The sequence below is a fragment of the Actinokineospora guangxiensis genome (assembly GCF_042657845.1).
GTDB classification, from domain to species: domain Bacteria; phylum Actinomycetota; class Actinomycetes; order Mycobacteriales; family Pseudonocardiaceae; genus Actinokineospora; species Actinokineospora guangxiensis.
Genome location: NZ_JBHSKF010000020.1, coordinates 1 through 56,567, shown reverse-complemented (window position 1 = coordinate 56,567; position 56,567 = coordinate 1). Strand labels below are relative to the sequence as shown.

The window sequence follows — 56,567 nt, the reverse complement described above, 5'->3', positions numbered from 1 at the left end:
CCCAACACCACGCCGACGCCCTCCACGACGCCCTGGCCACCCCCCACCCCGGCGACCTCCTGACCCCCCTCGACGAAGCCGCCCCCCACCTCCGCCCCGACCACCCCGCCCTCGCCGCCCGAATCGACGCCGTCTCCGCCCAAACCACCCAAATCCGCCGCGACTCCCACAACCGCCTGGGCTGACCAGCCTGCTGGGACAGAAGGCCGACGGGGACTGCGGGTAGGAGGTGGTGTCCTGGACAAAAGGAGGTGATGCGAGGGAGGGCAAGTCGACGCCCGCCACGCTCGGCGGGCACGCCGCCGGTCGCGTTGGCATTGGATCGTGGGGATGGAGTCAGGGGAGGTGGGCGCGGAGCGGGGCGGGTCAGAGGGTGGCTGTGAGGGCCAGGACCGCTGTGGTGTGTACGCCGGCGTGGTGGAGGGTGGTGGCGCAGGCGGCGGCGGTGGCGCCTGTGGTGATGACGTCGTCCACCAGGAGGGTGGGTTCGCCCTGGGGTGGTGGGGTGCCGCGCAGGTGGACGCGGCCGTGGAGGTTGGCCGCTCGACCCGCGCCCGACAGGCCGACCGAGTCCCGGACGCGTCCGCGCAGGCGCAGCACGGGAGCCACCTCCGCCCGCACGCCACGACGCCGCAGCTCGCCTGCTGCCCGCCGGGCCGCCGCCTCGACGTGGTTGCCCCCGCGAGACCGCACCGCCGTCCACCGCGACGGCGCGGGCACCAGCCAGCACCGGGCCGCCGGCCCCGCCCTGGCCTGGTCGGCCGTCCTGGCCAGGACCTTCGGCACCGCCTCGGCCAAGGCAAGCCCGAACACCGCGGCCAGCTCCCGCCTGCCGCGCTCCTTGTACGCCAGGACCAGCCGCCGCGCGGGCCCCGCGTAGGCCGTCACCGCGAAGGCCCGCACACCTCCACGCAGCGCCGTTCGTCGGACCTCGAACAACCCGTCCGCCGACGACGCGCAGAGCGCGCACCACGCCACCCCGGCCGCCGAGCACCCCGCGCACCGGGCGGGAAACAGCAGGTCAAGAATCATGCGCAGCCATCTCATGACACCAGACTGCCGATTCGCGCCCGCTCGCCGAGAAAGTTGTCCACAGGTACTGCACCCATCCACAGGTCCCGTGGAAAAGTGGCAACCGGACCACGGAACCATGTAAGGCGGCGAACCGTTGCTCCAGACGGAGCGGCCTGCGCGACGAGCAGCGGGTTGCCTACGATGGCCGACAGGAGTGCGCCCGTGCGAGCGGGTGCCCGGACGAGTTATGCGAGGTCGACCTGCGATGGTGCTGTCCCGAATCCTGCGCGCCGGCGAGGGCAAGATGCTCAAGCGGCTGCGCGCCATCGCCGCGCACATCAACTCGATCGAAGAGGACGTCGTCGACCTGACCGACGACGAGCTCGCCGCCAAGACCGTCGAGTTCCGCAAGCGCCACGACGAGGGCGAAGACCTTGACGACCTGCTGCCCGAGGCGTTCGCCGTGGCGCGGGAGGCGGCCAAGCGGGTGCTCAACCAGCGGCCCTTCGACGTGCAGCTGATGGGTGGCGCGGCACTGCACCTCGGGCAGGTCTCGGAGATGAAGACCGGTGAGGGCAAGACCCTGACCTGTGTGCTCCCCGCCTACCTCAACGCCATCTCCGGCAAGGGCGTCCACGTCGTCACCACCAACGACTACCTCGCCAAGCGCGACGCCGAGTGGATGGGCCGGGTGCACCGCTTCCTCGGCCTCGAAGTCGGCGTGATCCTGGCCGAGATGACCCCGGAGCAGCGCCGCGAGGCCTACGCCTGCGACGTCACCTACGGCACGAACAACGAGTTCGGCTTCGACTACCTGCGCGACAACATGGCCTGGAGCCTGGACGACATGGTCCAGCGCAAGCACAACTACGCCATCGTCGACGAGGTCGACTCGATCCTCATCGATGAGGCCCGCACGCCGCTGATCATCTCCGGCCCGGCCGACCAGTCCAGCCGCTGGTACCAGGAGTTCGCCCGGCTGATCCCGCTGATGTCCCGCGACGTGCACTACGAGGTGGACGAGCGCAAGCGCACCGTCGGCGTCAGCGAGAAGGGCGTCGCCTACATCGAGGACCAGCTCGGCATCGACAACCTCTACGACGCCTCCAACACCCCGCTGGTCGGCTACCTGAACAACGCGCTCAAGGCCAAGGAGCTGTACAAGCGCGACAAAGACTACGTCGTCCGCGACGGCGAGGTCCTCATCGTCGACGAGTTCACCGGCCGCATCCTGGCCGGGCGCCGCTACAACGAGGGCATGCACCAGGCCATCGAGGCCAAGGAGAAGGTGGAGATCAAGGCCGAGAACCAGACTCTGGCCACGATCACCCTGCAGAACTACTTCCGCCTCTACACCAAGCTCGCGGGCATGACCGGCACCGCCGAGACCGAGGCCGCGGAGTTCTCCAACACCTACAAGCTCGGCGTCACGCCCATCCCGACGAACCGCCCGATGATCCGCGCCGACCAGGCCGACCTCATCTACAAGACCGAGGAAGCCAAGTTCCGCGCCGTCGCCGACGACATCGCCGAGCGGCACGAGAAGGGCCAGCCCGTCCTGGTCGGCACGACCAGCGTCGAGCGCTCGGAGTACCTGTCGAAGCTGCTGACCAAGATGTCCATCCCGCACAACGTGCTCAACGCCAAGCACCACGCGCGGGAGTCGGAGATCATCGCGATGGCGGGCCACCGCGGCGCGGTCACCGTCGCCACCAACATGGCGGGCCGAGGCACCGACATCAAGCTCGGCGGCAACCCCGAGCACATGGCCGAGGAGGACCTGCGCACCAGCGGCCTGGAGCCGGACTCCGAGGAGTGGCGCGCGGCGCTGCCCGCGGCGCTGGAGAAGGCCGAGAAGGACGTCGAGTCCGAGCGCGAGGACGTCCGCGCGGCGGGCGGGCTCTACGTGCTGGGCACCGAGCGCCACGAGTCCCGCCGCATCGACAACCAGCTGCGCGGCCGCTCCGGCCGACAGGGCGACCCGGGCGAGTCCCGCTTCTACCTGTCGCTGGGCGATGAGCTGATGCGCCGCTTCAACGCCGCCATGGTCGAGCGCGTCATGACCGTGCTCAACGTGCCCGACGACCAGCCCATCGAGGCCAAGATGGTCACCCGCGCGATCAAGAGCGCGCAGACCCAGGTCGAGCAGCAGAACTACGAGATCCGCAAGAACGTCCTCAAGTACGACGAGGTCATGAACCTTCAGCGCACGGTGATCTACGCCGAGCGGTTGCGCATCCTCAAGGGCGAGGACATGCACGACCAGGTCGAGCACATGATCAGCGACGTGGTCGGCGCCTACGTGAGCGGCGCGACGTCGGAGGGCTACGCCGAGGACTGGGACCACGCCAAGCTGTGGTCGGCGCTCAAGGCGCTCTACCCGATCGCCCTGACCTGGGACTCGCTCACCGAGCGCGCCGAGGGAGACGGCCGCGACCTGGACGACGAGTACCTGCGCGAGGTGCTGGTCAGCGACGCCCTCGACGCCTACCGCGCCCGCGAGGCCGACATCGATGACCGCGTCGGCGAGGGCGCGATGCGCGAGCTGGAGCGCCGCGTGATGCTCTCGGTGCTGGACCGCAAGTGGCGCGAGCACCTCTACGAGATGGACTACCTCAAGGAGGGCATCGGCCTGCGCGCGATGGCCCAGCGCGACCCGCTGATCGAGTACAAGCGCGAAGGCTACGAGATGTTCGGCACGATGCTGGAGGCGCTGAAGGAGGAGACGGTCACCTTCCTGTTCAACGTGAAGGTGGAGGCCCAGGAGCCCCAGCAGCAGAACGTGCAGCTGGCCGCCGCCCCGACCGCGCTCCCGCAGGTCCAGCAGGACCCGGCCGCCGCGGCCCGCCAGGCCGAGATGCAGGCCCGCCAAGCCCGCGCCCAGGCCGCCGCCGACGCCGCCGCTGCCGAGCGCGCCGCCGTCACCACGCAGATGGAGAAGGTCCCGGCCGCACTGCGCAACCTGGGCGGCGCGCCCCAGCAGCAGCAGCGGCTGAGCTACTCCGGTCCGGCCGAGGGCGGCGGTGTCGAGAAGTCCGGCGCAGGCGCCGCCCCCGCGGGTTCGGGCCAGGGCACCCGCCGCGAGCGTCGCCAGGCCGCCCGCGACGACGCCAAGAAGGGCGGCAAGAAGCGCCGCTGATCCGCCATCCCGCTGCCGGGGCGCGCTCGCCGCGCCCCGGCAGCGCTGTCTCCACTGGAGAGCGATGTACCAAGCGCTGATTGTCGACTACGCGGGCACCTACACCGATCCTGAGATCGCGGAGGCGGTGGAAGCCGCCCGGGTCAAGGGATTCCGAACCGCGCTGCTGTCCAATGCGGACAGGACGCCCGGCGGGCTGCCCGAGGTGTTCGACGCCGTGGTGGTCTCCGGCGAGGTCGGTTTCGGCAAACCGGACGAGCGCATCTACGAGCTGGCGGCGCGCCGTATCGGGGTCGACGCGGCGGCGTGCGTGTACGTCGACGACATCCGCGCGTTCGTCCTCGGGGCGGTGGCCGTGGGCATGACCGGCGTCCACCACACCTCCCCGGAGGCCACCGCCGAGGAGCTATCGGCGCTGCTGGGCCTCTGAGCGGCGGACCAGCTCGAAGCACAGCACCGCCGCGGCGCTGGCCACGTTCAGCGACTCGACACCGCCGGCCATCGGGATCGACACCCAGTCGCTGACGTGCGCGCGAACCTCCGGCGACACCCCGTTGGTCTCCCCGCCCAGCACGAACGCGCAGCGCTGGGGCAGCTCGGCGGAGAACACCGTGGCGCGCGCGTCGGCGGCCAGGCCGACGAGCGGGTAGCCCGCCGCGCGCAGCGCCTCGGCGGCCTCCACGGCGGTGTAGCAGCGCAGCACGGGGGCGGTGAACGCCACGCCCGCCGACGCCTTGACCACCAGCGGGTCCAGCCCGGCCACCCCGCGCCGGGGCACCACGATCCCGCCGACGCCGGCCGCCGTCGCCGTGCGCAGGATCATCCCCACGTTGGCCGGGGTGGTGATCCCGTCGAGCAGCAGCACCGTGCGCGGGGGCGAGGCCAGCGCGGCGGCCAGCGGGCGCATGCGGGGGGCCACGACGTCGGCCAGCACGCCTTGGTCCTGCTTGCCGTTGCCCGCCAGCACCTTCACCCGCTGCGGGGTCGCCCGCTGCACGGCGACGCCGCGCTCGCGGGCGGCGCGCAGGATCTCCGGGGCGCGGGCGTTGTCGGCCAGCAGCACCTTGTCGATGGTCAGGGTGCGGTCGGCGAGCGCTTCCAGGACCGGCTTGCGGCCGTACACGGTGAGGAAGCGGTCTTTCGGCGATGCGGTGTCGGAGGCCACAGCCGTCAAGGATGGCATGTGCCAGGATCAGCCAATGCCCGACCGCCTCTCCGCGCTCGACGCCGCCCTGCTGGCGTCCGACGACCCGGCCACGCCGCGGCACGTCGGCTCCGTCGCGGTGTTCCGGCGGCCCCGGTCGGGCTTCGACTACGCCCGCCTGGTCGAGCTGGTGCAGCGCCGCCTGCCGCTGGTGCCGCACTACCGGCAGAAGGTCGCCGCCGTGCCCGGCAGACTCGCCCGGCCGGTGTGGGTGGACGACCCGGACTTCGACGTCACCCACCACGTGCGCCGCTCGGCGCTGCCCCGCCCCGGCGGCGACGCGCAGCTGTTCGACCTGGTCGCCCGGCTGATGGCCCGCCCGCTCGACCAGACCAGGCCGCTGTGGGAGGCCTACCTGGTCGAGGGGCTCGCCCACGGGCACGTCGCGCTCATCACCAAGACCCACCAGGCCCTGGTCGACGGCGTGCGCACCGTCGACTTCGCCCAGGTCCTGCTGGACGAGTCGCCCAGGGCCGCCGACGACCCCGAGCCCGCCTGGCGGCCGCGCCGCCAGCCCGGCCCGCTGCGCCTGCTCGCCGACGCCGTCACCGACACCCTGCTGCGCCCGTCGGAGCTGGTCGAGAACGCCCGCGCGGCCGTCTCCGACGTCGTGGCCGCCACCGGCCGCGTCGCCGACGCGGTCACCGACGCGGTCGGCATCACCCAGCGCGGGCCGCTGCGGGTCACCGTCGGCCGGGCGCGGCTGTTCGCGGTGGCGCGGGCCCGGCTGGGCGACTTGCGCGCCGTGCGGGCCGAGCACGGCGGTACCGTCAACGACGTGGTGCTCGCGGTGGTGGCCGGGGCGCTGCGGGCCTGGCTGATGTCCCGCGGCGAGCCCATCGCCCCGGTGCGCGCGCTGGCCCCGGTGGCCGTCAGCGACGCGCCGAGGGTCGAGCCGCACGTCATCGACCTGCCGCTGGCCGAGCCCGACCCGGTGCGCAGGCTGCGCGCGATCAGCGAGGCGATGGGCGAGCACCGGCACTCGGTGCCCGCCGCGGTGCTGCGCCGCATGGGCGGGTTGCAGTCCCTGGGCGCGCGCACGGCCGCGTCGGGGCGCGGGTTCACCCTCGCGGTGACCAACGTGCCCGGCCCGCAGGCGCCGCTGTACGCGGGCGGCGCGCGGATGACCGAGGTGTTCCCGGTCATGCCGCTGGTCCGCGACCAGGCGCTGGCCGTCGGCGTCACCTCCTACGACGGCGGTGTCTACTTCGGCCTCACCGCTGACCGCGCTGCGCTGTCCGATGTGGACGTGCTGGCCGAGCGGCTGGGGGATTCCTTGGCAGAACTAGTGAAAGCGTGATCAGGTGAGGGTGTACATCCCGGCGACGGTGGCCATGCTCAAGGCGCTGAGCACCGATGGTGAGCTGGCCGCGATCGGCGGCACCGCGTTCGCGCTGACCCCGGCGCTGCGCGAGTCCTACGCCACCGGCGGGGACGAGGAGCTGGAGTACGCGGCGATGCTCGACGCCGCGCGCGCCTCGCTGCGCCTGCTCAACGCCGAGCTGGAGAAGGACCCGGACGCGCCGGTGCGCCGCGCGGTGGTCTCCGCCGACGTCGACGGCGCCGAGCTGCGCCCGGACCTGGACTACGCGGTGGTCAAGCTGGCCGGGCCGGTGCCGGTGAAGGTCGTGGCTGCCGTGCACCTGGACACCCCCGAGGCCGAGGACGCCGTGCGCGCCGCCGCCGCCGTGGTCGACGCCGCCGACCTGGGCGACCCCGACGCCGAGTTCACCCTGGGCGACGCCGAGGACCACGAACTGGCCTGGTACGCCCCGCAGGAACTGCCCTTCCTGCTGGAGCTGATGTAGACATCCCATGACAGGATGAAGCCGCACACCCCTGCGACAAGGAGGCGAACCACACGATGGACGCCGTTTCGTCCGTTCCCGCCCCGGCCAACGAGCCGGTCGACACCTACGCCCCCGGCACGCCCCGGCGCGAGTCGCTGGCCCGGCGCATCAGCGAGCTGGCGGGCGAGCAGGTCGAGCTGACCATGACCATTGGCGGCGAGCAGCGGATGGCGGGCGGTGACCGCGTCGACGTCGTGCAGCCGCACAACCACGCCCACGTGCTCGGCGTCACCGCCCAGGCCACCCACGCCGACGTCGCCGACGCCGTCGCCGCCGCCAAGAAGGCCGCCCCCGCCTGGCGCGAGCTGCCCTTCGACGAGCGCGCCGCCGTCCTGCTGCGCGCCGCCGACCTGCTCGCGGGCCCCTGGCGCGACACCATCAACGCCGCGACCGTCCTCGGCCAGTCCAAGTCCGTCCAGCAGGCCGAGATCGACGCCGCCTGCGAGATGATCGACTTCTGGCGCTTCAACGTCGCCTTCGGCAGGCGCATCCTGCAGGAGCAGCCGGAGTCCGCCCCGGGCATCTGGAACCGCTTCGACCACCGCCCGCTCGACGGCTTCGTCACCGCGATCACGCCGTTCAACTTCACCGCCATCGCGGGCAACCTGCCCACCGCGCCCGCGCTGATGGGCAACACCGTCGTCTGGAAGCCCTCCCCGACCCAGGGCCTCGCCGCGCACCTGACCATGCGCCTGCTGGAGGCCGCGGGCCTGCCGCCCGGCGTGATCAACCTGGTCACCGGCGACGGCCACGCCGTCAGCGAGGTCGCCATGACCGACCCGGACTTCGCGGGCCTGCACTTCACCGGCTCCACCGCGACCTTCAAGGCGCTGTGGCGGCTCATCGGCGACAACCTCGACACCTACCGCTCCTACCCGCGCATCGTCGGGGAGACCGGCGGCAAGGACTTCGTCGTCGCCCACCCCTCCGCCGACCCGACCGCTGTCGCCATCGGCCTGGTCCGCGGCGCGTTCGAGTACCAGGGCCAGAAGTGCTCGGCGGCCTCGCGCGCCTACATCGCCCGCTCCCTGTGGGAGGGCGGCCTGCGCGAACAGCTGGTCGACACCGCGAAGTCGCTGTCCTACGGCGACGTCACCGACTTCTCCCACTTCGGCGGCGCGGTCATCGACGCGCGCGCCTTCGCCAAGCACAAGACCGCCCTGGAGGCCGCCGCGGCGAACTCCAGCATCGAGGTCCTGGCGGGCGGCACCGCCGACGACTCGGTCGGCTACTTCGTCCAGCCCACCGTCCTGCTCGGCAGCGACCCCCTGCAGGACCCCTTCACGACCGAGTACTTCGGCCCCATCCTCGCCGTCCACGTCTACGACGACGCCGACTACGCCAAGGTCCTGGAACTGGTCGACACCTCGACCCCGTACGCCCTGACCGGCGCGGTGTTCGCCACCGACCGCGCCGCCGTCGAGCAGGCCCACAAGGCCCTGCGCTTCAGCGCGGGCAACTTCTACATCAACGACAAGCCCACCGGCGCCGTCGTCGGCCAGCAGCCCTTCGGCGGCTCCCGCGCCTCCGGCACCAACGACAAGGCGGGCTCCATCTACAACCTCCAGCGCTGGGTCAGCCCGCGCTCGATCAAGGAGACCTTCGTCCCGCCGACCGCCCACGGCTACCCGCACATGGGCTGACACCCCCCGCCGAACGCCCCCGCACCCACAGTGCGGGGGCGTTCGCGCGTCGGGGCCAGGGACGGGGGAGAACGGACCGAGAGGGGAGAGAGGGGAGGAGGAGCATGAGGGAGAGGCGAGGGTGCGAGGGCAGGAAGCGAGAGGCGAGAGAAGGAGCCACCGCCACCACACTCTCGCAGCGCGCCACCCCATCGGACCCACCACAACGCCACGGAACATCACCGCACGATCGCCAAACACAAACGGCCCAGGCAACCCCTGCCCGGGCCGTTCGCGGATGAAGAAGTCAGTGCAAGCCGGGCTCAGTAGCCGGGCATCTCACCGATCTCGCTGGCCTTCGGAGCCGACACGTCGACCGGCGCACCCCAGTCGGTGTAGTCGGCCTGCACCTTGACGTTCTGCCCCATGACCTTCATCTCGGTCACGAACCGCAGCGGCAGGTCCTCGTTGTTGACCCACACGTCGTAGGTGACGGTCTTGACGCCCGCCTTCTCCAGCTCCTTCACCGCGGTCGGGTCGATGCCGAGGTTGTTGTCCTCGCCCAGCTTCGACAGCTCGACCTCGATGGTGTACTTCTTGGCCTCTTCACCGTCGACCGAGTCGGCCTTGACGTCCTTGATCGTGCCGCTCTGCGCGAGCTGCTCCAGCATCAGCCGGGGGTCCGCCTTCTCGACGGTGTCCATGACGCCGCCCATCTGCGCGGCCATCGGGTTGCTGGTGTCCTCCGGGTCGATCTTGACCCACGGCTTGCTGGAGTCCGGCAGCACGCCCGCGGGCATCTTGATGTAGATGATGCCCTCCAGCAGGCGCATCTCCATCTCGCCGAGGCCCGGCATCGTCATCGTCATCTGCATCGCGGTGTCGGCGCCCGCGAACTTGAAGACGCCGTCGGCGTCGATGTTCTGACCGGCGGCCGAGGTCTTCATCGAGACCTTGGCGCTCTGCGCGCTGGTGCTCTTCGCGCTGACCGCGTCGCTGAGCGCCTTGATGCTGTCGAACGCGCCGGAGCCCGCGTCGCCGCCGCCACCGCCCGCGGTCGTCTGCGGCGCGCCGCCGCCCGGCGTGCCGGGCACGCCCGGCGTCGTCCCCCCGCAGCCCGCGAGCGCCAGACCGGCCACTGCCAGCCCGGCCACCAGCAGTTTTGTCTTGCCCATGAGGTCCCCTTGCTCCATCGGTGTACGAAACCTGGACGTCCTTGACGGCAGGCCGGTTCCGCTCTCAGTGATGCCCGTTCGAATGCCGCGACTCTACGAAACCCCACCGACGCGAATCCCAGGGCCCTCGCCGCTCGTTGATCCGGGCAGTCGTGACAGAGAGGTACTGGCCGATGACACTTTCCCCGTCCCCGCACTGGTCGCCCGCGTTCGCCCCGTGGCCCTCCGCCGCGCCCGCGCGCAGTGACCAGCCCGAGCGGCAGGCCGCGCCCGCCGACGCGCGTGGACTGCCCGCCGAGGTGCTGGGGCATCTGCGCAGGCAGGTCGTGGCCGCGGTGGAGGCGGGGATCGCGCAGGTCGAGGCGGCGCGGCGGTTCGGGGTCTCCCGGCAGACCGTCGGGCTGTGGGTGCGCGACTACCGCAACCGCGGCGAGGGCGCGTTCCGGCCGGGCAGGCGTGGCCGCAAGCCGGGGGAGCAGCTGGCGCTGACCACCGAGCAGCAGCTGGCGATCGCCTCCGCCGTCGCGGCCGGGGCGCCCGAGTCCGCCGGTCTGGACCACCTCCTGTGGAGCAGGCAGGCCGTGGTCGACCTCGTCGCCGCCCGCTTCGGCCTCGGACTCGGGGCGGCCACCGCGGGCAACTACCTCGTCCGCTGGGGCTTCCCGCTGCCCCAGGACCTGCTGAGGTCCCTGCGCCGCACGTCGTCGGAGCCCGACCGGGCGACCTGGCTGGCGGGCGCCGAGGTGGTCTGGATCGGCCACGCCGCGCCCGCCTGGTGCCCCGGCGCGCTGCGGCCGACGCTGGTGCAGGCGGTGTCCAACCGGGGCGCGCTGACCTTCCTCGCCGCCGACCCCGCCGACGCCGACGCGGTGCACGGCTTCGTGGACCGGCTCATCCGCCAGACCGCGCGCCGCTTCAACGTCGTCGTCACCTGGCAGCCCGAGGGCCACGAACAGGTCCCCGACGTCCTCAGCCACGGCGAGGCCACCGCCGCGATCCGCTTCCTGCCCGCTGAGACGGCCTAGGCCTCGCCCGGGTCCTCGGCGCCCGCGCGCGAGGCCAGCAGCCTGCGCAGCGAGGCCAGCCGACCCGGCCGCGCCTCGCCGGAGGCGATGACCGAGTCCAGGTAGCAGTCGGGGTCCTCCGGGGAGCCGCGGTGCCCGCAGCCCGGCGGGCACTCCTCGGCGACCGCGACGAACTCCGGGAACGCCGCGACGATGTCGTCGGGCTCGATGTGGGCCAGGCCGAAGGAGCGGATGCCCGGGGTGTCGACCACCCAGCCGCCGCCCGGCAGCGGCAGCGCCACGGCCGTCACCGAGGTGTGCTTGCCCTTGCCGACCGCGCTGACCTCGCCGGTGCGCCGGGCGGCGTCGGGCACCAGCCGGTTCACCAGGGTCGACTTCCCCACCCCGGAGTGCCCGACCAGGGCGGACACCCCGCCTGCCAGCATGCCGCGCAGCTCGGCGGGCTCGTCGTCGCGGCGGGTCACCACGACCGGGAAGTCCAGGTCGGCGTACGCCGCGAGCAGCGCGTCCGGCTCGGCCAGGTCCGCCTTCGTCAGGCACAGAACCGGCTCCAGCCCGCCCGCGTAGGCCGCGACCAGGCAGCGGTCGATGAACCCCTGCCGCGGCGGCGGATCAGCCAGCGCGCACACGATGAGCAGCCGCTCGGCGTTGGCCACCACGACCCGCTCGAACGGGTCGGTGTCGTCGGCGGTGCGGCGCAGCACGCTGCCGCGCTCGGCGACCCGCACGATCCTGGCCAGCGTGTCCACCGCGCCCGAGGTGTCGCCGACGACGTCCACCGCGTCACCGATCACCACCGAGGTGCGGCCCAGCTCGCGGGCCCGCATCGCCACCACCAGGTGCGCCGGGTCGCCGTCGACCGCGCACGTCCAGCGCCCGCGGTCCTTGCCGACGACCATCGCCGTCACCGCGTCGGCGTGCGCGGGCCTGCGCTTGGACCGGGGCCGGGTGCCCTTGCCCGGGCGGACCCGCACGTCGCTCTCGTCCAGCTTGCTCCAGTCGCGGGCCACGGCTACGCGCCCAGCATCCGCGCCCACATCTCCGGGAAGTCCGGCAGTGTCTTCGCGGTCGTGCCGATGTCGTCGACCGCCACCCCCTCCACCCGCAGGCCGACGATCGCGCCCGCGGTCGCCATCCGGTGGTCGGCGTAGGCCCGCCACGGGCCGCCGCGCAGCTGCCGTGGCCGGATCACCAGGCCGTCGGCGGTCTCCTCGACATCGCCGCCCAGGCCGTTGACCTCGGCGGCGAGCGCGGCGAGGCGGTCGGTCTCGTGCCCGCGCAGGTGCGCGATGCCGCGCAGCACCGACGGGCCGTCGGCCAGCGCGGCGAGCGCGGCGACGGTCGGGGCCAGCTCGCCCTCGGCGCTGAGGTCGACATCGATGCCGGTGAGCCCGGCGCCGCGCACGGTCAGCGCGCCGCCGTCGAGGGTGACCCGCGCACCCATGTCGGACAGGATGCGGCGGATCGCGTCGCCGGGCTGGGTCGTGGTCGACGGCCAGCCGGTGACGGTGACCTCGCCGCCGGTCACCGCGGCCGCGGCCAGGAACGGCGTGGCGTTGGACAGGTCCGGCTCGACCGCCCAGTCGCGCACCGCGACCGGGCCGGGCTCCACGCGCCAGGTGTCGGGCTCGGAGTCGTCCACCGCGACGCCGGCCTCGCGCAGCATCGCCACCGTCATCTCGATGTGCGGCATCGACGGCACGGGCCTGCCCTCGTGGCGCACGGTCAGGCCCTTGTCGTAGCCCGCGCCGGAGAGCAGCAGTCCGCTGACGAACTGCGAGGACGCCGAGGCGTCGATGGTCACCTGGCCGCCGGGCAGCGCGCCCGTCCCGGCCAGGGTGAACGGCAGCGCGTCGCCGTCGACGGCGGCGCCCAGGGCGCGCAGCGCGCCGAGGATCGTGCCCATCGGCCGCTCGCGGGCGCGCGGGTCGCCGTCGAAGCGCACCTCGCCGTCGGCCAGGGCGGCCAGCGGCGGCACGAACCGCATCACGGTGCCCGCCAGGCCGCAGTCGATGACGGCGGGACCGCGCAGACCCGAGTGCGCGCCGAGCACGACGGTGTCCCTGTCGGCCCCGCCGACCCCGCCGACCTCGACTGGCACGCCCAGCGCGCGCAGCGCGCCGGTCATCAGGTCGGCGTCGCGCCCGCGCAGCGCCCCGGTGACCCGGGACGCGCCGCCGCTGAGCGCGGCGAGCACCAGCGCCCGGTTCGTGATCGACTTGGAGCCGGGGACGGTTACCGTGGCGTGCACGGGTGCGGTGGCGACGGGTGCTGACCAGGGCTGCGGCATGGGCCCATCCTCGCTTACCCGCGCGTGGACCAGGTCATCGGCTCGCCCGCGCGGGTGGGCCGTGTCACGATTCGGGTCGGCTCTTTCGGAAGGTGGGCAGCAGAGTGTGCGGGAGGTACGCGGCCACGAAGGACCCGGCCACACTGGCGGCCGAGTTCGACGCCATCGACACCCTCGGCGAGGACGCCCCCGGCGCGGACTACAACGTCGCGCCCACCAAGAACGTCGTGGCCGTGGTGCAGCGCCACCCGCGCGACGCCGACGGCGAGGCCGACGAGTCCACCACCGAGCGCACGCTGCGGCTGATGAAGTGGGGCCTGGTCCCGCACTGGGCCAAGGACGCCTCCGGCGGCGCGAAGATGATGAACGCCCGCTCCGAGAGCGCCGCCGAGAAGCCCTCGTTCAAGCAGTCCCTCGCCCGCCGCCGCTGCATCATGCCCGCCGACGGCTGGTACGAGTGGAAACGCGACGGCAAGGCCAAGTTCCCGTTCTTCACCACGCCCAAGGACGGGTCGAGCCTGGCGATGGCGGGCCTGTGGTCGACCTGGCGCGACAAGTCCGACCCGGACGCGCCGGTCCTGATCACCTGCTCGGTGCTGACCACCGACGCCGTCGGCCCGCTCGCCGAGATCCACCACCGCATGCCGCTGCTGCTCACCCCCGACGACTGGGACTTCTGGCTCGACCCCGACCGCACGGACGTCTCCACGCTGCTGCGCCCGGTGTCCGAGGACGTGGTCGACGGCCTGGAGCTGCGTCCCATCTCCGACGCGGTCAACAGCGTCCGCAACAACAACGCCGACCTGCTCAAGCGCACCGAGCACGAGGCCGCCGACCTCGACCTCTTCTCATGAGCAGCACCACGATCGACACCCCGCACGGCCCGGCCAGGGCCGAACTGCACTGCGCCGCCGAGGGCCGCGCCGCCCTGCTGCTCGGCCACGGCGCGGGCGGCGGCATCGGCGCCCCCGACCTCGTCGCCGCCACCCGCGGCGCCACCGCGGCGGGCGTGCACGTCGCCCTGATCGAACAGCCCTACCGCGTCGCCGGACGCCGCGCCCCGGCGCCGGCCGGGCAGCTGGACACGGCGTGGCTGGCGGTGTCCGGGCACCTGGCCAAGCTGTGGTTCGCCGAGCTGCCGCTGCTCTTCGGCGGCCGCTCCTCCGGCGCCCGCGTCGCCTGCCGCACCGCCGAAGCGGGCGATGCCGTCGGCGTCCTCTGCCTGGCCTTCCCCGTGCACCCCCCGGGCAAGCCGGAGAAGTCCCGCATGCCCGAACTGGACGCCGTCACCGTCCCGGTGCTGATCGTCCAGGGCGAGAACGACCCCTTCGGCCAGCCCACCCCGGCCCACCACCGCGAGATCGTCGCCCTGCCCGGCGACCACTCCCTCAAACGCGAGCCCGCCACCCTGTCCCGCTCGGTCGAGGAGTGGCTGGGCCGCATCCTGCGCCCGCTGGACTAGCCCGTGTTTCCGATGTGGGGTGCGGGCGAACTGATCACGACTCTCCCGCACCCCACATCGGAAACACGGCCTAGCCCGGTCACCGCGCGAGCGCCACCGTCTGGACGTCGCCGTCCGGGGACAGCGAGCCGATCGCCGCGGCCACGTCGGCGACCTGGACGGCGAGGTGGCAGGCGATGCCGTCCAGCACCACCTCCCACCCGTCGACCTGGGCGCTGACCTCGATCGCCGAGCCGTCGACCAGCGCGAAGTCGAGGTGGCGCACGACGTGCACGATGGCGTCGACGGCGTAGGCCGACACCGCCACGACATCGGCCCAGGCCAGCTCGATCGCCCGTCCGTCCGCCCCGACCACCCGGAATCCGTCCGCTGTCGGCTCCACGCGCGTCATCCGGCCACCGCCTGGCGCGCCGCGATGTCGGCGACGGTGGCCGAGAGCAGGGCCACCAGGTCGGTCGCGGCGAGTTCGATCTCCAGGCCGCGCCTGCCGCCCGAGCAGAACATCGTCGGCAGGTCCAGGGCCGAGGAGTCCAAGGCCGTCGGCAGGCGCTTGCGCTGCCCGAGCGGGGAGATGCCGCCCGCCACGTACCCGGTGACCCGCTCGGCCACCGCGACATCGGCCATCTTCGCCTTCTTGCCGCCCAGGGCCGCCGCCAGCGCCTTGAGGTCCAGCTGCGCGTCGACCGGGACGATCCCGACCGACAGCGCGCCGTCGACCTCGGCCAGCAGCGTCTTGAACACCCGGTCGGGTGAGACGCCCATCGCCGCCGCCGCCTCCAGGCCGAACGGCTGGCGCGGATCGTGCTCGTAGGCGTGCACGGAATGCGCGATCTTGTGCTTGACCAGCAGAGCTGTCGCCGGTGTGCCTCGTCCTGCCACGGGGCACCACCCTAGGGAATGCCGGGCGGGGCGACCGCGTTGAGGTTGACGTGTCCACCGAAATGCTCCTTGAGCGCCCAACGTCACGCCGCGCCAGTGGCTCGGCCCACAGCCGGACCGGCCGGGCCCGGGTAACCTCGGTGAAGCCACAAGCGCGCCTGAACACGGGAAGGAACGCGGTGCCCCAGACGGAGGCCAACACCGCCGTTGAGCTGGCCGAACGCTTCGAGCGCGACGCCATGCCGCTGCTGGACCAGCTCTACGCGGCCGCTCTGCGGATGACGCGCAACCCCGCCGACGCCGAGGACCTGGTCCAGGAGACCTTCCTCAAGGCGTACGCGGCGTTCGCCTCGTTCCGCGAGGGAACCAACCTCAAGGCCTGGATGTACCGCATCCTGACCAACACCTACATCAACAGCTACCGCAAGAAGCAGCGCCAGCCGCAGCAGTCGCCCACCGACGAGATCGCCGACTGGCAGCTCGCCCGCGCCGAGCAGCACACCTCGACCGGGTTGCGCAGCGCGGAGATGGACGCACTCGACCAGCTGCCCGACACTGACGTGAAGGCCGCGCTGCAGCAGCTGCCCGAGGAGTTCCGGCTGGCCGTGTACCTGGCCGACGTCGAGGGCTTCGCCTACAAGGAGATCGCCGAGATCATGGGCACGCCCATCGGTACGGTGATGTCCCGACTGCACCGGGGTCGGCGCCAGCTGCGCGAGCAGCTGGCCGACGTGGCCCGCGAGCGCGGGTTCCTGCGGACGGCGAAACAGGAGGTCGGACGGTGAGCTGCGGTAACCACCACAAGACCTCCTGCACGGACGTGCTCAGCGAGGTGTGGGAGTTCCTCGACCAGGAGTGCGACCCGCAGCGCAGGGCGGCCCTGCAGGAGCACTTGGACGAGTGCAGCCCCTGCCTGGAGGAGTACGGGCTGGAGGAGCACCTGAAGCTGCTGCTCGCCCGCAAGTGCGGCGGCGACTCGGCCACCATCGAGTTCAAGGAGCGGCTGCGCGCCTCGATCAGGGCGACGGTCATCGAGTACAAGGGCGCGCCACCCCAGACATGAGAAAGGCCCCGGTCGCCCGGGGCCTTTTTCGCACGTCAGGCGTTGGGACGCTTGCCGTGGTTGGCGCCGCCCTTCTTGCGGTCACGACGCTTGCGAGCGCGCTTCGACATCGGATCTCCTCTGGTGCTTGGGCGCCGTCAGCACAACGGCAACACGTGTTCCACCCGCGATTCTGCCACGTGCCCGCGGCGCGTTCCGCCAGGGCCGACGCCCCCGCCGGATGGTTGGATGGGGCGTGTCCACTCTCTCCGACCTGGTCGCCGAGCACACGAACCTGCCCGGCGCGGCCGTCGACCACCTCCAGCTCGTCGTGGCCGAGTGGCAGCTGCTCTCCGACCTGTCGTTCGCCGACTTCCTGCTCTGGGTGCCCATCGACGTCGAGCGGGCCGACCGCGCCGACCGCTTCGTCTGCGTCGCGCAGGCCCGCCCGACCACCGCGCCCACCGCCCATCCCGACGACGTCGTCTCCTCGTTCATCGACCGCGTCGAACACCCGCAGCTGCGCCGCGCCGCCGCCGAGCGCCGCATCTGCCGCGAGGAGGACCCGCGCTGGTACCTGGGGGTGCCGGTGCGCCGCGAGGCCATCCCGGTGACCTTCCGCGGCACGGTCGTCGCGGTGCTGTCGCGGGAGACGAACCTGGCGGTGCCGCGGGTGCCCAGCGGCCTGGAGATCGCCTACCTCGGCATCGCAGGCGACCTGTGCCAGATGGTCGCCGACGGCGCCTTCCCCACCCCCGAGCCCTCGCCGGACGTGCACACCAGCCCCCGCGTCGGCGACGGCCTGATCCGCCTGGACACCGCGGGCGCGGTCGTCTTCGCCAGCCCGAACGCGCTGAGCGCCTACCACCGCATGGGCCACGCGGCCGACCTCGTCGGCACCCGGCTGGCCCCGCTGACCCGCACGCTCATCGCCGACCCGTTCGACGCCACCGAGATCGCCCAGCGCATCCTGCTGGCCCTCGACGGCAAGCCGAGCATGCGCGCTGAGGCCGAGTCCCGCCGCGGCGCCGCGGTGCTGTTCCGGGCGCTGCCGCTGCGCCCCGGCGGCAAGGCCGCGGGCGCGCTGGTGCTGTGCCGCGACGTCACCGAGGTGCGCCGCCGCGACCGCGCGCTGATGTCCAAGGACGCCACGATCCGCGAGATCCACCACCGGGTGAAGAACAACCTGCAGACCGTGGCCGCCCTGCTGCGGCTGCAGTCGCGGCGCACCAGCAGCCCGGAGGCCAAGGAGGCGCTGGCGGAGTCGGTGCGCCGGGTCGCGGCCATCGCCCTGGTGCACGAGACGCTGTCGACGTCGGTGGACGAGCGGGTGGACCTCGACGCCCTGGTCGACAAGGTCATCCCGATGGTCGGCGACGTGGCGGTGCCGGAGAACCACGTGAAGGTGCGCAAGACCGGCCAGTTCGGGGTCGTGCAGTCGGAGGTGGCGACGCCGCTGGTCATGGTGCTGACCGAGCTGGTGCAGAACGCTGTCGAGCACGCCTACCCGACGGGCCGCTCCGGCGAGGTCATCGTGTCCGCCGACCGCTCGGCGCGGTGGCTGGACGTGGTGGTCTCCGACGACGGCCGCGGGCTGCCCAAGGGGTTCTCGCTGGAGCGCACGAACGGTCTCGGGCTGCAGATCGTGCGCACGCTGGTGGAGTCGGAGCTGCGCGGGTCGCTATCGCTGCGCACACACAAACCCAAGGGGACCGAGGCGGTCCTGCGGGTGCCGTTGTCGCATCGGCGTTAACCGAACGCGCGTCTTGTTCCGCATTCACTAAGGAAAGCCTCAGTGAATGAATGCAGAAGCCCCGGTGTCGTATTCGACACCGGGGCTTCTGCGGTCTATCGACTACATACGGTGAATCGAAGCTCAGGCGTTGCTGCGTGCCCGCGTGCGAGCGTTGCGGCGCTTGAGTGCGCGGCGCTCGTCTTCGCTCATCCCGCCCCAGACGCCCGCGTCCTGTCCGCTATCCAGCGCCCAGGCCAGGCAAGAGGCGGTGACGGGGCAGCGGGTGCAAACGGCCTTCGCCTCAGCGACCTGAGACAGGGCGGGACCGCTCGTTCCCACGGGGAAGAACAGTTCGGGGTCCTCGTCTCGGCAGGCCGCGCGGTGGCGCCAGTCCATTGCTGATTGCTCCTCGCTACGGGCGCGTTGATCCGCGCCACAGTTCGTCATCCGGTCGTCGGGGTGCTTGTGAATGCTTTCACGAACTGGCGGGATGTCAAGGGTTCATCCCGACCCGGTGAGTGAACTCACCCGAAAGATCGACGTCTGCGCGTATCCGCTGCGGAGTGCAACGATCGGGTCTCGCGAGGCCCTGGTCTGGACCGCAGCAGGCACAACCGTCACCCGATGACAGTTACCGCGCCCGCCACTCCCCGAAACCGGACGGCGTCGAACTCGCCGATGAGATCTCCGTCACACTGCAACTTGACCGGTTCCTTGGCGCTGACCAGCAGGGTGTCGACGTCGTCCTGGTGCACCAGCCTGCGGCCGGCGCGGACGCCCTTGGCGCTCAGCGCCTGCCGCACGTGCCGGAGCACCGTCGCGGGCCCGAGCGAGCGCAGCGCGAACACCCCGAGGCCGTCCTCGAAGCTGGCCTCGGGATTCAGCCGCACCGGGCGCGACCCGAGGTAGGTCCACGGGTCGGTGTTGGAGACGAACACCAGGCGCAGGCCTTCGAGGCGCTCCTGGCCGGGGATCTCCACGGACATCTCGTGCCGCTCGCCCCGCAGGTAGCGGGCCAGCGCGACGCGCGCGTACAGCGCCGGGCTGGCCTTCTTGCCGCGTTTGCGGTCGACGTCGGCGACCACGTCGGCGTCCCAGCCCATGCCCGCGTTGAAGGTGAACCAGCGCCCGCCCTCGGAGGTCTCCACCCGGCCGAGCCCCACGGATCGGCTGCGGCCCTGCGTCACGGCCGTGAGCAGCGCGTGCGTGGCCTCCACCGGGTCGCGGGGCAGGCCGAGCGCGCGGGCGAACACGTTCGCCGACCCGCCGGGCACCACGCCGAGGGCCGGGCCGCCGGGGCCGTTCTGGAGCAGGCCGTTGACCACCTCGTTGACCGTGCCGTCGCCGCCGTGGGCGACGACGAGGTCGACGCCCTCCTCGCGGGCCTGCGCGGCGGCCACCAGGGCGTGGCCCCGGTAGTCGGTCTCGACCACGTCCAGCTTCAGCTGGCTGGCCAGCGCCCGCGCCAGCACATCGCGGCCCGCCGCCGTCGTCGCGGTAGCCCTCGGGTTCACCACTAGGACAGCGCGCATTACCGCAGCGTAAGGCACCCGGTCGAGCCGCCACGCCGTCGGGCCACCGAGATGGGTGAGTTCATGCGGTTGGAGTACCCGCTCCCTCCTGCCGTCGAATCCCTCGATCGGCAGGTGCACCCAGACGACCGTCTGCCCGCTCGATCACGAGGAAGTTGATGGTTCGATCATTCACTGTCCGTTGCCACCCGGCGACCGGCCGTCCGGGTGGCATACGATCGGGCGGACATCACGCACCGTCATCGCCCCTGGAAGGCCTCAGCTCGTGCGTCTGGACTCCCCTCGGACCGTGCTCGGCGCGGGCCTGCTGGTGTGCCTGCAGGGCGCCGCCGGCGTCGTCTTCGCGGTCCTGCTGGTGATCAGCGGCCTCAGTGGCGCCTCGGAGCAGGGCGCCAACGTCTACGGCGAGGCGGCGTACTTCGCCGTGCTCGCGGGCGGCGTGCTGGCCTGCGGGGTCGGGCTGGTGCTCGGCAAGCACTGGGCGCGCGGTCCGTCGATCGTGCTGCAGCTGCTGCTGCTGGGCGTCTCCTGGTACGTGATCGGGCCGTCCGGGCAGCCGCTGTACGGCATCCCCATCGCGGCGCTGTGCGCGGCGGCGCTGGTGCTGCTGTTCCTGCCCGCGTCGGTCGAGTGGGCGCAGGGGAGCGCCCCCGAGGAGAGCTAGCCGCCCAGGTCGGCCAAGGCGTCGTCGGTGAGGCGGAAGACGGTCCACTCGTCCATCGGCACGGCGCCGAGCTTCTTGTAGAAGCCGATGCTGGGCTCGTTCCAGTCCAGCACCCACCACTCCAGCCGCTGGTAGCCCCGCGCCGCGCACTCGCGCGCCAGCTCGGTCAGCATCGCCTTGCCGAGCCCGCCGCCGCGCAGGTGCGGCTTGACGTACAGGTCCTCCAGGTAGATCCCGTGCGTGCCGCGCCAGGTGGAGAAGTTGAGGAACCACAAGGCATACCCGACCACCTCGCCGTCCACTTCGGCGACGTGCCCGAACAGCGCCGGACTCTCGGCGAACAGCGCCGCCCGCAGCTGCTCGTCGGTCAGGTGGCACTCGTGCGCGGCCCGCTCGTACTCGGCCAACTCGTGCACGAGCCGGACCACGTCGGCCACATCGGACTCGGCGACCCGCCGGATCATGGCTCTCCTAGGTGAGGTTGAGCGCCTTCACCTGCGGCACTCCCCGTTCGTCGCCCAGCACGGTAACCCCACCGGCCACCAACGCGAAGTGCACCCCGAACGCCGCGGGCTGCCCGATCCAGGCGGCGGCGAGCACCCGCCCGAAGTGCCCGTGCCCCACGATGACGGTGTTCCCGCCGCGCACCCGCTCCAGGACCGCGTTCGCCCGCGCGGTGACCTGCTCGGCGGTCTCACCGCCGGGGCTGGGATGCGTCCAGACGGTCCAGCCGGGGACGGTCTCGCGGATCTGTGGCGTGGTCAGCCCCTCGTAGTCGCCGTAGTCCCACTCGCGGACGTCCTCGGTCACCTCGTCCACGCTGAGCCCGGCCAACTCGGCGGTCTGGAGCGCCCGCTGCCTGGGACTGCTGATGACGAACGGCGCCTCGTCCAGGAGCGGCCGCAGGATCTCCCCGGCCCGACGCGCCCCCCGTGTGCCGCGCTCGGTGAGCGGCAGATCCGTCCGCGAGGTGTGCCTGCCGTTCGCCGACCACTCGGTCTCACCGTGTCGCAGCAGGTAGACAGCCATTCCACGACCCTATGCCGGTTCCCACCCCGCTGCCGCCCCGACGACCTTGCCGAACTTGTTACCCATGGGTAGCTTGTCGTCCGTGACCGCGACGACCGCCACCTACCGCCTCTGGCAGCGCCTCTCCACCGTCCCCCTGGGCCACCGCCTCTTCTCGGCCGGAATGGTCCTGCGGGTCCCCTACTTCGGCACGATCCTGCCAACGGTGGTCGCCCTGCGCCCCGGCCACTGCGAGGTGCGCGCCCCGAAGTGGTGGGGCGTCCACAACCACATCCGCACCTTCCACGCCATCGCCGCCTGCAACCTGGCCGAGATCGCCATGGGCATGCTCGCCGAAGCCACGGTTCCCCCCACCCACCGCTGGATCCCCGCGGGCATGACGGTCCGCTACATCTCCAAGGCCAAGACCAGCCTCCACGCCGTCGCCCGCCTGGACGGCATCCCCGAGTTCCCCACCGAGCCGGTGGACGTCCCCGTCCCGGTCTCGATCCGCGACCGCCACGGCATCGAGGTGGTCAGCGCGACGATCACCATTCGGGTGTCACCGGTCTGATCCAGGTTTCCCAATCCAGGCCTCCGCTTGACCCCTCTCGCCCCATCACCCAGGTTGAGACCAACCAGCACCAGGGGGGACGTGCGCACGTACCGCTACGACGTCTGCCTGTCGTTCGCGGGTGAGCGCAGGCAGCGTCGCAGCCTCCCAGCCAGATTCGATGAGACCTCCGTGCCCGGCATTGCCGAGACGGTCGGCTACATCGACCTGAGGCTCTGGCAGTCGGAGGGCTTCGCCGAGAAGGTGATGGACCACGAGATGCGCCTGGCGGGCTTAGTCTTCGCCCCCGCTAGTCTCACGGTGGCGTTGGGGATCTTCAACACCAGGCTCGGCATGGTCGGCGGATTCCGCGAACAGCTGGACAACATCCTGAAACCGCACGTCCAGGAGTGGGCCTTCGGCGAGACGGGGACGCCGAGCGGATCAGGCACCTGGCGAGGCGACTGCTGGAACTCCTGGAGCGCATGCTGGATTGGACCGGGCACGTGCGGAACATCTACGTGCCCACGGGGTTGGCGGCGGCCAGGGACGCCCTCTCGCGGCTCTTGGACGACGAGATTGCCGCCATCGACCGGTTCATCGACGACCTCGTCGCTCACGTGGACCGGCTGCCTGAGGTGGCGGGCACCCCTGACCTCCTGCCCATCCGGATGGTGCTGACGTCGGCGGCCAACGAGACGCTCCTCGCGCGGTACCGAGCTGAGGTCGCCGAGATCAACAACGGTAGGGCCAACGGGTTGATCGATGAGTCCGACTGGTGAGAACGTCCACGAACATGGTCGGCGCCGACCACCGGAACTCCGATGGTCGGCGCCGACCATCTAGCGTCAGCCCTGCTTGGTCTCCCAGAAGATCTTGTCGATCTCCGCGATCAGGTCCAGCAGTGCCGCGCCGGTGGCGGGGTCCATCGAGCCCTTGGTGCCCGAGGCGCCCGCTGCCTTGGTGGCGCGGTTGAACAGGTCGTGGAGGTGGGGGTACTTCTCGAAGTGAGGGGGCTTGAAGTAGTCCGTCCACAGGACCCACAGGTGGTGCTTGACCAGGTCGCTGCGCTGTTCGGCGATGAGGACGGCCCGGGTGCGGAACTCGGGGTCCTCGTTGTTCTGGTACTTCTCCTGGACCGCTTTGACGGACTCGGCTTCGATGCGGGCCTGAGCCGGGTCGTAGACGCCGCAGGGGAGGTCGCAGTGCGCGGTGGCCTCCAGGCGCGGGGAGAAGAATCGCGACAGGAGTCGCATTGTTCCTCCAGGCTTGCAAAAGGGGATGCTCCGACGCGATCGACCCTACTCCGGGCATCCCGGGCGGGCAGGTGGAGGTGATCGAAGTGGGACCGCTCGGGTGGTGGCCGGTTCGGCGGGTGGTGGTGCGGGGGCCGTCGATGTCGCCGACTCTGGGGGACGGGGATGTGGTGCTCGCCACCAGGGGCAAGGTCGTGGCGGGGGCCGTGGTGCTGGTCAGTTGGGCTGGGCGGCCCGGGCAGCTCAGCGTGAAGCGGGCGGTGCGGGCGGAGGGGGGTGGGTGGCACGTGCGGGGGGACAACGAGTTCGGGTCCACCGACTCGCGGCAGCTCGGGTCCGCGCGGGTGCACGCGGTGGTGCGGGCTCGCTTGTGGCCTCGACCTCGGCGTCTGTAGCCCGGAGGGTCCAGGCTCGGGACGCGGCGCCGGAGAGCGGTGCAGCGGCGGCGCTAGGAGCTGCGCAGCTTGTCGTAGAAGGCCAGGCAGTCGGAGTACAGGGGGAGCAGGCCGGCCGCCAGGGCCTCGTCGAGGGTGGGCGCGGCGACGTCCTTGGGGGAGAGCAGGGGCTCGATGTCGGCGGGCCAGGGCAGGGCCAGCTTGGGGTCCATCGGCGTGATGCCGTGCTCGCCCGCCGGGTTGTACGGGGTCGAGCAGAGGTAGTTCATCGCCGTGTCGTCCTCCAGGGCGATGAAGCCGTGGCCCACCCCCTCGGGCACGTACACCGAGCGGCAGTCGACGGCGTCCAGGCGGGAGACGTCCCACTTGCCGAAGGTGGGGGAGCCGACGCGGATGTCGATCACGACGTCGAGCAGCGCCCCGCGCGGGCAGTACACGTACTTCGCCTGCGACGGCGGCACGTCCGCGAAGTGGATGCCGCGGATGGTGCCCCGCCGGGAGATGCTGTGGTTCGTCTGGGCGACGGTCATGCGGTGGCCGACCGCCTCGAACAGGGCGTCGGACTGGTACGGGGAGACGAACACGCCGCGGTCGTCCGGGAAAGAGCGGGGGGTGAACTCGAACGCACCGGGGATCGCAAGCTCGCGGATGTGCACGAGGCAAGCGTAGTGCGTGCCGGACAAGGAACTGTTCAGTCACGCTCCGAACTTGTTAACCGGCGCTCGCAAACCGGACGGACGTCTTGCGAAACCGCTTCTGACCTGCGAAAAAGCTCGTCTGTTTGTGATATCCGCCGCAGACAACCGTGATCGCTGCTGCCACACTGTGGCCACCGCGGTGCCCGACCGGCGCCACTCCGCGGACCCACACCCCCGGGTTCCCGCACCTTCCACACCAGCCGAGAGCGCGCCCTGAACGCCAGTCGAGTGTCAGCACTCAGGGCTACCTTCCGGCGACACCCCGTTTCCGCGCCGAGCAGTTCCCGGCGGTGCGAGCAGGAGGGACGCCCATGACCGCACTGAACGAGGACACCGTGACAGCACCCGTCACCGACGAGGAGATCTTCACCGCGCACGAGGGCGGCAAGCTCGGCGTGGCGGTGACCAAGCCCCTCGCGGACCCGCGGTCGCTGGCGATCGCCTACACCCCCGGGGTGGCGAAGGTGAGCAGCGCCATCGCCCGCGACCCGAAGCTCGCCGAGCGCTACACCTGGGCTTCGCGGCTGGTGGCCGTGGTCTCCGACGGCACGGCGGTGCTCGGTCTCGGCGACATCGGCGCGGCCGCGTCGCTGCCGGTCATGGAGGGCAAGGCGGCCCTGTTCAAGACCTTCGGCGGACTCGACTCGATCCCGCTGGTCCTGGAGACCACCGACGTCGACGAGATCGTCGAGACCCTCGTGCGGCTGCGGCCCTCCTTCGGCGCGGTCAACCTGGAGGACGTCTCCGCCCCGCGCTGCTTCGAGCTGGAGGCGAAGCTGATCGAGGCGCTGGACTGCCCGGTCATGCACGACGACCAGCACGGCACCGCCATCGTGCTGCTCGCCGCCCTGCGCGGGGCCAACAAGGTCCTCAGCCGGGACCTCGGCGGGCAGCGGGTCGTGATCGCCGGAGCGGGCGCGGCCGGCATCGCCTGCGCGAAGATCCTGCTGGCCGCGGGCGTCGGCGACATCACGCTGCTGGACTCCAGAGGCATCATCCACCCCGACCGCGACGGCCTGAACCCCATCAAGCGCGAGATGGCCGCGGTCACCAACAAGGCCGGGCTGCGCGGCGGCCAGGCCGAGGCCCTCGACGGCGCCGACGTCTTCGTCGGCCTGTCCGCGGGCAAGCTGCCGGTCGAGCTGGTCGGCGCGATGTCGCCCGACCCGATCGTCTTCGCCCTGTCCAACCCCGAGCCGGAGATCCACCCCGCCGTGGCCGCCCGGCACGCGGCGATCGTGGCCACCGGGCGCAGCGACTTCCCGAACCAGATCAACAACGTGCTCGCCTTCCCCGGCATCTTCCGCGGGGCGCTGGACTCCGGCGCCCGGCGCATCACCGAGGGCATGAAGCTGGCCGCCGCGGACGCCATCCTGGGAGTTGCGGAAGAGGACCTTGCCGCTGACAGGATCGTGCCCAGCGCCCTCGACCCCAGGGTCGCTCCCGAGGTCGCCGCGGCGGTGGCGCGGGCAGCGAAAGAAGACGGGGTAGCCTGAGGGCCCGGCGGGATGCTCGGCAGCGGTGCCCACCCCGCCTACTCGTCGAGGGTGGAGGGAACGCGCCGTGGCCGAGCATGTCGTGCGCGGCGGACCGCCCAGGGTCCCTGCCACCGGGTTCGACCCCGGTGGCCAGGCCCAGAGCCCGGAGGCCGCCACGCCCGCCGTCGAGGAACCCGTCGTCGTCGACCCAGCCGTCGTCACCTATGACGACGATCCGTCGACCGAGCGAGCGCTCCTGCTGGAGTCGCAGCGCATCGCCAGGCTCGGCTCCTGGATGCTCGACCTGGACTCCGGCGAGATCTACCTGTCCGACGGGCTGCGCTCGCTGGTCGGCGTCGGCCGCGACACCGCGATCGAGGAGCTGGCCGCCTTGGTTCACCCGGACGACCGGGAGCGCCTGGCCGAGTTCCGCGCCCGCGTGCACGCGCACCGCTCGACCCAGCCCGTCGAGGTCGAGCTGCGCGACGGCGACGGCGACCGGGTCTTCCTCGTGCGCGCCCGCACCATCCGCGACCAGGGCGAACGCATCCACGGCACGGTCCAGGACGTCACCAAGGTCCGCCACCTCGAACGGCTGCTGAGCCAGGAGAGCAGGCTGTTCCGCGAGGCCCAGCGGGTGGCCAGGCTGGGCACCTGGGAGTGGAACACCGAGACCGGCGAGTGCCTGTGGTCGTCCATGCTCTACGAGCTGGGCGGCGTCGAACCGGGCACGCCCATCTCCTACTCGGACTACATGAAGATCGTCCATCCGGACGACCGCGGCTGGGTCGACCAGCGCTGGCAGGAGCTGGCCACCACGCACCGCCCCGTCGAGTGCGAGCACCGCGTCATCCGCCCCGACGGCAAGCGCCGCGTGTTCCGCATCCGCGGCGAGGCCGCCGGCCCCGACGGCGATCCGGTCGTGATGATCGGCACCGCGCAGGACGTCACCGAGCAGCGCTCGACCGAGACGCGCATGCAGCGCTCCAGCAAGCGCTTCACCGACCTGGTCGCCATCACCCCGGTCGGCATCGGCCTCTTCGACGACGCGGGCAGGCTCGTCGACGCCAACGACGCGCTGTGCTCGCTGCTGGGCATGGACCTGGAGCGGCTGCGCGGGATGACCGCCGACCAGCTCACCCACCCCGACGACCGCGAACCGCGCCGCGCCCGCGCCTTCCAGAGCGGCCAGTGCGTGCTGATGGCCGCCGCGGGCAAGCCGGTCTACTGCGAGCTGACCTCGACGGTGTCGGTCTCCGACGACGGCCAGCGCTACTGGCTGGTCGTCTTCGCCGACGTCACCGACCGCCGCCGCGCCGCCGAGCGCCTGCGCTACCAGGCCACCCACGACGAGCTGACCGGCCTGCCGGGCCGGGCCGCGGTCAAGGAGCTGCTGGGCAAGCTGCTCGGCGGCCGCGACTTCGACCGCATCGCCCTGCTGTTCTGCGACGTCGACAACTTCAAGCGCGTCAACGACTCCCTCGGCCACGACGTCGGCGACGAGCTGATCACCGCCCTGGCCCGGCGCCTGGAGCGCGGCCTGCCGCCCTCGTGCACGGTGGCGCGCATGTCCGGCGACGAGTACGTGGTGATCTGCTCCGACGTCGCCGAAGCGGGCGGGGTCGAGGCGCTGGCCAACACCGCGGCGGGCCTGCTGCGCACGGCGGTTCCGGTGCGCGGGCAGCTGCTGCGGGTCTCGGCGTGCATCGGCGCGGCCGTCCCCAGCGGCCCGGAGACCACCGGCGCCGACCTGCTGCGCTACGCCGACGCGGCCATGTTCGCCGCCAAGGAGCGCGGCACGGGGCGGGTGTCGCTGGCCAGCGCCGCGCTGATCGCCTCGGCCAACAGCCAGATGATGCTGGAAGGCCAGCTGCGCGAGGCCATCGCCAACGACCAGCTGATCCTGCACTACCAGCCGGTCGTCGGCTCCGACGGCACGATCCTGAGCGCCGAGGCCCTCGTCCGCTGGCCGCATCCCGAGCGCGGCCTGCTCATGCCCGGCGACTTCCTGCCGGTCGCCGAGCAGGGCGACCTCCTCGGCGAACTCGACCGCTGGGTGCTGCGCGCGGCGTTCGCCGAGGCGTCGGACTGGCCGCAGCTGGCGGGCGGCACGCTCGGCGGCGGCGTGGGCATCGCGGTCAACCTCGGCGGCCTGGTGCCGGGCGACCCCGACTTCGTGGACACGGTCTCGGCGGCGGTGGCGGCCACCGGGCTGTCCTGGGACCGGGTGGTGCTGGAGCTGGTGGAGACCAGCTTGATCGATCTGCCGTCACGCAGCCGCGAGGCGATGGACGAGCTGGTGGAGCGGGGGGTGCGCTTCGCGGTCGACGACTTCGGGACGGGGTACTCGTCGCTGGCCCGGCTGAAGGAGCTGCCCGCGCAGATCATCAAGATCGACCGGCGGTTCGTCTCCGGGGTGGCGACGGACGCCTCGGACTTCGCGGTCGCGCGTGCGCTGGTGGACATGGCGCGGGCCATGGGACGGCGGTGCGTCGCCGAAGGGGTGGAGAACGCCACGCAGTTCCACGTGCTGCGGGGGGTGGGGGTGGACGCCTACCAGGGGTGGCTGATGTCGCGGCCGCTGCCCGCCGAGCGGTTCCGTGAACTGCTCAAGCAGGGGCCGGTACGGATTCCCAACGGGGCGTGAGCAGATCCTGTGGTTGCGGGGCGCAAGAACGGGGCATTGTGTCCGAGGGTGGTTGCTGGTCTGCTTGGTGACATGACAGCCATCGCAGCGGAACCCACGGCTCGTGGGCAGGTCGTGATCGACGCGCCGGTCTCGGAGGTGTGGGCGTGCGTGTCCGATCCGGTGCTCATGGCTGAGTTCGCATCGGAGCTGGTGAGCTGCAAGTGGCTCTCCTCGGGGGCTCCTGAGGTGGGGGCTCGGTTCAGCGGGAGCAACCGGAACGGCTGGCGTCGGTGGACGACGACGTGCACGGTGGTGGAGTGCGAGCCTGGGCTGCGGTTCGCCTACACGGTGCGGACGCCGTTCAAGACGTTGATCTCCCGGTGGGAGTATGAGGTTTCCTCGGTTCCCGAGGGATGTCTGGTGACTGAGACGAACTGGCTACAGGTTCCGCCGTGGTTCATCCCGTTCGCGATCATGATCACGGGGGAGCCGGATCGGGTGGGGTTGAACAAGGCGAACATCGCGTCGACGTTGGCGAACTTGAAGCGGTACGTGGAGGAAGGGCGGAGCTGAAGGGCTCGCGCGTCGGGGTGCCTCGGTTGTCCACAGGGTGTCGTGTGCTGGGTGCGGTGAGAGGGTGTGCCTGGATAACCTGGCGGCGGGGGGCCGGATATTCGCTCGGCTCCGCGGGTGGGTGCGTTGGGTGGGCGGGGTCCGATGGGGTTGGCCTCGGGCAAGGCCAGGTCGGGCCAAGCCGAACGTTGTCGGCTGGTGTTCGTCCTCGTGCGCCGCGCGGAGGAGGAGCTATTCGGCGGCGGTGGTGAGGACGTGGGCTACCTGGTGGCGGGGGAGGTCGATCAGGCGCTCGTCGGTGAGGTTCGGGGCCAGGGTTGACACCCGGGCTCGGGCGTCGCGCTTGGTGAGGGGGGTGGGGGCGTGCTTGATGAGGGCTTCTCGCCAGATGTTGGCGAGTTTGCCGTGGGGGCGGTTCAGGAGGTCGGCCGCTGATGTGGTGGCGGGGAGGGGGGTGGCGGTGATGACGGCGTGCTTGTTGGTGGGGGTGCTGCGGTGGAAGGTCAGGGTGAACTTGTTGGCCAGCAAGGACTTGAGGGATTCCTGGGCGGCTTGGTTGGTGGTGTCGGGGTGGTTGTTGGCCACCAGGGCGGTGACGGGGGTTCGGGGGGCGGCCAGGAGGACTCGGGAGAGCCAGGGGCCGGGGTCGGGGGTGAGGTCGAAGGCCAAGGGGCCTCGGGGGTAGGGGGAGGTCCAGTCCGGTGGGGTGAGGGTGGTGGCGCCGGACTTGGCCAGCAGGGCTCCGACGGCTTCGGGTGCGGTGGTGGTGGCTTCCAGGGATTGCGGGCCGTGGGTGTAGATGGCGGTGGGGGTGGTGGCCTGGGTGGGGGTTGAGGAGGTGGGCTGGAGGACGTAGAGGTCGGCGGCGCTGCCTACGGCCTGAGCGCCGTGGTAGCGGTTGAAGGCGGGGAGGACGGCTTCGGTGACCAGGCCCAGGGAGAGGATCTCGCGCTGGACCTTCAGGCCCAGGGTGGGGGCGAGCTTGCTGTAGCCGTAGGCGGCGATCACCCGGCCTTCGGGACCGCGCAGGGCTTGGACGGCTCGGGCCAGGAACAGGCGCATTCCCTCGGGGGTGTACGGCGGGTCGGTGAAGACCAGGTCGGCGGTTCCCGCCACGGCGGGGGGCAGGCCGAAGCGGAAGTCGGCGTGCAGGCAGCGGATGGGCAGACCCAGTGAGGTCGCCACCGTGTCGACGTACTCCAGGAGGCGGTCGTCGACGTCGATGACGGTGGCCCGCAAGGTGGGGCGGGCCATGCACGCGGCGAGGGCGGTCAGGTCGTGGTCTCCGACACAGACGAGGTGAGCGCCGGTCAGTGCGTAGGTGTCATCCAGCCACTCGGCGCGCTTGCGGACCGTCGCCAGGTCGGCTTGGACGTGGTCGAGGGCGCGCAGGGGGCGGGGGACGTTCTTCAGGACGGTGGCCATGCCGTCCAGGGACGCGCGCTCCGGGATGGCAGGCACGGGGGCGGCCAGGCGCCACCTGCCGTCGCGACTTTCGACGTCTTCGCAGGCCAGGAGGTCTTCCACGGTCCTGCGCGGGAGGGCGGACGCCCGTACCAGCTCGTCCAGGGGCTGCCAGTCCGCGGCGAGGAGTCCGATGATGGGATGGAAGGCGCGGGCGTGCACGCCGCGGGCGGCGAGGAACGAGGTCAGGGACACCGGGCGAGCTTACGGAGACTGCGCCGGATGGCCGATCGGCGGATGCCGGATCTTGAGATGCCCTGCCACAGTCGGACCAACGGGTTAGGGTCGAGCGTCGCGAACGGCCGGCAAGGTGCCGTCCTCGACCCGGAGGGGCCCCGGGTGATCGAGTTCCAAGCCGTGTCCAAGCGCTACCCGGATGGCACGGTCGCTGTGGACGAACTGACCCTTACCGCCGAGGAACGCCAGGTCACCGTCCTGGTGGGACCGTCTGGCTGCGGCAAGACGACCTCGCTGCGGATGATCAACCGCATGATCGACGCCAGCTCGGGTGAGATCCGCCTGGCGGGAGAGAACATCACCGACCGCGATCCGGCGCAGCTGCGCCGCGGCATCGGCTACGTGATCCAGCACGCGGGTCTGTTCCCGCACCGCAGTGTCCTGGACAACATCGCCACCGTCCCGCTGCTGACCGGCGCCACCCGCCGCGCGGCCCGCGCCCGCGCCTCGGAGCTGCTGGAGACGGTGGGCCTGCCCGCCGAACTCGGCAAGCGCTACCCCAAGCAGCTCTCCGGCGGCCAGCAGCAGCGCGTCGGCGTCGCCCGCGCGCTCGCCGCGGACCCGCCGGTGCTGCTCATGGACGAGCCGTTCAGCGCCGTGGACCCGATCGTGCGCGAGGACCTGCAGGACGAGCTGCTGCGGCTGCAGTCCGAGCTGGGCAAGACCATCGTCTTCGTCACCCACGACATCGACGAGGCCGTCAAGCTCGGCGACAAGGTGGCCGTGCTGCGCGTGGGCGGCAAGCTCGCCCAGTTCGACACGCCCGCCGCGCTGCTTGCCGCCCCGGTGGACGACTTCGTCTCCTCCTTCATCGGCCGCGACCGCGGCTACCGCGCGCTCGGCTTCCTCGACGGGCAGCAGATCCCGCTCGGCCCGGTCTCGACCGTGCCCCTGGGCATCGCCGCGGCCGAGGCGCGCGGCAAGCTCTCCCGCGCCGGGTGGGCCGTCGTGGTGGACGAGGGCAACCGGCCGCTGGGCTGGATCTCCTCGGACATCCTCGCCGCCAAGGGGGATTCGGCGATCGCCGAGTCCGACCTCGTCTCCGGCGGCTCACTGTACGAAGTGGACTCCGAGTCGGCGGGCACCGCCGGGTCGCTGCGCAACGCCCTGGACGCCGCGCTCAGCTCGCCGTCGGCGTGGGGCATCGCGGTCGACCACAGCGGCGCCGTCGTCGGCGGGGTGGACGCGGCCAGCGTCATCGAGGCCCTGGCAGCGGCCCGCCGCTCCGGGGAGGTCCCGACGTGAACTGGGTCATCGACCACCTCGGTGACCTGGGCAGGGTGAGCGTGCAGCACCTGTGGCTGGCGCTCGTCCCGGTCGTCGCCGGGCTGCTGATCTCGCTGCCGCTGGGCTGGGCCGCCGCCCGCTGGCGGATCGCCCGCCTGATCCTGGTGCCCGCGGCCGGACTGCTGTACACGATCCCGTCGCTGGCGCTGTTCGTGATGATGCCGCTGATCATCGGCACGCAGATCCTCGACCCGCTCAACGTGCAGGTCGCGCTGACCGTCTACACCGTCGCCCTGCTGGTGCGCGCCGTCGCCGACGCGCTGTCGGCCGTGCCGGAGTCGGTGACGGCCGCGGCCACCGCGATGGGCTACCGCCGCGCGGGCCGCTTCTTCGCCGTGGAGCTGCCGCTGGCCGTCCCGGTGCTGATCGCGGGCGTGCGGGTCGCGGCGGTGTCCAACATCAGCCTGGTCAGCGTGGGCGCGCTGATCGGCGTCGGCGGGCTCGGCGGGTTCCTCACCGAGGGCTTCCAGCGCACCAACTACGCCGAGATCATCGCGGGCATCGTGCTGATCCTGCTGCTGGCGCTCATCGTCGACGCGATCCTCAACGTCGTCGGGCGCCTGCTCACCCCGTGGGCCAGGGAGCGCGCGTGAACATCTTCGACAAACTGTGGGGCTGGCTGAGCGACCCGGCCAACTGGACCACCACCTTCGGCACCCCGGGCATCCCGCAGCGCATCGCCGAGCACCTGCAGTACACCGCGGTCGCCGTCCTGATCGCCGCGGTCATCGCGATCCCGCTCGGCGCCTACATCGGACACACGAACAAGGGCACGACGTTCGTGGTGGGGTTCGTCAACTCCTTCCGCGCGCTGCCCGAGCTGGGTCTGCTGATCCTGCTGGTGCTGGCGATGGGCGTGCTGCTGGCGGTGGAGGCGCTGACGATCGCGCTGGTGCTCATCGCCATCCCGCCGCTGCTGGCGGGCACCTACGCGGGCGTGCGCAACGTCGACCGGTCCGTTGTGGACGCCGCGCGCGGGATGGGCATGCGCGAGCGCGACGTGCTGCTCAAGGTCGAGCTGCCCAACGCGCTGCCGCTGATCCTCGGCGCGCTGCGCACGGCGACGCTACAGGTGATCGCCACCGCCAGCATCGCCGCTTTCGTTTCCCTCGGCGGTCTGGGGCGCTTCGTCATCGACGGGTACGCGTTCCGGGAGTTCGAGCAGATGGCGGGCGGCGCGGTGCTCATCGCGCTGCTGGCCGTGCTCGTCGAGCTGGTCTTGACGGGCGTGCAGTGGCTGGTGGTCTCACCGGGCCTGCGAAACCACCAAGTGAGGAGATCTCGATGAAGCGCGCACTCGCGGGCCTGACCGCCGCGGTCGCAACGCTGGCCCTGGCGGCCTGCGGCGGCGGGTCCGACCCGCTGACCCCCGCAGCCACGACGACCGGGGCGCCGGGCGGTTCCCCGGCCCCCGCCGGGACGATCACCGTCGGCTCGGCCAACTTCCCGGAGAGCACCCTGCTCGCCGAGATCTACGCCGCCGCCCTGGAGGACAAGGGCATCACCGTCGAGCGCAAGCTCAACATCGGCAGCCGCGAGACCTACTACCCCGGCCTGCTCGACGGCTCGATCGACCTGATCCCGGAGTACACCGGCGTCCTGCTCACCCACCTCGGCGACCAGTCCGGCGCCAGCGAGTCCGACGCGGTCTACAAGGCGCTGCAGACGGCGCTGCCGCCGGAGCTGACCGTGCTGGAGCAGTCGGCCGCGGAGAACAAGGACGCCGTCGTCGTCACCAAGGCCACCGCCGACGAGCGCGGCCTGAAGTCCATCGCCGACCTGGCCAAGTCCGACGACGTCGTCTTCGGCGGCCCGCCGGAGTTCCAGAAGCGCGCCGACGGCATCCCCGGCCTGCAGGAGAAGTACGGCCTGAAGATCAAGGAGTACAAGTCCCTCGACGTCGGCGGCCCGCTGACCGTCGACGCCCTCAAGACCGGCGCCGTCCTGGCCGCCGACCTCTTCACCACCGACCCGGCCATCACCGCCAACGGCTTCGTCGTGCTGGAGGACCCGGAGTCGAACTTCGCCGCCCAGAACGTCGTCCCCCTGGCCAACAAGGCGAAGGCGACCCCGGAGGTCGCCGAGGTCCTCAACGGCATCTCCGCCAAGCTGACCACCGAGGCCCTGATCGAGCTGAACGGCAAGCTCAACGCGCCGGAGAAGCCGGACGCGGCCAAGGTCGCCCAGGAGTGGCTGACCTCGGTCGGCCTGCTGAGCTAAGGATTCAGGCAACGGCCCCGCGTCCCGGTACGGGACGCGGGGCCGTTGTCGTTGTCGTGGCGGACCCGGACAAGCCGGTGTGGGCGTCAGAAGGGAAATAGCCCCGCGTCCTGGAACCTCGGACGCGGGGCTACCTCCCTGCGGTGGGCGGGCAGGATCGGGCGAGCTGCCCGCCCTCCTGTCACTGCGCCTTCGGGGTGGTGAAGCCGTAGCCGAAGCGAGTGACGGTCAGGGTGAAGGTGGTGGTGCCGGACTTGCCGTCAGCCGCCGTCGCCTTCACGGTGATGGGGTAGGTGCCCGCCGGGGTCTGGAAGTTGGTGAAGAACCAGACCGTGCTGGCGCCGCCCTGGGCGATCGTCTGGGGGTTCCAGAAGACCTGGGTGCCCGACGGGGCGCCGGTGGCCGAGAGGGTGAGGGTGCCGGTGCCGCCGGTGGCGGTGACCTGGGTCTGCACCATCTGGCCCTGCGCGCCGGTTCCGCTCGACGGGGTGGCCGTCACGCGGACGTCGCCGACAGGCGGGGTGCCGCCTTCGACGGTGAGGCTGACCGGGGTTGTCGCGGTGCGGCCGGTGTTGTCGGTGGCGGTGACGGTGACGGTGGTGGTTGCGGCGGTGGCCGTCGAGGAGGCGACGAAGGTCAGCTTGGCCTCGCCGCCGACGGGGATTGCGGTCGGCTGGAACTCGGCCTGGACGCCGCTGGGCAGGCCGGAGGCCGACAGGGTGAGCTGGCCGCCGGTCCCGGTGGCGGTGATGGCGGTGGAGGCGTTGCCGCTCGTGCGCACGGTGACGCTGCTGGGGTTGGCGCCCAGACGGAAGTCGGCGGGCGGGTCGTCGGCGCGGATGCTGAGGGTGGCGTCGGCGGTGACCGCCGTGCCCGCGGAGTTGGTGCCGGTGACGCGGATCGGGTAGCTGCCGGGCTGGACCGACGTCGACGCCGAGACGGTCAGCGTCGAGTTGCCGCCGGAGTCCACTGAGGACGGCGAGAACGTCGCGGTGACGCCGGACGGCAGGCCGCTGGCCGACAGGGCGAGCCGCTCGGCGCCCCCGGAGCCCGCGGTGGTGCGCACCGTCGCGGTGCCGGAGCCGCCGACGGCGAGGCCGACGGTGGTCGGGTCGACGCGGACGCCGAAGTCGGTCTGCTGGCCGGTGCCCGCCAGGGTGTAGATGGCGTAGGCGGCGACGTCGGTGTGGCGGTCCAGCGAGGTGTCGTTGATGTTGCTGGTCGTGTCGCACGAGCTGTGGTAGCAGCGGTCGTAGGCCTGGCCCGCCGTGCCGCCCCACTTCTGGGCCTGGGCGGCGGTCTTGGTGCCCTCGGCGCCGGAGAACGTGCCGCCGACGGGGATGCCCGCGCGGGCGAAGGCGGCGTGGTCGGAGCGCCCGCCGAGCGCGGTCAGGTCGGGCTCGACGCCGCGGTCGCGGAAGCCGGTCTGCAGCAGCTCCTGCAGCGCCTGCGATCCGCTCGGCGCGCCCGAGGCCGAGTACACGAAGTACGCCGGGTTCGGCGAGCCGATCATGTCGAAGTTCAGGTACGCCTTGATCTTCGCGCGCTCGGTGGAGGACAGGCCGTTGACGTAGTTGTTCGACCCGACCAGGCCCAGTTCCTCCGCGCCCCACCAGCCGAAGCGCAGGTGCTTCTGCGGCGCCAGGTCTTCCTCGGCGACGGTGAGCGCAATCTGCAGCAGCGCCGCGGACCCCGAGCCGTTGTCGTTGATGCCGGGACCGGAGGACACGCTGTCGAGGTGGCCGCCCGCCATCAGGACCTGGTTGGCGTCGCCGCCGGGCCAGTCGGCGATCAGGTTGTAGCCGGTGGCGCCGTTGGAGGTGAACTGCAGGACCTGCGTCTGGTAGCCGACGGCGTCCAGCTTGCCCTTGACGTAGTCCAGCGCGGCCCGGTAGCCGGGGCGGCCGTGGGCGCGGTTGCCGCCGTTGTTGGTGGCGATGGTCTGGAACTGGGACAGGTGCGCCTTGACCGAGGACAGGGGGATGTCCGGGGCCGCGGTCGCGGCCTGGGACGGGACGACGACGAGTGCGATCGGCACGGCCGCCGCCGCCAACGCGGCCAGCGTGGTGCGCAGCTTCATGATGGGTGTCTCCTGAGCAGGGGTGAGACAGGTGCTGCACACCCTGCGTGCGCATATGCGCATCGAACAATCCGTACCGACCTAGGTACCGCTACCTATTCATTGCCGGCCACAGGCGTTGAGGCGTGAACGCGCGGGAGACGGTGCGACCGCTGGTGTCCGCCCAGGTCGAGCCCTTTCCCGGCGACGTGATCACCGCTGTGTGGTCAGCGACCTGCGGACGCGACACGGCGCGCTGACCGAGGCCGACAGGGTCCTGGGGTGGGTGAGAGTCGTGATCGTTCGCCCGAGGGCGGTGCGGGCGGGCCGCCGCGGACACCGGAGTCGTATCCGGGCGTGTCCGCTTGTGCCGTCTGCGGGTGAACTGGCGCGGCTCTCGCTGCGACACGGCCTAGCGCCCGCCGATGCGGGCGCTCAGCTCGGCGGCGGCGCGGATGGTCGCCTCGGCGTGCTCGGCCCACAGCAGCCCGCACGGCTCGGCGCACTCGTGGCGGAAGGTCGTGCTGATCGCGGCGATCGGGTGCTCGGCGTGGTCGAGCACCGGCGCGGCGACCGAGGCGAAGCCCGCCGTGACGAAACCGTCCTCCACCGACCACCCGCGGCGGCGCTCGGCGGCCAGCAGCGTGCGCAGCGCCGGCAGGTGCGCGGGCCCGCGCCCGGTCCGGTCGACGAACGCCGCCCGCCCCGGGAACAGCGCCCGCACCTGCGCGGCGGGCAGCCGGGCCAGGATCGCGCGGCCGGAGGCGGGCAGGTGCGCGGGCAGCCGCACCCCGACATCGGTCACGACCGTGCCCGCGTGCGGGGGCTGCTCGCGCAGCAGGTACAGCGCCTCGCGGCCGTGCAGCACGCCCAGGTGCGCGGTGTGCCCGGTACGGGCGATCAGCCGCGCCAGCACCGGCCGGGCGAGGCGTTCCAGCGGGTCGTGGCGCAGGTAGGCCGAGCCCAGCTCGAACGCGCCGAGGCCCAGCGCGTAGCGGCGGTCCTCCGGCAGGTGGGTGACGAAACCGGCGTCGACCAGCTCGGAGAGCAGATGATAGGTCGTGGAGCGGGGCAGGCCGAGGTCCCTGGCCACCGTCGCCGCCGCGACCGGGCCCGCCTTCCCGGCCAGCAGGCGCAGCACCGCCAGCCCCCGGCGCAGGGCGGGCACGTCGCTGCTGGCTCCCACGAAGTGCACAGTACGGCTCAACAGAACCGCGGTCGCGCGCGTTGAAGGGCGGACAGGGGGTGCGTGGGTGACTTTCGAGGACTTCCTCAACGAGCGGCTGACACCGCTGCTGCGCTACGCCACAGTCCTGACCTGCGACCCGGTGCAAGCCCAGGACCTGGTGCAGGAGGTGCTGCTGCGCGCGCAGCAGCGCTGGTCGCGCATCAGCGGCATGGACGCGCCCGGCGCGTACGTCAAGCGCATGGTGACCAACTAGTTCCTGTCCTGGCGCCGCCGGACGCGCGCGGTGCTCCCGCTGGAGGCCGTCGCCCTGCCCCCGGTCGCCGACCCGACCGCCGCCGTCGACGAGCGCGCCGCGCTGCTGGCGGGCATCGCCAAGCTGCCGCGCAAGCAGCGCGCCGCCGTCGTCCTGCGCTTCTACGACGGCCGCACCGACGCCGAGATCGCCGCCGAGCTGGGCTGCGGCGAGGGCACCGTGCGCAGCCACATCTCCCGCGCCGTGGCGACACTGCGCGCGGACATCCGCACCGAGCAGGAGCAACACCGATGAGCGACTTCGACACCCTGCTCCGCGACACCCTCGCCGGACTGGCCGACCGCGCCCCGGCCGAGGCGGGCGTGCGTGCCGCGCTGCGGCGGCGCAGGTCCCGGCGGACCTGGCTGGTCGTCGCGGCCACCGCCGCCGCGGCCGCGCTGGTCGTCGTCGCGGTCCCCCTGCTGCGGGCGGGCGACGAAGGGGGTGCGCCGCCCGCCCGCATCCCCTACGCGGAGAACCACGCCTGGTACTTCCCGCTGACGCCCGCCTGGCTGCCCCCCGGCCTCACCGAGCAGAGCCGCTCCGCCGCCGACGGCGACAGCGTGAACTGGCCCCGCCACAAACGCGTGTGGCACACCGGACCGCTCGGCGACGACACCTCGCCCGCGCTCACGCTCATCACAGGGGAATCGCGGTACCCGATCGGCGACGACGGAACCCCGATCGCCGATACGGGCCCGCTCGTCTCCGCCCGCTTCACCGATTCCGGCGAGCGGAACGCGGTGGCCGGCTTCTACAAGGGCTTCGTGGTCGAGGTCGCCTCGGAGGACCGGTCGCTCGACCGCGAGAGCCTGCGGCAGGTCGCGGCGAGTCTGAGCGCGAGCAGCGAGCCGCCGCTGCGGGTGGCCATGTCCCTGGGCGGGCAGGAGATCGACACCGGCGTGCGCGCGGCCGAGGACGGCACCCCGATCCGCTTCCTGACCTACAGCACCGGCATCCCGGAAATGCTCGCCATGCGGATCGAGTACACCTCGCTGGCCCCGGACGTCAGCGGGGCCGAACCGACCAGGACCGTCTTCGGCCGCCGTGCCTACTTCACCACCCATCGCCCCCAGGACGGGCGCGGCCTCTCCGAAACCCTGGCCGTGCCGCTGGATGGCCACTGGTTGATCGCGCGCAACTACAGCGCTGCCCCCGACCCCGGCCGCGCCGACCGGATGGCGCAGGTCGCCGAGCAGGTCCGCCTCGGCCCCGACCTGGACAACCCGTGGCTCGGCACACCCTGAACCGTCTGGCATACCAGACAGCTTCACCCGATCCCCACTCGTGCTCAGGGCCGGCCTGCCCTTGCATGGAGGCATGCAGGAACGAGTCACCGTCGACGGCGGCGCGCTGAGCCGGGCCCAGGTCGTCGCCGTCGCCCGGCACGGCGCCGGGGTGTCGGTCAGCGCCGACGCGCTGGCCGCCGTCGCCGCCACCCGCGCCCACATCGAGCGCCTGGCCGACGCCGAGGCCCCCACCTACGGCGTCTCCACCGGCTTCGGCGCGCTCGCCACCCGCCACATCCCCGCCGACCGGCGCACCGCGCTGCAACGCTCCCTGATCCGCTCGCACGCCGCGGGCGCGGGCCCGGAGGTGGAGACCGAGGTCGTGCGCGCGCTCATGCTGCTGCGCCTGCGCACCCTGGCCACCGCCCGCACCGGGGTGCGCGCGGGCACCGTCGAGGCGCTGGCCGCGATGCTCGACGCGGGCATCACCCCGGTCGTGCCCGAACACGGCTCGCTCGGCTGCTCCGGCGACCTCGCCCCGCTCTCGGCGGTCGCGCTGGCGCTCATGGGCGAGGGCGAGGTCCGCACCAAGACCGGCCTGGGCAGCGCCGCCGACGCGCTCGCCGAAGCCGGGATCGAGCCGGTGGTGCTCGCCGAGAAGGAGGGCCTGGCCCTCATCAACGGCACCGACGGCATGCTCGGCATGCTGGCCATCGCCCTGCACGACCTGCACACCCTGCTCGACACCGCGGACCTGACCGCGGCGATGAGCGTCGAGGCGCTGCTGGGCACCGACCGCGTCTTCGCCCCCGAGCTGCACGCCCTGCGCCCGCACCCCGGGCAGGCGCTCTCGGCCGCGCGCATCCGCGAGCACCTGCGCGGCTCGGCGATCGTGGCCAGCCACCAGACCCCGGACTGCACCCGCGTGCAGGACGCCTACTCGCTGCGCTGCGCCCCCCAGGTGCACGGCGCCGCCCGCGACACCGTCGCCCACGCCGAGACCGTCGCCGACCGCGAGCTCTCCGCCGCCATCGACAACCCCGTCGTGCTGCCCGACGGCCGCGTGGAGTCCAACGGCAACTTCCACGGCGCGCCCGTGGCCTACGTGCTGGACTTCCTCGCCATCCCGGTCGCCGACGTGGCCTCCATGGCCGAGCGGCGCACCGACCGCATGCTCGACACCGCCCGCTCGCACGGCCTGCCGCCGTTCCTGGCCCACGACCCCGGCGTCGACTCCGGGCACATGATCGCCCAGTACACCCAGGCCGGGATCGTCTCCGACCTCAAGCGCCTGGCCGCGCCCGCCTCGGTCGACTCCATCCCCAGCAGCGCGATGCAGGAGGACCACGTCTCGATGGGCTGGTCCTCGGCGCGCAAGCTGCGCAAGGCCGTCGACGGGCTGGCCACCGTGCTGGCCGTCGAGCTGCTCACCGCGGCCCGCGCGCTGGACCTGCGCGCCCCGCTCACCCCGGCGCCCGCGACCGCGGCCGCCGTCGCCGCCCTGCGCGAGCGCGTCGACGGGCCGGGGCCTGACCGCCACCTCGCCCCGGAGATCGCCGCCGCCGTCGACCTCGTCCGCTCCGGCGACCTGCTTAGGAGGAACCCGTGATCACCGCCGCCCGCGGCAGCACCCTCACCGCGCGCAACTGGCAGACCGAGGCCGCGCTGCGCATGTTCCACAACAACCTCGACCCCGATGTCGCCGAGCGCCCCGACGACCTCGTCGTCTACGGCGGCACCGGCAAAGCCGCCCGCGACTGGCCCAGCTTCCACGCCATCACCCGCGAGCTGACCGGCCTCTCCGAGGACGAGACGCTGCTGGTGCAGTCGGGCAGGCCGGTCGGCGTGATGCGCACCCACGAGTGGGCGCCGCGCGTGCTGATCGCCAACTCCAACCTGGTCGGCGACTGGGCCACCTGGCCGGAGTTCCGCCGCCTGGAAGCCCAGGGCCTGACCATGTACGGGCAGATGACCGCGGGCTCCTGGATCTACATCGGCACCCAGGGAATCCTGCAGGGCACCTACGAGACCTTCGCCGCGATCGCCGCCAAGCGCTTCGGCGGCACCCTGCGCGGCACGCTGACCCTCACCGCCGGACTCGGCGGGATGGGCGGCGCGCAACCGCTTGCGGTCACCATGAACGGCGGCGTCGCCCTGGTCGTGGAGGTCGACCCCGACCGGGCCCGCCGCCGCGTCGAGACCCGCTACCTCGACGAGCTGGCCACCGACCTCGACGCCGCCGTCGCGCGCGTCGAGCGGGCCAAGCGCGAGGGCGAGGCGCTCTCGGTCGGGGTCATCGGCAACGCCGCCGAGGTGCTGCCCGAGCTGCTGCGCCGCGGCGTCGACGTCGACATCGTCACCGACCAGACCTCCGCCCACGACCCGCTGGCCTACCTGCCGCGCGGGGTCGAGCTGGGCGACTGGTCGGACTACGCGGCCACGAAGCCCGACGAGTTCACCGACCGCTCCCGGGAGTCGATGGCCGAGCACGTGGAGGCCATGCTGGGCTTCCTCGACGGCGGCGCCGAGGTCTTCGACTACGGCAACTCCCTGCGCGGGGAGGCCAAGCTCGGCGGCTGCGAGCGCGCCTTCGACTTCCCCGGCTTCGTGCCCGCCTACATCCGCCCGCTGTTCTGCGAGGGCAAGGGACCGTTCCGCTGGGCGGCGCTCTCCGGCGACCCGGCTGACATCGCCGCCACCGACCGGGCGATCCTGGAGCTGTTCCCGGAGAACGAGTCCCTGGCCCGGTGGATCTCCCTGGCCGGTGAGCGGGTGGCGTTCCAGGGGCTGCCCGCGCGCATCTGCTGGCTCGGCTACGGCGAACGACACCTGGCGGGCGTGCGGTTCAACGAGATGGTGGCCTCCGGCGAGCTGTCCGCGCCGGTGGTCATCGGGCGCGACCACCTCGACTGCGGCTCGGTGGCCTCCCCGTACCGCGAGACCGAGGCGATGGCCGACGGCTCCGACGCCATCGCCGACTGGCCGCTGCTCAACGCCATGGTCAACACCGCCTCCGGCGCGACCTGGGTGTCGATCCACCACGGCGGCGGCGTCGGCATCGGCCGCTCCATCCACGCCGGGCAGGTCACCGTCGCCGACGGGACCGCGCTGGCCGGGCAGAAGATCGAGCGGGTGCTGACCAACGACCCGGGCATGGGCGTCATCCGGCACGTCGACGCCGGGTACCCGGAGGCGGCGTCGGTCGCGCGGGAGCGGGGCGTCGCCGTCCCGATGGACCGGTGAGCGCCGCGGCGCTGCTCGGCGCGATCTCCGGCGTCGGCAAGGACCCGGTGCGCGGCGGCTACTCCCGGCACGGTTTCGACCGGGTGGAGCTGGACCTGCGGGCCTGGTTCACCGAGGAGGCCGCCCGGCGCGGGCTGGGCGTGGAGACCGACCGCAACGGCACGCTGTGGGCGTGGTGGGGCGAGCCCGGCGACGACGCGGTCGTCACCGGCAGCCACCTGGATTCGGTGCCCGGCGGCGGCGCGTTCGACGGCCCGCTCGGGGTCGTGGCCGCGCTGGCCGCAGTGGACCTGCTGCGGGAGCGCGGTTTCACCCCGGGCAGGCCGCTGGCGATCACCGTCTTCCCCGAGGAGGAGGGCGGGCGCTTCGGGGTGGCGTGCCTGGGCTCGCGGCTGATGACCGGGGCAATCGACCCCGCCGCCGCGCTGCGCCTGAGCGACCCCGACGGCACGACCCTGGCCGAGGCGCTGGCCTTCGCCGGGCTCGACGCCGCGCGCGTCGGGCGCGACGACGCCGCACTGGCCCGCATCGGGGTGTTCGTCGAACTGCACGTCGAACAGGGACGCGGGCTGATCGACCTGGGGGCGCCGGTCGGGCTGGCGCGCTCGATCCTGGCCCACGGCCGCTGGCGGCTGCGCTTCACCGGCGAGGGCAACCACGCCGGGGCGACCCTGCTCGCCGACCGCCGCGACCCGATGCTGCCCGCCGCGGGCGTGGTGCTCGCCGCCCGGCGCGCCGCGGCCGCCGTCAGCGGGTCGCGGGCCACGGTCGGGCGCATCATCCCCATCCCCGGCGGCACGAACGTCATCCCGTCCACTGTGGATCTATGGCTGGACGCGCGGGCCGACGACGACGCGCGCACCCGGGCCGTCGTCGCCGACATCTCCGCCGCCGCCGCCGAACTCGCCGAGACCGAGGGCTGCGCGGTGACGGTGACCGAGGAGTCCTACGGCGACGCCGTGCACTTCGACCCCACCCTGCGCGAGGACCTGGCCGGGGTGCTGGGCGGCGTGCCGCAGCTGCCGACCGGGGCGGGCCACGACGCGGGCATCCTCGCCGCGCACCTGCCCACCGCGATGCTGTTCGTGCGCAACCCCACCGGCATCAGCCACGCCCCCCAGGAGCACGCCGAGGACGCCGACTGCGAAGCAGGCGCCGCCGCCCTGGCCGACGTCCTCGCCCACCTCGCCCGATGACCGCCTACTGGGCCCGGCACGCCTGGCTGCCCACCGGCCCCGCCGAGGATGTGCTGATCACCGTCGCCGACGGCCGGTTCAGCTCGGTCACCGCCGGAGTGGAGCCGGGCACCGCGACCCGGCTGCCGGGCATCGCGCTGCCCGGCTTCGCCAACGCCCACTCCCACGCCTTCCACCGCGCGCTGCGCGGACGCACCCACGACGGCGGCGGCACCTTCTGGACCTGGCGCGAAGCCATGTACACCCTCGCCGCCCGGCTCGACCCGGACACCTACCACGCGCTCGCCCGGGCGGCCTACGCGGAGATGGCACTGGCCGGGGTGACCTCGGTCGGGGAGTTCCACTACCTGCACCACGCCCCCGGCGGCACCCGCTACGGCGACCCGAACGCCATGGCCCACGCCCTGCGCGCCGCCGCGGCCGAGGCCGGAGTGCGCCTGACCCTGCTCGACACCTGCTACCTGCGCGGCGGCATCGGCAAAGAGCTGTCGGAAACCCAGCTGCGCTTCTCCGACGGGACGGCCGAGGCGTGGGCCGAGCGCGTCGCGGCGCTGTCGTCGGGAGACGGATTCCTGGTGGGCGCGGCGATCCACTCGGTGCGCGCGGTCGACGTGGCGGACCTGCCGGTGGTGGGCTCCTTCGCCGGTCCCGTGCACGCGCACGTCTCCGAGCAGCCGCTGGAGAACGAGGACTGCCTGGCCGCCCACGGCCGCACCCCCGTCGGCCTGCTCGCCGACGCGGGCGTGCTCGGCCCGCGCTTCACCGCCGTCCACGCCACCCACCTGACCCCCGAGGACATCGCGCTGCTCGGCGGCAGCGGCGTCTGCCTGTGCCCGACGACGGAGGCCGACCTGGCCGACGGCATCGGCCCGGCCCGCGCCCTGGCCGACGCGGGCGCGGCGCTGTCACTGGGCAGCGACCAGCACGCCGTGGTCGACCCCCTCCTGGAAGCCCGAGCCCTCGAACACGGCGAACGCCTCGCCACCGGCCGACGCGGCCGCTTCAGCCCCACCGAACTACTCGGCGCGCTGACCAACCACGCGTCCATCGGCTGGGACGCCGGCCGCATCGAAACAGGCGCCCCCGCCGACCTCGTCGCGGTGCGCCTGGACACCCCGCGCACCGCGGGATGCCTGCCCGGCCAAGCGGTCATGGCCGCCTCGGCATCCGATGTGGACACCGTCATCCGGGACGGCCGCCCCGTGGTGGTCGACGGCAACCACGTCCTCGGCGACATCGCCACCCTCCTCACCGACGCGATCGGGGCGCTGTGACCAGCATCGTTCGCGCCACCGCCGCAGTCCGAACCGCCGTGATCGGGGCACCGTGACCACCACCGTCATCACCGGCATCGCCGAGCTGACCACCAACACCGACCTGGGCACCCTGCACGACGCCGCCCTCGTCATCGACGGCGAGCACATCGCCTGGGTCGGCCCGGCCTCCTCGGCCCCCGCCGCCGACACCCACCACGACGCGGGCGGCCGCGCCGCCCTGCCCGGCTGGGTCGACAGCCACACCCACCTCGTCTTCGCGGGCGACCGCACCGCCGAGTTCGCCGCCCGCATGGCGGGCAAGCCCTACACGGCGGGCGGCATCGCCACCACCGTCACCGCCACCCGAGCCGCCACCGACGCCGAACTCGCCGCCGTCCTGCGCCGCCACGTCGCCGAAGCCCTCGCCCAGGGCACCACGTGCATGGAGACCAAAACCGGTTACGGCCTCACCACCGCCGACGAACTCCGCTCAGCCCGCATCGCCGCCGCCGAGGTCGACGAGGTCACCTTCCTCGGCGCCCACCTCGTTCCCCCCGGCGCCGACCCCGACGCCTACGTCGCGCTGGTGATCTCGGAGATGCTGCCCGCCGTCGCCCCCCACGTCCGCTGGGCCGACGTCTTCTGCGAGACCGGCGCCTTCGACGCCGACCAGTCCCGCGCGGTGCTGACCGCCGCCGCCTCGCACGGCCTGGGACTGCGCGTGCACGGCAACCAGCTCGGCCCCGGCCCGGGAGTCGCCATCGCCGTCGAGACGGGCGCGGCCAGCGTCGACCACTGCACCTACCTCAGCAAGTCCGATGTGGACGCCCTGGCGGGCTCGACCACCGTCGCCACCCTGCTCCCCGCCTGCGACCTCTCCACCCGCCACCCCCTCCCCGACGCCCGAACGCTCCTGGACGCGGGCGCCTCCGTCGCCCTCGCCAGCAACTGCAACCCCGGCTCCTCCTACACCACCTCGATGGCCTACTGCGTCGCCACCGCCGTCCTGCAGATGCGCATGAGCGTCGAGGAAGCCGTCCGCGCCGCCACCCTCACCGCCGCCCAGTCCCTGCGCCGCACCGACGTCGGCTGGCTCGGCGTCGGCGCCCGAGCCGACATCCACGTGCTCGACGCCCCCTCGATCACCCACCTCGCCTACCGGCCCGGGGTTCCCCTCACCCGCTCGGTCTGGCGCAGGGGACGCTCCACCACCAGCACCAGCGACTCCGTCGGCACCTGACCGGTACCGCGCAACTCGATCAGTGCCGCGAAGGCCGCCAGCGTCAGCATCGTCTCGGTCGTCTCGGCGGACTCGCTGAGACCCGCCAAGGCCGTCGCCAGCAGCCGAATGCTGCGGGTGGCGATCTCCGCGGGGCCGTCGACCAGCGGTTGCACCTCCGTGCAGAGCACGGTGTGGATGGCCCGGTAGGTCGGAATGCGGTCGAAGTCCCGCCGCGCCATCGCCCGCCAGGCGACCTCGCGTCCGATGGACGGCGACAACTCGAACGACGTGCTGATCTTGTCGATGCCCGCCTCTATCTGGGAAGCGTGCGGTCGTCCCGCCACGTACTTGTTCGGCGAGGGGAGTTTCTCGAGGTCGTCGGCGACGATCGCCTTCAGCGCGGCCTCACCGACGACATGGGGGTGGGCGCCGGAGTGCCAGAGCCGGCCGTCGTCGCACCACACGGCCAACGGGCCGGTCTCGACGCGGCTCATCTCCGCGTGCGTGGGCAGCCGTAGGGTCCGGCTGCTGGATCTGGGAAGGGTTCGCAGCTTCCGGCACATCTCCTCGGCGGCGGCGAAGTCCAGGTACTCATCGCCGTGCCTGCCCATCATGACCTGCAGGTTCTCCGGCACCGGCGTCAGGCAGACGGCCAGTCCCGGCCCGATGGCCACCGCCGTGCGCAGGTGCTGGTCAAGCAGAACGCCCGCGATCTCCGGCTGCATGCTCACATCCCCGGAGAACCAGGCGGCGACGCTGTCGCGCAGCTCGGCGTCGAGGTCGGCGACGGGATCGGCGCACTCCAAGGCCAGGCCCATCGCGGCGACGGAGCCGCTGCGCAGACAGGCGCCGACGATCTCGTCGGCGCGCGCCGTCGCGCAGTACAGCACCGTCGTCTCGCGCCACCACGGGTCGTCGACCCGCGTGGCGAGCGTGGCGACCAGGTCGTTGTCCCGGATGTGCGCGGACGCCAGGTACTCCTGGAACGTCAGGTGGGCGAAGGCGAAGAGGTCGTGCTCGCGCTCGACCAGCAGGCCGTTGGAACAGGCGTCGGCGAGGATGTCCTCGGCCGTGGCCGAGGTGGCGAAGCGGCGCAGACCGGTGGACAGCGTCCGCAGCAGCGCGGGGCGGTCGACCAGGCGGACGCCGTCGTCCATCATCTCGAAGGCCAAGGCCCGCAGCAGCGACTCGCGGCGCTCGCCGGGCAGGACGTAGTTCAGGTTCTTGGCGTCCTGCCGCCGCCACAGCGCGACCTGGCACATCTCCCGGTACAGATCGGCGCGGCTGCCCGGCAGCGCGCCCCGGTAGCGGTGCACATTGGCGATCATGGTCAGCAGCAGGGGATTGGTGGTGAGGTCGACCAGGGCCGGTGCGCCCCCGAGGCGGCCCAGCAGGTCCTCGGCCGCCTCGGTCGCGCGCTGCTCGACGGTCGGGTCGTCGGCGTGGCTGCGCTCGACGGCGCGATACCAGCCGAGCACGAACGTGCGGACCTGGGCGGCGGTGAACGGCAGCGTGCGCACGACGTTCGCGCCGGTGACCGGGGCCTCCAGGTAGCCCTGCGGCCGGGAGGTGAGGACGACGTCGTTGCGCGGGAACTGCCGGATCTGGTGCTCCACCCAGTCGGCCACGGCGCGGCGGTCCTCGGCGCGGGCGATCTCGTCCAGGCCGTCGAGCAGGACCAGGCAGCGGCCCGCCCGCAGATGCTGCTCCGCCCAGCCGCGCGGGACATCGGGGAGGTGCCGGGCCAGCGCGGCCTCCACCATCGCGGGCAGCTGCACCCGCTTCTTGATCTCCTCCACCTGTTCCCGCAGCGTCAGCAGGATCGGGACGGGTCGGCGCCTGCGGCGCTGGCGCGCGGCGTGGCGCAGCAGGGTGGTCTTGCCGCTGCCGGGCGGACCGATCACCGCCAGGATCGTGGGCTCGGCCAGGTCGAGCAGATCGGTGACATGGCGGCGCGCGCTCTCCCCGCTGGTGGTCACCACGCCGCCCTCGACCAGGTGCGGGGCCTTCGGTTCCAGGCCGACGTCGACGTAGACCTCGTCCAGCTCCGGGTTGGCGAACCCGACGGTGGCCAGGCCCTTGAGGTCGACGAACCGCAGCGAGGCCATGACGTGCGCGCGGTAGCGGCGGTCGAAGGTGGTGAACCAGGTGCCGATCCGCTTGTCGAGCCGGTCGACCAGCCGGGCCTGGCTGCGCTTCCACAGCGCGCCGCCGGTCGCCGCCGCCGCGCCGCCGACCGCGCCCACCACCGCCGCGCCGACCGGACTCCACAGCAACGCGGCCGTCACCGCCGCGCCGAGCAGAACGACAGCGACCGAGATCCTGACGAACACTGACCACCCTCCGAGGCCGGGGCTGTTCGGAGAGTACCCGCGCGACAACGCGGCTAGGTTGGTTTCATGGAGTACACCCACCTCGGCCGCAGCGGCCTGTCCGTGTCCCGACTCGTGCTCGGCACGATGAACTTCGGCCCGGAGACCTCCGAGCCCGACAGCCACGCCATCATGGACAGGGCGCACGAGCACGGGATCAACTTCTTCGACACCGCCAACGTCTACGGCTGGAAGAAGGGCGAGGGCGTCACCGAGCAGATCATCGGCCGGTGGTTCGAGCAGGGCGGGGGCAGGCGGGAGAAGACCGTCGTCGCCACCAAGCTCTACGGCAGCATGAGCGACTGGCCCAACGACACCTTCCTGTCCGCGCTGAACATCCGCCGCGCCGTCGAAGGCTCGCTGACCCGCATGCGGACCGACTACATCGACCTCTACCAGATGCACCACGTCGACAGGAACACGCCGTGGGAGGAGATCTGGGAGGCCTTCTCGGTGCTGCGCCAGCAGGGCAAGGTCCTGTACTTCGGCTCGTCCAACTTCGCGGGCTGGCACATCGCCCAGGCCCAGGAGGCGGCCCGGTCCCGGCACTTCCTCGGGCTGGTCAGCGAGCAGTCGATCTACAACCTGCTGACCCGCTGGGCCGAGCTGGAGGTGCTGCCCGCCGCCCGCCACTACGGCCTCGGCGTCATCCCCTGGTCCCCGCTGCACGGCGGCCTGCTCGGCGGCGTCCTGCGCAAGCAGCGCGAAGGCACCGGCTCCCGAGGCACCAGCGGCCGCTCCGGCGAGGCCCTCGCCAAGCACAAGGACACCATCGAGGGCTACGAGAAGCTGTGCGCCGACCTCGGCGAAGACCCGGCGAACGTCGGCCTGGCCTGGCTGCTGCACCAGGAAGGCGTCACCGGCCCCATCATCGGCCCCCGCACCGCCGAACAGCTCGACGGCTCCCTGCGCGCCCTGGAGATCACCCTCGACGAGGCCACGCTGACCCGCCTCGACGAGCTGTTCCCCGCCCCCGGCCCCAACGGCGCCAAGCCCGCCCCCGAGGCGTACGCCTGGTGATCACGCCGATGGGCGCCTCCCCGGGAAGCGGGGAAGCGCCCATCGGCGGTGTTCAGGGGCCCGGTGGCGGCTGGTAGCCCTGGTACGGGGGCGGCAGCGGCGGGTACTGGGCCTGCTGGGGCGGGTACTGGCCGGGCGGGTACTGCCCCGGCGGTGGGTACGGGTACTGGCCTGGCGGGACCTGGCCGTACGGGCCGGGCGGCGGGTACATGCCCGGCGGCGGCTTCGGCTTGCTGCTGTTGACCAGCACCACAGCCACCGCTACCAAACCGCCGACGGTCAGGACAAGCAGCAGCAGGGTGAGCACGCTCATCAGTCCTCGAAGTCCTCGTCGTCGCGTGCCAAGAACGTCGCGAGGCGCTCGATCGGCGTCTCGAAGTCCGGGTTCGCGTCGACGAAGGCGCGGAGGCGGTCGGCCAGCCAGGCCAGCGTGACCTCCTCCTCGCCGCGCCGCTTCTCCAGCTCCTCGATACCGCGGTCGGTGAAGTACACGGCTACTCGAACGCCTTCTCGATCAGGGCCCGCTGCTCCAGCTCGTGCACCTTGCTCGACCCGGCCGACGGCGCCGACATCGGCCGGCGCGACACCCGCGACACCCGCGGCGCGTCCGGGAACAGCTCGGGGATGAGCAGACCGTAGAACGGCCACGAGCCCTGGTTGGCGGGCTCCTCCTGCACCCAGCGCCACGCGGTGGCGTTGGAGTAGCGCTCGAACACCGCGCGCAGCTTCTTCTCCGCCACCGGGTACAGCTGCTCGACGCGCACGATCGCCACGTCGCTCGCCCCGCGCTTGTCCCGCTCGGCCAGCAGCTCGTAGTAGAACTTGCCGGAGACGAACAGCACCTTCTTGACCGACGCGGGGTCCGTCGTCGCGTCGTCGATGATTGTCTGGAAGCGGGACTCGCCGGTGAAGTCGGTGACGGCGCTGACGGCGGCCTTGTTGCGCAGCATCGACTTCGGGGTGAAGACGATCAGCGGGCGCTGCACGCCGTCGAGGGCGTGGCGGCGCAGCAGGTGGAAGTAGTTCGCCGGGGTCGAGGGCATCGACACCGTCATCGACCCCTCGGCGCACAGCTGCAGCCACCGCTCGATGCGGCCCGAGGTGTGGTCGGGGCCCTGGCCCTCGTGGCCGTGCGGCAGCAGCACCACGACGTCGGAGAGCTGGCCCCACTTGGCCTCGGAGGAGGAGATGTACTCGTCGATCACCGACTGGGCGCCGTTGACGAAGTCGCCGAACTGCGCCTCCCACAGCACCAGCGCGTCCGGGTCGGCCACCGAGTAGCCGTACTCGAAGCCCAGCGCCGCGTACTCCGAGAGCGCCGAGTCGTACACCATGAACTTGCCCTGCTCGGGGTCAAGGTGCTGCAGCGGCAGGTACTCCTTGCCGGAGCGGCGGTCGATGATCGCCGCGTGCCGCTGCACGAACGTGCCGCGCCGGGAGTCCTGGCCCGCCAGCCGCACCGTGCGGCCCTCCAGCACCATCGACCCGAACGCCAGCAGCTCGGCGAAGGCCCAGTCGATGCCGCCTTCGCGCGCCATCTTCTCGCGGCGCTCCAGCACCGGCTTGACCCTCGGGTGCGGGGAGAAGCCCTCGGGCAGGTTGGTGTGCGCGTCACCGATGATCGTCAGCACGTCGTCGGCGACCGAGGTGGGCAGCTTCGCCGGCATCTGCTGGTCGGCCTCGACCGACGGGCTCGGCGCGATCGGGTGCTTCTCCAGCTCCCTGACCTCGTTGAACACGTGCTCAAGCTGGCTGGAGAAGTCGCGCAGCGCCTTCTCGGCCTCCTCGACGGAGATGTCACCGCGCCCGATCAGCGACTCGGTGTAGCCCTTACGCACGCTGCGCTTGGCGTCGATGATGTCGTACATGCCCGGCTGGGTCATCGACGGGTCGTCGCCTTCGTTGTGCCCGCGGCGGCGGTAGCACACCAGGTCGATGACGACGTCCTTGTTGAACGTCTGCCGGTAGTCCATCGCCAGGCGCGCCACCCAGTAGCAGGCCTCCGGGTCGTCGCCGTTCACGTGGAACACCGGCGCCTGGATCATCTTCGCCACGTCGGTGGCGTACTGGCTCGACCGCGAGTGCTCGGGCGCGGTGGTGAACCCGACCTGGTTGTTGATGATGACGTGCACGGTGCCGCCGGTGCGGTAGCCGCGCAGCAGCGCCAGGTTCAGCGTCTCGGCGACCACGCCCTGCCCGGCGAACGCGGCGTCACCGTGCAGCGCCACCGGCAGCACGGTGAAGCCCTGCTCGCCCTTGTCCAGCAGGTCCTGCTTGGCCCGGACGATGCCTTCCAGCACCGGGTCGACGGTCTCCAGGTGCGACGGGTTGGCCGTCAGCGACACCCTGGTCTCGCCGTCGCCGAACATGCGGAAGTACTTGCCCTCGGCGCCCAGGTGGTACTTGACGTCGCCGGAGCCGTGCGCCTGGCCAGGGTCGAGGTTGCCCTCGAACTCCTGGAAGATCTGCGAGATCGGCTTGCCGACGATGTTGGCCAGCACGTTCAGGCGGCCGCGGTGCGGCATGCCGATGACGACCTCGTCCAGCTCGTACTCGGCCGCCTTGTCCAGCAGCGTGTCCATCAGCGGGATGATCGACTCGCCGCCTTCGAGCGAGAACCGCTTCTGGCCGACGTACTTGGTCTGCAGGAACGTCTCGAACGCCTCGGCGGCGTTGAGCTTGCTGAGCACGTACTTCTGCACCGCTGCCGGGGGCTTCTCGTGCGGCACCTCCACCCGCTCCTGGATCCAGCGGCGCTCGCTGGGGTCGAGGATGTAGGTGTACTCGACGCCGACGGTGCGGCAGTAGGAGTCGCGCAGGACGCCGAGGACGTCGCGCAGCTTCATCTTCTCCTTGCCCGCGAACCCGCCGACCGGGAAGGACCGGTCCAGGTCCCACAGGGTCAGGCCGTGGCTGCGGACGTCGAGGTCCTCGTGCTTGCGCTGGCGGTAGTTCAGCGGGTCGGTGTCGGCCATCAGGTGGCCGCGGGTGCGGTAGGCGTCGATCAGGCCGATGACGCGGGCGGTCTTGTCGACCGGGCCTTCGGTGATGTCCTCGGTCCAGCGGATCGGCTCGTACGGGATGCGCAGCGAGGTGAAGATGTCGTCGTAGAAGCCGTCTTCGCCGAGCAGCAGGTGGTGGATGCGGCGCAGGAACTCGCCGGACTCCGCGCCCTGGATGATGCGGTGGTCGTAGGTCGACGTCAGCGTGATGATCTTGCTGATGCCCATGTCGATGAGCGTGTGCTCGGAAGCCCCCTGGAACGGCGCCGGGTACTCCATGGCGCCCACGCCCAGGATCGCGCCCTGGCCGACCTGCAGACGCGGCACCGAGTGCACGGTGCCGATGCCGCCGGGGTTGGTCAGCGAGATCGTGGTGCCCGCGAAGTCGTCGGCGGTCAGCGCGCCGCCGCGGGCCTTGCGGATCAGGTCCTCGTAGGCCTGCCAGAACTGCTGGAAGCTCATGCCCTCGCAGCCCTTGATGGAGGCCACGACGAGCGTGCGGGAACCGTCCTTGCCGGGCAGGTCGATCGCCAGGCCCAGGTTCACGTGCTCGGGGGCGACGGCGAACATCTTGCCGCCGTCCTCGGCGTAGTGCCGGTTCATGTTCGGGTACGCCTCAAGCGCCCTGATCATGGCGTAGCCGATCAGGTGCGTGAACGAGACCTTGCCGCCCCGGGTCCGCTTGAGGTGGTTGTTGATCACGATGCGGTTGTCGGCGAGCAGCTTCGCCGGAACGGCCCGCACGCTGGTCGCGGTGGGCAGGTCGCGCGAGGAGTTCATGTTCTTGGCGATGGCCTGCGCGGCGCCGCGCAGCGGGGTGCGCTCCTCGCCCTCGGCCTTCGGCTTCGCGGCGGGCTTGCTCTCGGGCTTCTCAGGCTTCTCGGCCTTCTTGGCCCCGGACTGACCCGAGTTCTGCTGCGGCTGGCTCTTGCCCGGCTCCGGCTGGCTCGACCGCGCCTGCGGCTGGCCCGCCCCCTGGGACTTGGCGGGCGCCCCGGCCTGCTGACCGTTGCTCGGCGGCGCCTGGGTGGTTGTCCCCGTCGCGGCCTTGGCCCGCGCAGCCCCCTGGCTGGCGGCCCGCTGTGTCGGCTTGTAGTCGGCGAAGAAGTCGTGCCACGCCGGGTCTACCGACGACGGGTCGGCGAGGAACTGCTCGTACATCTCCTCGACCAGCCACTCGTTCGCACCGAACTGTGACGCGGGACTGCTGCTGGACACGGCTGGCTCTCGCCTCTATCCATACTCGATCTCTTACGGAACCCGGCCCTCAGGCTAGTCCTCTCCATGGCCGCGCGGTAAATCAGCAGGACACGCGTGAGGCACCTCATGGGGTGGTCTCCGGCACTGAATCGTTCGAGAGATCGTTCACGACGACCCTCACCAGGCCCCACACCCGCCGGTGAGATCCGCCTCCCCCGCCAGCTCAGACCGGTGAGCCTCCTCACGCCACATGCCGCACGCCGCACGCTGGCCAGGCCCAGCTGTCGGCACGTGCCGTCTGGCCCACCCCGGTCAGGTCGGGGCCCGGGCTCACCCTGCGGCCGTTGCCCGCCCGCCCGGGCAGCCCAGCCCCGCCAACCCAGCACAGCCGGGCAGTCCCAGCCCAGCCAGCCCAGCCCAGCACGGCCGCCCCAGCCTCGCCCGCTCGGCTCTGCCCCGGTCCAACCCGGTCAGCCCTGCTCCAGTCAGCTCTGCTCCAGTCAGCTCTGCCCTCGGCAGCCGTGGCTCAGCCGGACTCTCATTCCTGTTCCGACGACGCGCCGGCCCGGACCGCGTCTCGACCGCCCTCCGCGACCGTTCCAGCGCCGGACGAGTGGGCCCACAGCCGCGAGTAAGGACCTCCCGCGGCCACGAGGTCCGCGTGCGCCCCCACCTCCACGACCCGCCCGCCTTCCAGCACGACGATCCGATCGGCCCGAGCGGCCGTGGCGAGCCGATGGGCCACCACGACGGTCGTCCGCCGCCGCTGCCTGCCCGCGCTCAACCGCTCGCCCGCTGCCAGCACAGCCGCCTCCGTCGCGGAGTCCAAGGCCGCGGTCGCCTCGTCCAACAGGAGAATGTCGGGATCGACGAGTTCCGCCCGAGCCAGCGCGACCAGCTGCCGCTGCCCCGCCGACAGCCCCTGCCCCCGCTCACCCACCTCGTACTGGAACCCCCCGGGCAGCGTCGCCACCATCGGCAGCGCCCCGACGGCCCGCGCCGCCGACTCGACTCCCGACCGGGTGGCCAGGTCATCCCCGTACCCGATGTTCCGGGCGACGTCCCCGGTGAACAGATGTGCCTCCTGCGGCACCACCCCGAGCCGACGCCGGAAGCTCCCGAGGTCCCACTGCCGCAGATCCACGCCGTCGACCAGGACGGTGCCCGCGGTCGGGTCGTAGAACCTGGCCAGGAGCTTGACCACTGTGGACTTCCCCGCGCCGGTGGCCCCGACGAACGCGACGGTCTCACCGGCGCGGATCGTCAGCGACACATCGCGGAGAGCGGGGGTGTCGGTGCCGGGGTAGGCGAAGGAGACCTCGCGCAGCTCGATGTCGCCCGCGAGGTGACCCGGGACCGCGACGGGGTTCTCCGGGGGGAGGACGCTCGTCGGGGTCCGCAGCAGGTCGCCGATGCGGCGGAGGCCCACCCGGGCCTGCTGGTAGCCGTCGAAGACGTTGGACAGCTGCTGCACGGGTCCGAAGAACAGGCCCAGGTACAGCATGAACGCCAGCAGCACCCCCGGCTCCAGCTCCCCGCTCACCACCCGCTGCGCACCGACGAGCAGGACAGCGGCCTGAGCCAGATCCGCCAGAAGAGAGACGAAGGGGAAGTAGGTCGCCACGTAGCGCTGGGCGCGCATGCGCGAGCGGCGGTAGGCGTCGCTGCGCTCGGCGAAACGCTCGGCGGCCTGGCCCTCCCGGGTGAACGCTTGGGAGACGCGCAGCCCGGAGACGTTCTCCTGCATGTCCGCGTTGACCGCGCTCACCCGCTCCCGAGCCTCGGTGTACGCCGCCGCCGATAAGCGCGCGAACACCACCGTCGCCACTATGAGCACAGGCAGGATCGCCAGGGCGACCATCGCCAGGGACGGATCGGTCAGGATCAGGCCCGCGGTGACGGCCACGACGGTGAGCACGCCGGAGACAGCGCTGGCCAACCCGGTTTGCAGGAATGTGGACAGCGCGTCGACGTCGGTCGTCATGCGGGTCATGATTCGGCCGGCGGGCTCGCGCTCGTAGTAGTCGAGGCCCAACCGCTGGAGGTGGGCGTAGCTGCGGACTCGTAACAGGAACAGCATCCGCTCGCCCACCCTGGCGGTGAGGATCGTCGTGATCGCGGTGTTGACCCAGGTGATCACGGCGAGTGTCGCGGCGGCGGCGGTGACCGTCCACAGTGTTGCGGTGGAGCCGCGCATCACGCCGTCGTCGACGCCGATGCGGATGAGGGCGGGCATGGCCATGGCGATGAGCGCGTCGGCGATGACCATCAGGGCCACCAAGGAGAGCGGGGCGCGCATGGGGCGCAGGAGCCCGCGCAGGCGAAAGTCCGGGTCGGGGGCGGTGGGGTCGATGCCGCGGAGGTCGGGTTCGTCCGTGGCTGGGGGAAGTGCCTCGACCTGGGCGAGAAGCTCGGGGGTCGGCGGGAGGCCGCCGACGGTGTCGGCGACACCGCCGCCTCCTGGACGGCCGGAGCGGCGCGGGGCCGGGGCCTGTGAGCCTGCGCGGCTGTTCGGCCTGCGGCGGGTGTGGGCTCGGACGTGGACCAGGTCGTCGGGGTGCGGGGGTGTTGCTGGGTCGCCTGGGGTAGTCGGCGCCGTGGGGGATGAGGGCGGGGTGGGGTCTTCGGGACGTGGGGCGGCAGAGGGGGAGGTTGGGGGCGAACCTGGGGCGGCGGAGGGCCAGAGGGAGGCAGTGATGCCGTGGGAATGCTGGGTTGGGCCGGTGGGCGGGGCTGGTTCGGTGGAAGGAGCTTTGAAGATCGGGGCTAGGGAAGCGGTCGCGGGGGTGGGAAGACCTGGGTGAGTGGTGGGCTCGGCAGCGGGGATCGGGGAGGTGGTGGATGAGAGGGGCGGGG

General features: G+C 72.2%; 50 protein-coding genes and 2 pseudogenes (1 of these 52 running past the window's edge). 30 read left to right on the top strand and 22 right to left on the bottom strand.

Annotated features, from left to right (window positions below; genetic code table 11):
- Positions 1-185 carry the end of a serine/threonine-protein kinase gene (locus ACFPM7_RS28460; RefSeq protein ID WP_378250904.1) on the top strand. Its footprint begins 565 nt before the window's first position, so only the last 185 of its 750 coding nucleotides appear in the window; the start codon falls outside the window, past its left edge; its stop codon occupies positions 183-185.
- Between the two features lie 181 nt (positions 186-366).
- Here ACFPM7_RS28460 and ACFPM7_RS28455 read toward each other — a convergent pair whose 3' ends face one another.
- The gene (locus ACFPM7_RS28455) at positions 367-1,047 is read right to left on the bottom strand and encodes a ComF family protein (protein ID WP_378250903.1); all 681 of its coding nucleotides are present in this window, start codon (positions 1,045-1,047) and stop codon (positions 367-369) included.
- A 232-nt stretch (positions 1,048-1,279) separates the two neighbouring features.
- On the opposite strand from ACFPM7_RS28455, the gene secA reads away from it, so the two are divergent.
- Both secA and ACFPM7_RS28445 read left to right on the top strand, forming a co-directional pair.
- Positions 1,280-4,153: a preprotein translocase subunit SecA gene (gene secA / locus ACFPM7_RS28450; RefSeq protein WP_378250901.1), complete on the top strand. Its 2,874-nt coding sequence runs from the start codon at positions 1,280-1,282 to the stop codon at positions 4,151-4,153.
- A gap of 64 nt (positions 4,154-4,217) precedes the next feature.
- Positions 4,218-4,583 (top strand): HAD-IA family hydrolase, encoded by a 366-nt coding sequence (locus ACFPM7_RS28445; RefSeq protein WP_378250900.1) that lies wholly within the window; start codon positions 4,218-4,220, stop codon positions 4,581-4,583.
- Here ACFPM7_RS28445 and ACFPM7_RS28440 read toward each other — a convergent pair.
- On the bottom strand, positions 4,560-5,318 hold the full coding sequence (locus ACFPM7_RS28440; RefSeq protein ID WP_378250899.1) for a TrmH family RNA methyltransferase: 759 nt from the start codon (positions 5,316-5,318) through the stop codon (positions 4,560-4,562). The genes ACFPM7_RS28445 and ACFPM7_RS28440 overlap by 24 nt on opposite strands.
- Positions 5,319-5,352: 34 nt before the next feature.
- Between ACFPM7_RS28440 and ACFPM7_RS28435 the strand changes: the two genes are divergently transcribed.
- From ACFPM7_RS28435 to pruA, 3 genes are read left to right on the top strand one after another with little or no spacing between them, the layout of a single operon-like run.
- Positions 5,353-6,657, top strand: coding sequence for a wax ester/triacylglycerol synthase family O-acyltransferase (locus ACFPM7_RS28435; RefSeq protein WP_378250898.1), 1,305 nt, complete (start codon positions 5,353-5,355; stop codon positions 6,655-6,657).
- Between the two features lie 4 nt (positions 6,658-6,661).
- On the top strand, positions 6,662-7,165 hold the full coding sequence (locus ACFPM7_RS28430) for a DUF6912 family protein (RefSeq protein WP_378250896.1): 504 nt from the start codon (positions 6,662-6,664) through the stop codon (positions 7,163-7,165).
- 56 nt (positions 7,166-7,221) lie between these two features.
- Positions 7,222-8,850, top strand: a complete 1,629-nt coding sequence (pruA, locus tag ACFPM7_RS28425) for an L-glutamate gamma-semialdehyde dehydrogenase (RefSeq protein WP_378250895.1) — start codon at positions 7,222-7,224, stop codon at positions 8,848-8,850.
- A gap of 302 nt (positions 8,851-9,152) precedes the next feature.
- Here pruA and ACFPM7_RS28420 read toward each other — a convergent pair whose 3' ends face one another.
- Complete coding sequence (locus ACFPM7_RS28420; protein WP_378250894.1) at positions 9,153-10,004, bottom strand: SCO4651 family lipoprotein; 852 nt, start codon at positions 10,002-10,004, stop codon at positions 9,153-9,155.
- A gap of 173 nt (positions 10,005-10,177) precedes the next feature.
- On the opposite strand from ACFPM7_RS28420, the gene ACFPM7_RS28415 reads away from it, so the two are divergent.
- Positions 10,178-11,029: a helix-turn-helix domain-containing protein gene (locus ACFPM7_RS28415; RefSeq protein WP_378250893.1), complete on the top strand. Its 852-nt coding sequence runs from the start codon at positions 10,178-10,180 to the stop codon at positions 11,027-11,029.
- On the opposite strand, the gene rsgA is transcribed toward ACFPM7_RS28415, so the two are convergent.
- Both rsgA and aroA read right to left on the bottom strand, forming a co-directional pair.
- Positions 11,026-12,039: a ribosome small subunit-dependent GTPase A gene (gene rsgA / locus ACFPM7_RS28410; RefSeq protein ID WP_378250892.1), complete on the bottom strand. Its 1,014-nt coding sequence runs from the start codon at positions 12,037-12,039 to the stop codon at positions 11,026-11,028. The two genes, ACFPM7_RS28415 and rsgA, sit on opposite strands and share 4 nt — an antisense overlap.
- Before the next feature lie 2 nt (positions 12,040-12,041).
- Positions 12,042-13,319, bottom strand: a complete 1,278-nt coding sequence (aroA, locus tag ACFPM7_RS28405) for a 3-phosphoshikimate 1-carboxyvinyltransferase (RefSeq protein WP_378250891.1) — start codon at positions 13,317-13,319, stop codon at positions 12,042-12,044.
- 104 nt (positions 13,320-13,423) lie between these two features.
- Between aroA and ACFPM7_RS28400 the strand changes: the two genes are divergently transcribed.
- Entirely contained in the window at positions 13,424-14,173 is a 750-nt protein-coding gene (locus ACFPM7_RS28400; protein WP_378250890.1) for an SOS response-associated peptidase, read from the top strand.
- Positions 14,170-14,781 carry an alpha/beta hydrolase family protein gene (locus ACFPM7_RS28395; protein WP_378250888.1) on the top strand — a complete coding sequence of 204 codons (612 nt, stop codon included), beginning with the start codon at positions 14,170-14,172 and terminating at the stop codon, positions 14,779-14,781. Before ACFPM7_RS28400 ends, ACFPM7_RS28395 begins: the two co-directional genes overlap by 4 nt.
- 79 nt (positions 14,782-14,860) lie before the next feature.
- Here ACFPM7_RS28395 and ACFPM7_RS28390 read toward each other — a convergent pair whose 3' ends face one another.
- A complete protein-coding gene (locus ACFPM7_RS28390) occupies positions 14,861-15,172 on the bottom strand; it encodes a hypothetical protein (protein ID WP_378250887.1) in 312 nt (103 codons plus the stop codon).
- The gene (gene ybaK / locus ACFPM7_RS28385; protein ID WP_378250886.1) at positions 15,169-15,660 is read right to left on the bottom strand and encodes a Cys-tRNA(Pro) deacylase; all 492 of its coding nucleotides are present in this window, start codon (positions 15,658-15,660) and stop codon (positions 15,169-15,171) included. The genes ACFPM7_RS28390 and ybaK overlap by 4 nt, the downstream gene beginning before the upstream one ends.
- A 179-nt stretch (positions 15,661-15,839) precedes the next feature.
- Here ybaK and ACFPM7_RS28380 point away from each other — a divergent pair, with 179 nt between their 5' ends.
- Together ACFPM7_RS28380 and rsrA are read left to right on the top strand one after the other, a co-directional pair.
- The gene (locus ACFPM7_RS28380) at positions 15,840-16,445 is read left to right on the top strand and encodes a sigma-70 family RNA polymerase sigma factor (protein WP_378250885.1); all 606 of its coding nucleotides are present in this window, start codon (positions 15,840-15,842) and stop codon (positions 16,443-16,445) included.
- Positions 16,442-16,723 (top strand): mycothiol system anti-sigma-R factor, encoded by a 282-nt coding sequence (gene rsrA, locus ACFPM7_RS28375; RefSeq protein ID WP_378250884.1) that lies wholly within the window; start codon positions 16,442-16,444, stop codon positions 16,721-16,723. The genes ACFPM7_RS28380 and rsrA overlap by 4 nt, the downstream gene beginning before the upstream one ends.
- Positions 16,724-16,758: 35 nt before the next feature.
- Here rsrA and ACFPM7_RS28370 read toward each other — a convergent pair whose 3' ends face one another.
- A complete protein-coding gene (locus ACFPM7_RS28370) occupies positions 16,759-16,833 on the bottom strand; it encodes a 50S ribosomal protein bL37 (RefSeq protein WP_096498094.1) in 75 nt (24 codons plus the stop codon).
- A gap of 125 nt (positions 16,834-16,958) precedes the next feature.
- Between ACFPM7_RS28370 and ACFPM7_RS28365 the strand changes: the two genes are divergently transcribed.
- The gene (locus ACFPM7_RS28365; RefSeq protein ID WP_378250883.1) at positions 16,959-18,455 is read left to right on the top strand and encodes a sensor histidine kinase; all 1,497 of its coding nucleotides are present in this window, start codon (positions 16,959-16,961) and stop codon (positions 18,453-18,455) included.
- Between the two features lie 123 nt (positions 18,456-18,578).
- Here ACFPM7_RS28365 and ACFPM7_RS28360 read toward each other — a convergent pair whose 3' ends face one another.
- Entirely contained in the window at positions 18,579-18,833 is a 255-nt protein-coding gene (locus ACFPM7_RS28360; protein ID WP_378250882.1) for a WhiB family transcriptional regulator, read from the bottom strand.
- A 221-nt stretch (positions 18,834-19,054) separates the two neighbouring features.
- Complete coding sequence (locus tag ACFPM7_RS28355; protein WP_378250881.1) at positions 19,055-19,969, bottom strand: diacylglycerol/lipid kinase family protein; 915 nt, start codon at positions 19,967-19,969, stop codon at positions 19,055-19,057.
- Positions 19,970-20,234: 265 nt separating this feature from the next.
- Here ACFPM7_RS28355 and ACFPM7_RS28350 point away from each other — a divergent pair, with 265 nt between their 5' ends.
- The gene (locus ACFPM7_RS28350; protein ID WP_378250880.1) at positions 20,235-20,633 is read left to right on the top strand and encodes a hypothetical protein; all 399 of its coding nucleotides are present in this window, start codon (positions 20,235-20,237) and stop codon (positions 20,631-20,633) included.
- Here the strand turns inward: ACFPM7_RS28350 and ACFPM7_RS28345 are convergent.
- Together ACFPM7_RS28345 and ACFPM7_RS28340 are read right to left on the bottom strand one after the other, a co-directional pair.
- The gene (locus tag ACFPM7_RS28345) at positions 20,630-21,097 is read right to left on the bottom strand and encodes a GNAT family N-acetyltransferase (RefSeq protein WP_378250879.1); all 468 of its coding nucleotides are present in this window, start codon (positions 21,095-21,097) and stop codon (positions 20,630-20,632) included. The genes ACFPM7_RS28350 and ACFPM7_RS28345 overlap by 4 nt on opposite strands.
- Positions 21,098-21,104: 7 nt before the next feature.
- A complete protein-coding gene (locus ACFPM7_RS28340; RefSeq protein WP_378250878.1) occupies positions 21,105-21,662 on the bottom strand; it encodes a histidine phosphatase family protein in 558 nt (185 codons plus the stop codon).
- An 82-nt stretch (positions 21,663-21,744) separates the two neighbouring features.
- Between ACFPM7_RS28340 and ACFPM7_RS28335 the strand changes: the two genes are divergently transcribed.
- Together ACFPM7_RS28335 and ACFPM7_RS28330 are read left to right on the top strand one after the other, a co-directional pair.
- Positions 21,745-22,215: a hotdog fold domain-containing protein gene (locus ACFPM7_RS28335; RefSeq protein WP_378250877.1), complete on the top strand. Its 471-nt coding sequence runs from the start codon at positions 21,745-21,747 to the stop codon at positions 22,213-22,215.
- 389 nt (positions 22,216-22,604) lie between these two features.
- Positions 22,605-22,976: a hypothetical protein gene (locus tag ACFPM7_RS28330; protein WP_378250876.1), complete on the top strand. Its 372-nt coding sequence runs from the start codon at positions 22,605-22,607 to the stop codon at positions 22,974-22,976.
- Between the two features lie 66 nt (positions 22,977-23,042).
- Here ACFPM7_RS28330 and sodN read toward each other — a convergent pair whose 3' ends face one another.
- Together sodN and ACFPM7_RS28320 are read right to left on the bottom strand one after the other, a co-directional pair.
- A complete protein-coding gene (gene sodN / locus ACFPM7_RS28325; protein ID WP_378250875.1) occupies positions 23,043-23,450 on the bottom strand; it encodes a superoxide dismutase, Ni in 408 nt (135 codons plus the stop codon).
- Positions 23,451-23,898: 448 nt separating this feature from the next.
- A complete protein-coding gene (locus ACFPM7_RS28320) occupies positions 23,899-24,501 on the bottom strand; it encodes a dTDP-4-dehydrorhamnose 3,5-epimerase family protein (RefSeq protein WP_378250874.1) in 603 nt (200 codons plus the stop codon).
- A gap of 353 nt (positions 24,502-24,854) precedes the next feature.
- Here ACFPM7_RS28320 and ACFPM7_RS28315 point away from each other — a divergent pair, with 353 nt between their 5' ends.
- The 3 genes from ACFPM7_RS28315 (at position 24,855) to ACFPM7_RS28305 (ending at position 29,223) form a co-directional block, all read left to right on the top strand.
- Entirely contained in the window at positions 24,855-26,039 is a 1,185-nt protein-coding gene (locus ACFPM7_RS28315; RefSeq protein ID WP_378250873.1) for an NAD(P)-dependent malic enzyme, read from the top strand.
- 67 nt (positions 26,040-26,106) lie between these two features.
- On the top strand, positions 26,107-28,668 hold the full coding sequence (locus ACFPM7_RS28310) for an EAL domain-containing protein (RefSeq protein ID WP_378250872.1): 2,562 nt from the start codon (positions 26,107-26,109) through the stop codon (positions 28,666-28,668).
- Positions 28,669-28,740: 72 nt separating this feature from the next.
- Complete coding sequence (locus ACFPM7_RS28305) at positions 28,741-29,223, top strand: SRPBCC family protein (RefSeq protein WP_378250871.1); 483 nt, start codon at positions 28,741-28,743, stop codon at positions 29,221-29,223.
- Positions 29,224-29,454: 231 nt separating this feature from the next.
- Here ACFPM7_RS28305 and ACFPM7_RS28300 read toward each other — a convergent pair whose 3' ends face one another.
- A complete protein-coding gene (locus ACFPM7_RS28300) occupies positions 29,455-30,882 on the bottom strand; it encodes a bis-aminopropyl spermidine synthase family protein (protein WP_378250870.1) in 1,428 nt (475 codons plus the stop codon).
- 144 nt (positions 30,883-31,026) lie between these two features.
- On the opposite strand from ACFPM7_RS28300, the gene ACFPM7_RS28295 reads away from it, so the two are divergent.
- From ACFPM7_RS28295 to ACFPM7_RS28280, 4 genes are read left to right on the top strand one after another with little or no spacing between them, the layout of a single operon-like run.
- Positions 31,027-32,169 carry an ABC transporter ATP-binding protein gene (locus ACFPM7_RS28295; RefSeq protein WP_378250869.1) on the top strand — a complete coding sequence of 381 codons (1,143 nt, stop codon included), beginning with the start codon at positions 31,027-31,029 and terminating at the stop codon, positions 32,167-32,169.
- Positions 32,166-32,804 carry an ABC transporter permease gene (locus ACFPM7_RS28290; protein WP_378250868.1) on the top strand — a complete coding sequence of 213 codons (639 nt, stop codon included), beginning with the start codon at positions 32,166-32,168 and terminating at the stop codon, positions 32,802-32,804. Before ACFPM7_RS28295 ends, ACFPM7_RS28290 begins: the two co-directional genes overlap by 4 nt.
- A complete protein-coding gene (locus tag ACFPM7_RS28285) occupies positions 32,801-33,499 on the top strand; it encodes an ABC transporter permease (protein ID WP_378250867.1) in 699 nt (232 codons plus the stop codon). Before ACFPM7_RS28290 ends, ACFPM7_RS28285 begins: the two co-directional genes overlap by 4 nt.
- Positions 33,496-34,431, top strand: a complete 936-nt coding sequence (locus tag ACFPM7_RS28280; RefSeq protein WP_378250866.1) for an ABC transporter substrate-binding protein — start codon at positions 33,496-33,498, stop codon at positions 34,429-34,431. Before ACFPM7_RS28285 ends, ACFPM7_RS28280 begins: the two co-directional genes overlap by 4 nt.
- Positions 34,432-34,612: 181 nt before the next feature.
- Here the strand turns inward: ACFPM7_RS28280 and ACFPM7_RS28275 are convergent, their stop codons facing one another.
- Complete coding sequence (locus tag ACFPM7_RS28275; protein ID WP_378250865.1) at positions 34,613-36,511, bottom strand: M28 family peptidase; 1,899 nt, start codon at positions 36,509-36,511, stop codon at positions 34,613-34,615.
- A 391-nt stretch (positions 36,512-36,902) separates the two neighbouring features.
- A complete protein-coding gene (locus tag ACFPM7_RS28270; RefSeq protein WP_378250864.1) occupies positions 36,903-37,676 on the bottom strand; it encodes an IclR family transcriptional regulator in 774 nt (257 codons plus the stop codon).
- A 67-nt stretch (positions 37,677-37,743) separates the two neighbouring features.
- Between ACFPM7_RS28270 and ACFPM7_RS28265 the strand changes: the two are divergent.
- From ACFPM7_RS28265 to hutI, 7 genes and pseudogenes are all read left to right on the top strand, one after another.
- A pseudogene (locus ACFPM7_RS28265) lies at positions 37,744-38,226 on the top strand (SigE family RNA polymerase sigma factor).
- Entirely contained in the window at positions 38,223-39,218 is a 996-nt protein-coding gene (locus ACFPM7_RS28260) for a hypothetical protein (protein ID WP_378250862.1), read from the top strand. Before ACFPM7_RS28265 ends, ACFPM7_RS28260 begins: the two are co-directional and overlap by 4 nt.
- Before the next feature lie 73 nt (positions 39,219-39,291).
- Complete coding sequence (hutH, locus tag ACFPM7_RS28255; protein WP_378250861.1) at positions 39,292-40,809, top strand: histidine ammonia-lyase; 1,518 nt, start codon at positions 39,292-39,294, stop codon at positions 40,807-40,809.
- The gene (gene hutU, locus ACFPM7_RS28250) at positions 40,806-42,443 is read left to right on the top strand and encodes a urocanate hydratase (RefSeq protein WP_378250860.1); all 1,638 of its coding nucleotides are present in this window, start codon (positions 40,806-40,808) and stop codon (positions 42,441-42,443) included. Before hutH ends, hutU begins: the two co-directional genes overlap by 4 nt.
- Positions 42,440-43,639 carry an allantoate amidohydrolase gene (locus ACFPM7_RS28245; RefSeq protein WP_378250859.1) on the top strand — a complete coding sequence of 400 codons (1,200 nt, stop codon included), beginning with the start codon at positions 42,440-42,442 and terminating at the stop codon, positions 43,637-43,639. Before hutU ends, ACFPM7_RS28245 begins: the two co-directional genes overlap by 4 nt.
- Positions 43,636-44,913: a formimidoylglutamate deiminase gene (locus ACFPM7_RS28240; RefSeq protein ID WP_378250858.1), complete on the top strand. Its 1,278-nt coding sequence runs from the start codon at positions 43,636-43,638 to the stop codon at positions 44,911-44,913. The genes ACFPM7_RS28245 and ACFPM7_RS28240 overlap by 4 nt, the downstream gene beginning before the upstream one ends.
- A gap of 52 nt (positions 44,914-44,965) precedes the next feature.
- Positions 44,966-46,135 carry an imidazolonepropionase gene (gene hutI / locus ACFPM7_RS28235; RefSeq protein ID WP_378250857.1) on the top strand — a complete coding sequence of 390 codons (1,170 nt, stop codon included), beginning with the start codon at positions 44,966-44,968 and terminating at the stop codon, positions 46,133-46,135.
- Here the strand turns inward: hutI and ACFPM7_RS28230 are convergent.
- Positions 46,051-48,450 (bottom strand): NACHT domain-containing protein, encoded by a 2,400-nt coding sequence (locus ACFPM7_RS28230; protein WP_378250856.1) that lies wholly within the window; start codon positions 48,448-48,450, stop codon positions 46,051-46,053. The genes hutI and ACFPM7_RS28230 overlap by 85 nt on opposite strands.
- A gap of 66 nt (positions 48,451-48,516) precedes the next feature.
- On the opposite strand from ACFPM7_RS28230, the gene ACFPM7_RS28225 reads away from it, so the two are divergent.
- Positions 48,517-49,509 (top strand): aldo/keto reductase, encoded by a 993-nt coding sequence (locus ACFPM7_RS28225; RefSeq protein WP_378250855.1) that lies wholly within the window; start codon positions 48,517-48,519, stop codon positions 49,507-49,509.
- Positions 49,510-49,561: 52 nt separating this feature from the next.
- Here ACFPM7_RS28225 and ACFPM7_RS28220 read toward each other — a convergent pair whose 3' ends face one another.
- The 4 genes and pseudogenes from ACFPM7_RS28220 to ACFPM7_RS28205 form a co-directional block, all read right to left on the bottom strand.
- Positions 49,562-49,822 carry a hypothetical protein gene (locus ACFPM7_RS28220; protein ID WP_378250854.1) on the bottom strand — a complete coding sequence of 87 codons (261 nt, stop codon included), beginning with the start codon at positions 49,820-49,822 and terminating at the stop codon, positions 49,562-49,564.
- Positions 49,822-50,001, bottom strand: a complete 180-nt coding sequence (locus tag ACFPM7_RS28215) for a DUF6104 family protein (protein WP_378250853.1) — start codon at positions 49,999-50,001, stop codon at positions 49,822-49,824. The genes ACFPM7_RS28220 and ACFPM7_RS28215 overlap by 1 nt, the downstream gene beginning before the upstream one ends.
- A 2-nt stretch (positions 50,002-50,003) precedes the next feature.
- Positions 50,004-53,729 carry a multifunctional oxoglutarate decarboxylase/oxoglutarate dehydrogenase thiamine pyrophosphate-binding subunit/dihydrolipoyllysine-residue succinyltransferase subunit gene (locus tag ACFPM7_RS28210; protein WP_378250852.1) on the bottom strand — a complete coding sequence of 1,242 codons (3,726 nt, stop codon included), beginning with the start codon at positions 53,727-53,729 and terminating at the stop codon, positions 50,004-50,006.
- A gap of 520 nt (positions 53,730-54,249) precedes the next feature.
- Positions 54,250-56,211, bottom strand: a pseudogene (locus tag ACFPM7_RS28205) (ABC transporter ATP-binding protein); the annotation flags it as partial.
- Positions 56,212-56,567: the final 356 nt, after the last annotated feature.

Excerpts from the sequence above, each read along its gene's own strand:
- ACFPM7_RS28240 (WP_378250858.1), top strand. The coding sequence starts at position 43,636 with ATGACCGCCTACTGGGCCCGGCACGCCTGGCTGCCCACCGGCCCCGCC.
- hutH (WP_378250861.1), top strand. The coding sequence starts at position 39,292 with ATGCAGGAACGAGTCACCGTCGACGGCGGCGCGCTGAGCCGGGCCCAG.
- aroA (WP_378250891.1), bottom strand. The coding sequence starts at position 13,319 with ATGCCGCAGCCCTGGTCAGCACCCGTCGCCACCGCACCCGTGCACGCC.
- ACFPM7_RS28395 (WP_378250888.1), top strand. The coding sequence starts at position 14,170 with ATGAGCAGCACCACGATCGACACCCCGCACGGCCCGGCCAGGGCCGAA.
- ACFPM7_RS28420 (WP_378250894.1), bottom strand. The coding sequence starts at position 10,004 with ATGGGCAAGACAAAACTGCTGGTGGCCGGGCTGGCAGTGGCCGGTCTG.
- ACFPM7_RS28360 (WP_378250882.1), bottom strand. The coding sequence starts at position 18,833 with ATGGACTGGCGCCACCGCGCGGCCTGCCGAGACGAGGACCCCGAACTG.
- ACFPM7_RS28305 (WP_378250871.1), top strand. The coding sequence starts at position 28,741 with ATGACAGCCATCGCAGCGGAACCCACGGCTCGTGGGCAGGTCGTGATC.
- ACFPM7_RS28340 (WP_378250878.1), bottom strand. The coding sequence starts at position 21,662 with ATGGCTGTCTACCTGCTGCGACACGGTGAGACCGAGTGGTCGGCGAAC.
- ACFPM7_RS28280 (WP_378250866.1), top strand. The coding sequence starts at position 33,496 with ATGAAGCGCGCACTCGCGGGCCTGACCGCCGCGGTCGCAACGCTGGCC.
- ACFPM7_RS28225 (WP_378250855.1), top strand. The coding sequence starts at position 48,517 with ATGGAGTACACCCACCTCGGCCGCAGCGGCCTGTCCGTGTCCCGACTC.
- pruA (WP_378250895.1), top strand. The coding sequence starts at position 7,222 with ATGGACGCCGTTTCGTCCGTTCCCGCCCCGGCCAACGAGCCGGTCGAC.
- ACFPM7_RS28355 (WP_378250881.1), bottom strand. The coding sequence starts at position 19,969 with ATGCGCGCTGTCCTAGTGGTGAACCCGAGGGCTACCGCGACGACGGCG.
- ACFPM7_RS28345 (WP_378250879.1), bottom strand. The coding sequence starts at position 21,097 with ATGATCCGGCGGGTCGCCGAGTCCGATGTGGCCGACGTGGTCCGGCTC.
- ACFPM7_RS28445 (WP_378250900.1), top strand. The coding sequence starts at position 4,218 with ATGTACCAAGCGCTGATTGTCGACTACGCGGGCACCTACACCGATCCT.
- ACFPM7_RS28315 (WP_378250873.1), top strand. The coding sequence starts at position 24,855 with ATGACCGCACTGAACGAGGACACCGTGACAGCACCCGTCACCGACGAG.
- ACFPM7_RS28455 (WP_378250903.1), bottom strand. The coding sequence starts at position 1,047 with ATGAGATGGCTGCGCATGATTCTTGACCTGCTGTTTCCCGCCCGGTGC.
- ACFPM7_RS28435 (WP_378250898.1), top strand. The coding sequence starts at position 5,353 with ATGCCCGACCGCCTCTCCGCGCTCGACGCCGCCCTGCTGGCGTCCGAC.
- secA (WP_378250901.1), top strand. The coding sequence starts at position 1,280 with ATGGTGCTGTCCCGAATCCTGCGCGCCGGCGAGGGCAAGATGCTCAAG.
- ACFPM7_RS28220 (WP_378250854.1), bottom strand. The coding sequence starts at position 49,822 with ATGAGCGTGCTCACCCTGCTGCTGCTTGTCCTGACCGTCGGCGGTTTG.
- ACFPM7_RS28260 (WP_378250862.1), top strand. The coding sequence starts at position 38,223 with ATGAGCGACTTCGACACCCTGCTCCGCGACACCCTCGCCGGACTGGCC.
- ACFPM7_RS28390 (WP_378250887.1), bottom strand. The coding sequence starts at position 15,172 with ATGACGCGCGTGGAGCCGACAGCGGACGGATTCCGGGTGGTCGGGGCG.
- ACFPM7_RS28415 (WP_378250893.1), top strand. The coding sequence starts at position 10,178 with ATGACACTTTCCCCGTCCCCGCACTGGTCGCCCGCGTTCGCCCCGTGG.
- ACFPM7_RS28275 (WP_378250865.1), bottom strand. The coding sequence starts at position 36,511 with ATGAAGCTGCGCACCACGCTGGCCGCGTTGGCGGCGGCGGCCGTGCCG.
- sodN (WP_378250875.1), bottom strand. The coding sequence starts at position 23,450 with ATGCGACTCCTGTCGCGATTCTTCTCCCCGCGCCTGGAGGCCACCGCG.